Source organism: Paenibacillus sp. 23TSA30-6 (assembly GCF_014858585.1).
Lineage (GTDB): Bacteria > Bacillota > Bacilli > Paenibacillales > Paenibacillaceae > Paenibacillus.
The window spans coordinates 57,672-115,342 of the sequence record NZ_SLTL01000007.1 but is presented as its reverse complement, the minus strand read 5'-3'; the positions used below and the strand labels follow the sequence as shown (position 1 = coordinate 115,342).

Sequence of the window (57,671 nt, the reverse complement as noted above, 5' to 3'; positions counted from 1 at the left end):
TCGCTTCACGCAGTTTGCGTTGTTTGCGGCAGAGCAAGCGCTGAAGGATTCCGGTCTGGAGCTGGATAACACGAATCTGGAGCGTGTTGGTGTCTATGTAGGATCTGGGGTCGGCGGTCTGGATACGTTGGTGGACAATGTGAATGTATTGGAGAATCGTGGGCCAGGCAGAGTCAGTCCGACACTGGTGCCTATGATGATTTCAAATATGGCTGCGGCGCAAATCAGTATTGCGTTCGGAGCAATGGGTCCCACGCTTTCGCCGGTTACGGCCTGTTCCATTGGAAATACGGCGATTGGAGAAGCGTTTCGTACGATTCGCACAGGAGATGCGGATGTGATTTTTGCAGGTGGAGCGGAGGCAGCGGTTACCAGACTGGCGCTTGCGAGCTTCTCCAATGCAACGGCCTTGTCGACTCGTAACGAGGAGCCTTCGATTGCGAGCCGACCGTTTGATAAGGACCGCGACGGCTTTGTTATGAGCGAAGGGGCGGGCATTCTGGTACTGGAATCGCTGGAGCATGCTGTTCAGCGTGGCGCAGAAATAGTTGGGGAGGTCATTGGCTATGGCGCAAGCTCGGATGCCTACCATATGGTTGCACCGCACCCGGAAGGGACTGGAGCTTATCTGGCGATGAAAGCAGCCCTTCAATCCGCCCGTATCACGCCTGAAGAGGTGGATGTGATCAGTGCGCATGCAACGAGTACGCCCGTTGGCGATCTGGCCGAGACCCTCGCGATACACAAACTGTTCGGTGACCATGCCTACCAAATTCCGGTTACCGCGAATAAATCCATGCTCGGTCATATGCTGGGAGCCGCAGGCGGTGTCGAAGCCATTGCACTTGTACAGAGTCTAAGGGAAGGCATCATTCCGCCAACGGTTCATCTGGACAACCCGGACCCGGCTTGTGATCTGGACTATGTGCCTCACGAAGCACGCAAGGCCTCATTAAATATCGGGCTATCCAATTCCTTTGGATTTGGCGGTCACAATGCGGTCATCGTTATTAAGCGTTATGAGCCATAAGTGAAATAAATGATTTAACCTCAGGAGTTCTATCCAACGGGATGGAATGCCTGAGGTTTTTGCTATTGGCAACGGGTTCATTTTAGATAAGAGATAGAGTAAGATGGAGGAAAACATTTGGAGGCGCATTGGAAGTAATGATTTTAATCAGGAACATAGAACCAGCAGATGCTGAAGCGTATTGGAATTTTAGGCTGGAAGCTAGTGCGATTAATGGTGAAAGGTTTTGGAGAGATGAAAATTGAACGGTTGCTTTCTATCGTCATTTTGCTGTTGAAAAAAAATAGAATTCAGGCGAAGGAACTGGCAGATTTGTATGAGGTTTCGATACGGACGATCTACAGAGATATCGAGGCGATTAGCCTGGCTGGTATTCCGGTGGTAACTTATCAGGGGGCAAATGGGGGAATCGGCCTGATGGATGGCTACCGCCTGGATCGCAGTGTGCTGACGGATGGCGATGTGAAGGACATTGTGATGGGCTTGCAGAGCTTGTCCTCGTCGTTAGGTGGACCGAATGTGACCCGGCTGCTCGATAAATTTGAAAGCATTATACCGGATTCGGGAAAAGCGAAATTCAGTGTTAATACCACACAGTTTATCGTCGATCATTCGGGTTGGGGAAATCAGTCTGCGCAGGAGAGCAAGCTGGTGAAGGTGAAAGAGGCGCTGAGCCAATCGCGTACGATTGCTTTTACTTACAGGAATGCGCAGGGAGCCGTGACCGCACGGAAGGTTGAACCGCACACACTCGTTTTGAAAGGACAGCAATGGTTTGTATATGCTTATTGTCTCGACAAGGAGCAATTTCGTCTGTTCAAACTATCCCGCATGAGTGATCCTGTCGTGACGGAGTTGGCTTTTACTCGCCGGGATCTTTCCTATGAAAAGCTGCCATGGAATGAGGAACGGCTTGCGGAGGTTAAGACGGTACAGCCTTTTACGCTGCAATTTAACCACAGATCCCGGCATTTGGCGGAAGACTGGTTTGGCGTGGAAGCATTGACTGAGCAGGAAGAAGGGATGTATACAGTTTCGGTTCCTTTTCCCGAGGATGCGTGGATGTACGGATTTATTTTAAGTCTGGGGCCGGATGTGATCGTCAAGGAACCTGCTCATTTACGGGAAAAGATTCGGGATATGGCGTTACGTATTGCATCCAATTATGGAGAGCCCCTGATAGAAAATCCCGAAAAACATAGAATATAAAAAACAAACCTGACGGATAGTTGTCAGGTTTGTTTCGTTATACTGATGTCATATCAATCACGAAAGGGGATTTACAAAATGGATAAAGCTTGTCAAAGTTGCGGGATGCCGCTGGAGCATGAGGAACAATACGGAACGGACGCACAACAGGTCAAAACAGATGAATATTGTAAGTATTGTTATAAGGAAGGTGCGTTTGTTCAGCCTGATTTGACGATGGAGGAGATGATTCAGCAGTGCGCACCTATTCTCGCAGAGCAAGGGATGCAGAAGGAAGAGGCTGTTGCAATGATGCGTAGTTATCTGCCAAATTTAAAACGCTGGCGTTCACAGGAGAGTACGGAACGTGAAGAAGATTTTAAACCGATTCGGGAGGAAAGTCGGGGGGAGATTCGCCTGATCGGACTGGCAGCACGTACAAGCAACCGGAATGAGCAAACATCCCAGGCAATCATTCCAGGCATGTGGGAACGCTTCTGGAGTGAAGATGTGCCTGGACGGATAAGCGGGCATGAAGAACACCGTTCTGTCTATGGTTGCTATTCCAATTATGAAAATGGGGTTTTTGGCGACTATACCTTTTTTATCGGAAAAGAAGCGGCTGCGGATGGTGAAGCTCCTGACGGTCTTGAACAACTCGTTATTCCGGCTGCGCGTTACGCTGTCTTTCAAGCTACACCCGAACCTTCCTCGGTCTTCCGGGTATGGCAAGCGATTTGGAGCTGGGCCGCCTCGGGACAAGCAGAGCGGACGTACACAGGTGATTTTGAAGTGTATGGCAATCCTGATGAGCCTGTACTAATTTACATTGCGATCAAGTGATTGTTTGTCTGTCACCAATTGAAAAAGAAACCCTCCAAATAAGGATATGGGAGGGTTTCTTCTCTTAAGCAATTCGCATTAATTCTTCCATATCATGTGACATATTTAAAATGGTTAACCTATCCATATCTTGATAAAGTCTTGATAATTGTAGTCTATATTAAGCAGTATCATAAATCCTAATAAGTAGGTGAATTTTTATGAGAGCGCTATATAGTCATATGGATAAGTTTATGGTTCGTATACCATTGAAAGATAATAGGCTGGATTTTTTAGATAATGAGGATCAGGATTATCTTCTAACACAATTATGTAAAGATCCTATTTTTAAGAATCAAGTACTCGTGTCTAGCAAAACATTATATGACACAATGGAGTTGTTCTTGAATAAGCCAGAGAAGCTGATAGGTAAGAAAAAAAGAAATTTTATTGAATCTATGCTTAAATATGCTATAAGAAGAGCTAGCAGAACAACGCCATTTGGACTCTTTTCTTCAGTTGGAGTAGGTTCGTTCGCTTCAGAAAATCAGTTGCAATTCGATCAACATGCGTTTTATAAGAAGGCTAGAGTTGACCTTGAATGGCTCTTTAATATGATTAAAAAAGTAGAGATAGAGTCTGCTGATCAACTTGAGTTCAAATTAAATAGCGCTTGTTATGTAAAGGGAGATCGTGCATTTTTACTATACAGTACCGATGGAAAATCGGATGAGATTAATATTCGGGCTACTCCTGTCTTTTCTATGCTATACGATAATTGCAAGAAGTTTATCTTATTTCAAGATATCACACGAATGTTAAGTGATAAGTACCCTAATACGGATGAGAAAAGAATAAAAGATTATGTGATGGAATTGATAGACAAAGAGTTTCTTATTTCCAACTTAAGACCCCCTCTTACTGTGCCTGACCAATATCAATACTTTATTGAACAAGCTGAAAGAAGAGGAGTAGCTCCAGAGATGATTACGCATCTCAAAGAGATCCAAATACAATTAGAATACTATAATCAACTACTTGTAGGACAAGGTGAACGGGAATACATAAACTTATACGAAAACATGAATCGATTGATGAAGTCATCATCGCCTTTACAGCTTGATGCGGGATTATCAGAAGCAAATTTTAGACTAGACCATAAAACGGCAACAGATGTTTGTAATTTGGCTAGTATGCTGACAATGATTGCACGACCTTTTCATAAACAATCCAGTCATTTGGAACATTATAAGCATCAGTTCTTGGAGAAATACGGCACGGATCGTGAGGTTTCCATTATGGAAATGCTGGATAGTAGTTCTGGTATCGGTGCCCCCTACTCATATATGAATCCACCAAATGATTTCCATGAAACCATTAAAATAGATGGGAATTATACACCAAAGCTAAAAAACTTTTTTTTGGAAAAGTATTATGCAGCCGTGAGAAGTCACGGGGCTATAGAACTGCATGAAAATGAACTAAGACAATACTACGATCCTGAAATCGATCATTGTGAAATTCCAGTCTCACTAGAGCTGAATTTCTTTATAAAGAGTTGCAATCAAAAGATGGTGTTGTATATGGGACCTAATGTGGGGTCAACTGTCGCCGGCAAGACTTTCGGAAGATTTTCTCATTTGTCAAAAGAAATTACGGAAATCATAAAGGATTTAAATGATAAAGAAAAAGTTATAAGGAATGGGAACTGTAAATTGTGTGAATTGAGTTTTGTTCCCAATCAAATAAGATCAGGAAATGTAACGCGAAATCTAAGTAATAGGGAAAAAGAAATGTCCCTATTTACGAATGGTGTGAAATCTGAACAGGATATGGTGAAATTAGAGGATATTCTAATTGGAATATATGAAAATCGCTTTTATGCAAGACATAAAATAACGAAAGACATCTTGTTGTTTGAGTCTAACAACATGTTAAATCCTTTGATTGCAAGCAATGCTATTCGATTTTTACAGGAGATTGCCTTAGATGGTAAAAGAGATTGGAGTTTATTCCCTTGGACGGATATTTACAAAGAGTATAAGTATATCCCGGAAATAAGATATGAAAATATAATCTTATCTAGTGCGCAGTGGAATATTTGTCAAGATGATCTACATGTAACCTCTAGCATGGGTTTTGAAGAATTTAAGAGCAGCTTTTTGCAATATTATAATCACTATGGTTTACCGGAAAAATTTTATATTGCTAATGCAGATAATCGTTTGCTTATACATGCGCATAACAACGAATTGTTAAAAATCTTATATTCAGAAATAAAGAAAGAAAAAGCGTCTTTGTTGAATCTGGTGGCCATTGAACAAGGGGAAGATGTGGTTATTGATCAATATCAACATTCATATGTTGCAGAGATTGTGGTCCCGCTCATGAAGAGGATTAAAGAAGAAAAAAAAGAGATCCGATCGAACTCAAGTATGCACATTGGAGAAGATATTAGAGTGAAGATGCCATTCGATGATTGGTTATTCATCAAACTATATGCCAAACAACGAAGAGAAGAAGAACTTATAGCTTTTGAAATTGCAGATTTTTGCGAGTCTCTATCAGAGAGTTACTCCGTGCAGCATTTCTTCATCAGGTATCTCGATCCTAAACCACATATAAGGTTGAGATTCCATGGAAATACTGAAACGTTATTTGAGATTTACCCGCATATTTTGAAATGGCTAAAGAATCTCAGACAAAGAGACATCGTTACGGACGGTGTGATTGGTTCTTATGACAGAGAGCTTGAGCGATATGGAGGTCCTGTACTGATGGATGCGGCAGAGCAGATCTTCTTTACCGATAGTAAAGTTGTTGAATGTATATTAAGAATGACAAGAATGAAGCATCTAACTTTAGATAAAGAGCTTATTGGTATGATTTCGATTATAAAATATCTGGACCAATTTGGGTTGGACTTTGAGGCGCAATTGAATTTCTTAGAAGGACATAGTAACCCCTATAAGTATCGCACAGAATTTAAAGATGCCAAAGATACATTTATGTCGAGCTGTAATAATGATCAGGACTGGGCAGAGGTTAGGAAAACGGAAGAAGGGAATACATTTCTGAATATTTTGGAACTGAGAGACAAGGTTGTAGATCATTATTCACAGTTAGCAAAGAAACAAATGGATAGCTTAACTAGCCCTCTGGATCATATTTTGGCAAGTATCATTCATTTGCATTGTAATAGATTATTTGGAACTAACAGGGATCTGGAAGATAAAATAATGTGCTTAACCAGACACACCTTGTATGCACAAAGATATCAGAAAAGTGAAGGCAGATTTATATGGAAGTAAAGGCACGGGTCAGCTTCAAAGAAATTTGCCAAACTTTAAAACAAATGCCTAGGACGGTTCAACTCGTATTTAAGCTCGAAAAAAAGTTGTTTACAAAAATAATACTGATTCGTTTAATAACAGGCTTTAGTCCGATTGTGTCCTTATATATTTCACAAGAGCTAATTAATTCTCTGGTTAAAGTACAAACAGAATTAAGAAGCGTGATCATTATGTTTGCAACTTTTATGGGAGTATCTTTATTGACAGAAATAGTATCGCAGCTATCTAGTTACTATGAAGGAAGATTTCAGTTTCTCATGAATTACAAACTGAATTATATGGTTATGGAAAAGAGTAGTGAACTTTCACTCGCTGATTTCGAAAATTCGGATATATACAACAAATTAGAAAGAATTTCTGGAGAGATTGCTTTTAGACCTTATCAAATATTCCAGGCTGTCATTACTTTAATCACATCATTTATCACACTTATTTCTTCGGTTGCGTTTTTAATGGCCTGGAATCCGGGAGTATCTGTTCTATTACTCATCATTCCTGTAATTTCATTAATGTACTACTTGAGAATTGGACAACAAGAGTTTTTTATACAGTGGAAGAGAGCGGGAGCAGAACGAAAGGCATGGTATCTCAGTTATATCCTTACTCATGATTTTTCGTTCAAAGAGATTAAACTTTATAATCTAAAAGATTATTTACTTGAAAGCTATTGGAACATAAGAAAAAAATTCATTGATCAAGATACGTATATCCTCAAGAAAAAAACGATGTTTAATTTTTTGTTTGAAATCATTGTTCAGTTGGTTGGAGTTGTTGTAGTTTTCGTAGCTATTATGTCGGCCTATGTCGGACAGATCATGGTAGGTCATGTGATTAGTTATATTAGATCTGTTTCTTTAGTTCAAAGTAATTCTCAGACTATGATGGGTAATATTTATTCCATTTATAATAGTAGCTTGTATATGAATCAATTGTTTGAGTTTCTTGAATATGAAAATGACTCCTCTGACATGTTGGACGTTGGCGATGAGGATATTCAACAAATTAGAAGCATTGAATTGAAAGACGTTACTTTTAGTTACCCTCATCATGCTGTAGAAGCTCTGAAGTCAGTTAATCTGTCGCTTCTTTCAGGTGAACGTGTAGCGATTGTTGGACCTAACGGTTCAGGTAAAAGTACGTTGATCAAATTGCTTACGGCTCTATATCCTGTGCAGGAGGGGGAAATTCTGGTCAACGGCAAGCCAATACATCAACTGGATCAAGAAAGCTACAGGGATCAAATTGCAGTGTTATTTCAGGATTACATGAAATATGAGATGAAGCTTCAGGAAAATGTTGGATTTGGTCAAGTGGTCAACATGGATCGTAGAGACAAGATTGCTTCGGCTCTGGATATCGTGCATGCGAATTTTATAAAGGGTGAGGAATCCTATGACTTAGATGCACAATTAGGGCTATGGTTTGATGAGGGTAGACAACTTTCAGGTGGACAATGGCAGAAAATAGCTCTTGCCAGAGCCTATTTCCGGAATGCTTCCCTTTATATACTGGATGAACCTAATGCTGCACTTGATCCTATAGCGGAGAAGGAGACGTTTGATACGTTTTTCAACTTGTCCAAAGATAAGATTGGTATTTTTATTTCACACCGATTAGTAGCTGCCCGATTGGCCGACCGAATTATCGTTATGGATCAAGGAGAGGTCGTTGGGGAAGGCATACATGATGACTTGATAAATAATTGTCCCGTTTATAAGCAAATGAATGAATCGGAAAACTACCAAAATACGCATAGGAGTGAAGTGCGATGGGAGGAAGCTCTTTAACAGGGACTCATCTGGAAACACTGAATATAGTAAAAAAAATTGCTTTGAATATAAAGGATTATGACAAGCTGCTGCATATGGTTAACGAGGAACAGAATTGCTTAACTATGGGAGAACTAACCTTCAATCCGTGGAACGCTATCACATTAAGTCACGGATTACCGGGACTCTGCATGGTGTATGCGGAGTTGCATGAGCATTTCCCCGATGAAGGATGGGATGAGTTAGGACACCAGTTTCTTGGTTATTTAGTAAAGGAAATTGCGGAAGCTGGTTTACACTCTTCTTCCATGTTTTCTGGGGCTGCGGGGATCGGATTGGCAGCCGTGTGCCTGTCACAAAACTTTAAATTGTATAGTAAATTTATCAATCGTATTCATGATTATTTGTCAGATTCAGTGCCTAACATGCTAGCTGCTTACTCCAATATAGACATTCATATAAGTGATTATGACGTTATAGAAGGCTTGAGCGGAATAGCAAACTACTTATTAATTTTTTCTGAAGATAAGAAGATGAGGTCATTATTGGTAGATATTTTGCAGTATTTAGTGAGATTGGCTGATGATAAAGAATATCAAGGGCTTAAAATTCCAGGGTGGCATATTCCATCACAAAACCAGTTTACGCAGATGGAGGAGCAATTATATCCTGAAGGAAACTTTAATTTGGGATTATCGCATGGTATTGCGGGCCCTATCGTTGCTTTATCCAAAGCGATGCTTCAGGGTATCAACGTTCCAGGTCAAGAACGAGCTATCAAGAAGATGGTAGAGTTTCTGATTCAGTTTGCTAGCATGGATGGAGAACATCTCTTTTGGAAAGGGGTAATCTCTTTTGAGGAATTCAAAGCTGGCTGTGCTTCGAGTCATGTTGATTTTAGAAGAGACGCATGGTGTTATGGCAATCCTGGGGTCTGTATTGCCCTATTATATGCAGGAAAAGCATTGGAAGAGCCAAAGTATACTGATTTGGCATTGCAAAACCTGAGGGAAACTGCACAGAATGTACACCATGTTTTGTCACCTACATTCTGCCACGGCTATGCTGGAATTGCCCAAATACTCATGGCTGCTCAAAAAATAAGTGGAAAGGATATTTTTAATGAGGAAATTATGTTGTTCAAAAATAAAATCATGAGCTTTTATGATGAATCTTATCCGTTTGGTTTTTATGATTTTGAAGGAGGTGTTGATGACAGAGGTGTGAAAAAGCTTAAATATGTTGGTTTACTGACTGGCGTTGCAGGGGTCATACTACCGCTTATAAACATAGAGTGTGGACAAAAAACTCAATGGGAACAGGCTTTCATGTTATGAACTTTGTTCTATTATGATAGATGTATTCAAATGTCCTGAATGAAAGGAGGTGATACACATGGCGAACTTTGATGATTTCGATTTGGATATCGTAACCGCCTCCAAAAAGAATTCAAATTTTGAACCACGAATTGAAAGCTTGCTCTTCTGTACTCCCGGATGTGCAACAGGTGTAGTTCTTTGTCCAAAATAAATATTAACTTATAGAAGTAATTTTGGTGAATAATTGAGTTCATCCAGAAAGGAGGTGAAAAAGATGAAAAAGTTCGATGATTTTGATTTGGATATAATATCTGTTTCTAAGGAGGTGACGCACTTTGAACCTCAAATTACCAGCATATCCTTATGTACTATTGGTTGCAATACGAGTTTCTTAAAGTGCTTGAACTGATAGATTAAAGATTTTATTGGGTATTTTGATAAAAAATTGATATTTGTTTGATAGACTGTAAATATACTAAGAAGGGGGGGTGAATTCAATGGCAAAATTCGATGATTTTGATTTGGATGTGGTAAGCGTATCTAAGCAGGGATCAGGATTTGAACCACAAGTTACTAGTAAATCTTTGTGTACTCCTGGCTGTGTAACAGGCATCCTGCAAACATGCGCATTGCAAACAATAACTTGCAATTGCCATATTAGCAAATAATAATGGACAATTAATCGGGCATGAGAGCTTATGGCAGCTTCAAGCCAAAGAATTTATTCTTTTCATCAGTAGCCATGCCCGATTAAATTATTATTTTATCTAGAATGATGACCTAGAATTAAATAATTCGGGTTTCTTGTTATCTGCGGAATGTTGCTTACATATATATTAACTTAGAAGGTCAGTTGACACGGGACCATATGAATTGAAAGGAAATCTGTATGTTTCCTGGAGTATCTAAGAACGAGTGAATAGAGGCTGAAGCCTTTGTAACCACTCTTTTTTTATGTTTTTTTTCGAGAAAATGAAATTTTTAATCCATGAATAGTGAGGTACAGGTATATGACTACGAATGTTTTGGAGCTTAAACATGTAAGTAAAATGTTTGGAAAAGAGCAGGCAGTTGCAGATATTTCTTTACAAGTAAAGGAAAACACAATTTATGGACTACTAGGACCTAATGGTGCAGGAAAGTCTACAACCCTCAAAATGATTACGGGTATATTGCGTCCAAGCTCAGGTGAAATTCATTTTAATGGACATAAGTGGAGTAGAAAAGATCTGAACGAAATTGGCGCGCTTATAGAATCACCGCCACTTTATGAAAATTTGACGGCTGTAGAGAATCTCCAGGTGCGGACAACGATATTAGGATTACCTTATTCACGTATTCAAGAAGTATTGGAGACGGTGGATTTACTGAATACTGGGAAAAAACGAGCGGGTCAATTTTCAATGGGTATGAAACAAAGATTGGGGATCGCCATAGCTCTACTGAACCACCCTAAACTTTTAATTTTAGACGAACCCACGAATGGTCTGGACCCTATAGGAATTCAGGAGTTGAGAGAGCTAATTTCTTCTTTTCCGGCAAAAGGGATAAGTGTTATTCTGTCTAGTCATATCTTGCCCGAAGTAGAACAAATTGCAGATCATATTGGAATCATAAGTTCTGGAGCTCTCAGCTATCAGGGGGAAATACAACAGGGTGACAATCTTGAAAAGTTGTTCATGGATATCATCAAAAATAGTAGAGAAAAGGAGAGTACACGTAGATGATAAGGAATCTCCAGGCAGAACATTTAAAGTTTAAAAGAACATTTTCCAGAAAGATTATATGGATTCTCCCCTTCGTGAATATTTGTTATTCATTTTTAATTAGTCCAATGTACTTTACAAGTAATACGACAAATTGGTGGTCAATCTTATTCCTGCCGCTATTGATTTCCATACTATGTACTTTGTCTGATCAGAAGGAAAAGAAGGCATCTCATTATTCTACGATATGGTTATTACCTCTTCAACCAGCAAAGGCATGGTTTACTAAAATAGGTATTATCAGTATATACTCGTTGTTCTCGCTGTTATTTTTTTTATGCATGATACTTATCATAGGGCTGCTCATTCCGACGTTTCAAACACAGCTCGCTTCGAGTATAGGAGCCATTTTGCTGTTATGGGTGGCAACGTTATGGGAGATTCCATTTTGTTTATTTCTAGCTAAAAGATTTGGATTCGCAGGTACTGTTATTCTCAATTGCTTGAGTAGTCTGGGAATAGGAATAACCATGGCGACACAATCATATTGGTGGATCAGTCCTTGGAGCTGGTCTATACGTATGATGTGTCCAGTCGTGGGCATACACCCTAATGGTTTGCTTCTGGAGGCGAATAGCCCGTTAAGGAACGCAAGTGTGCTTCCTGTAGGCATAGTGATGTCTGTAGTATTATTTATGGTTTTGGCCCTTATCACGGGAAAACGGTTTGAAAAATGGGGGGAACATTAATTGCTCATATTTTATAGAAATTTGAGGGCAGATTTCAAAAAAATAAAATACACCTTTTTGGTGTGGGTCCATCTTGTACTCCCCGTTTTATGTGCGCTTATCTTTATCGCATATTTCAGTTATAGCAGAGAGCGTGACCCCCTCCATCTATATACGTTCTACATGGAAGCTATAGGGATGGCTTTTCCACTGCTTATTGGAGTTATTTGTGGAATGGCTGTTTCTCAAGAGGAGCAAGCGGGAAAATTCCAAGTCCTATTGGGAGCAGTATCAAGGCTAACGAGCTACAGCAGCAAGCTTGTGATGCTGCTAATTATGGGAATGATTTCGGTTTTTTTAGCGCTTGGATTTTTTGTTATAGGATTGAAATATGTACTACATCTTCAGAACATTCGTTATAGCGTCTTTTTAGAAGGGGGCGTTTTGCTGATGGTGAGCATGATTACCCTCTACATGATTCATTTACTTGCAAGTTATCTTTTTGGCATGGGGTTTTCAAGTGTTTTGGGTGGAGCTGGTTTTCTGCTTGCAGGTCTTATGCTCACTGGGATAGGAGATCATATATGGCAGTACATTCCCTGGGCGTGGGGTGCCAGATTTATGGATTATATAGGGACTCTGCAGCTCCGCACATTAAGTATGGATGAAGTTCATAGCTTGCAAAATGAGATGAATTCAGGAAAAAATATCCTTATTTATGTTACAATTATTGTATTCATCATTAGCGTTTTGTGGTTTAGGCTATGGGAAGGGAGAAAATCCTACGAGTAAAAGATAGCCGTGACGCTGTGAAAATGGAAGGAAGATCTATATGGCGAGTATATTGGCAATAGATGATGATATAGATATCCTTATCCTCATCAAAAATATCCTGCAACGGGACCAACATTTGGTTTATACACATCATATGGTAAAGGAATTACCGCTGGAGGCTTTTTTGGGATATGATCTGATTCTCTTGGATGTGATGATGCCTGATTTGGATGGGTTTGAGCTTTGTAAAAAAATTAGGAAGGTAGTGGAATGCCCTATCGTCTTTCTGACAGCGAAAGTTGGTGAGGAAGCTATCGTTAATGGACTAATGATAGGGGGAGATGATTATATAACAAAGCCATTTGGCGTTCATGAGCTGAGTGCTCGAATAAGCGCTCATCTAAGGAGAGAAAATCGTGAAAAACACCCTGCTCGAATGTTAATTTCAGGTATAACGTTTGATTTTGGTGTCAAAGAGATTTCGGTACAAGAAATAAAAATACCGCTTACCAAAAATGAATATAAAATATGTGAGTTTCTGGCGAAAAATAAAGGGAGAATTTTCACAAGAGAAGAAATATATGATGAAGTTTACGGGTTGGATGGATGTGCACAATTTGCAACGATTACAGAGTTTATCCGATCGATACGCAAAAAATTTAGCCCACATCATACCAGTCCTATTCATACAGTTTGGGGTGTAGGATATAAGTGGGATTAAGAAAAACGACGATGCGCAGAGAGCTGCTGAAATATGTGATTTGTTTATTTCTGAGTTGCGCAGGGATAACGATGTTATCCTTGATCTTTACAGTCGTAGGCGTGAATACAGGGTTTATTATGCCTGCTAATTATAATGAACAATGGATAGATCGGTTGGCGCCACAACTTAAGGTAGCCTCTCATGTGACTGAACAAATGATGAGCGAAGGTTCGAGTTTCGCTATTCTGGATAAGAAAAGTAAAGTTGAATTATATGGGAATATGGGAGAAAGGGATCTGAAATGGATCAAGGGGATGATTCAGGACAAGCAAACGGTATATCATGGGCAAAAAGTATTTCGAATCATTGATCGTGGCCGGGAGTATTGTGTGGTTCAATATTATTTACGACCACAATTCCAATCGGCGTATCTTAGGGAGCATCTGCCCGATTATGAATCTACAGGTATAATTCTTTTAATTCTCTGTATTTTGGCAGGGGTATTTACGATTACAACGATTTTTGCTAATAAACTACAAAAGAACTTAAATAAGTTGGAATCAGTTACTCAGCATATCAAAAATAATAATTTGGATTTTGAAGTGGAGCTTTCTCATTTTCAAGAAATTAATGATGTCATTATTTCTCTTTCAGAAATGAGAGAAGCATTGCAAGAATCCTTAAAGGCGCAATGGGAACTAGAGAAGACCAAACAGGAGCAAATCGCGGCTTTAGCCCATGACATTAAGATTCCTGTGACGATTATTAAAGGTAATGCCGAATTATTGAGTCTGTCTGATCCTAACTCGGAGCATTCCACATATATTCATTATATTTTAAATGCAGGAAATAAAATTGAGCAGTACATGAATGTACTGATTCAAATATCGAAGACGGAAAATGTTTTACCGGAGCAAATGAGTCGTACATCTGTTAAAAAGCTTGTAGAAGATTTGGCTAAGGACACCCTTGGATATAGCGGGAAGAAAGCGAATAAGCTGGTGCTGAATGATCAAGAGTTGCCTGATATTGAGGTGTATATTTACCGAGAACTGTTACAACGTGCATTGATGAATATACTATCGAACGCTGTGGATTATACACCCGAGGGGGGAACTATCGTATTTGAACTGAGTTGTATCGCGGATTCGCTCTCTTTTACAATTATAGATAGTGGAAAAGGTTTCTCCCGAGAAGGTTTGAAGAAAGCTACCCAACTGTTCTACATGGCAGATAAAAGCAGAAATTCACAGGGGCATTATGGTATAGGACTTACATTCGCTGACAAAGTAGTCAAGCTCCATCATGGAGTAATGATGATCGAAAATCAAAATGTAGCACCCCATGGTGGGCTAGTACGAATCGAAATACCTGTAAATAAGATTGAAATTTGAAAGATATATACGGTGTTTTATTTCTTATGGGATAGTCGCTTTGTGGGTGCACGGCAGGTTACTGCCCAAAAGACGAGAGCCAGAGCACTGACGCCAGCACCCAATAGACATACCCCGTTCCAGCCTGCATATGTGTACATATGAGTCGAAGCGATGGCCCCGGTGGCGCTGCCGATGGAATAAAATATCATGTAGCCTGCGGTCAGTCGGCTGCGTGCCTCAGGACGTACAGTGAAAATCATGCTCTGATTCGTCACATGCACAGCCTGTACCGCCAGATCCAGAAGGATAACGCCAAGGACCAAAGCGAACAGCGAGTGCTCGGTATAGCCGATAGGCAACCAGGATAGCAGTAGCAGAGCCAGCGCAATACCCGTCGTCCGCTGTCCTGAGCCTTGATCGGCGAGACGCCCTGCCCGAGCAGCCGCTAATGCTCCGGCGACTCCGGCCAGACCAAAGGCCCCGATGGCAGTGTGTGAAAGAGATAGCGGCGGGGCACTGAGAGGCAGTACCAGCGAAGTCCACAATATGCTGAACGCAGTAAAAATGAGCAAAGCCAGCACGGCTCGGACACGCAGAATCCGTTCTTGCACGAACAGGGTGAGAACCGAACGAAGTAGCTGCGGATAGGATAGCGTTGCTCCTTTGGGTTCATTCTGTGGCAGCACCCGAAACAGCGCTACAGCCATGAATAGCGTCAATGCGGCAGAAACAAGGTACACCGAACGCCAACCCGCGAGATCGGTCAATACACCAGCCACGGTTCGTGCCAGCAGAATACCGATAACGACACCGCTGGTCACCAGACCTACGATGCGTCCGCGTTCAGCCGGGGCGGCCAAGGTCGAGGCGAACGCAACAAGTGTCTGTGTGACGACAGCCAGCAGCCCAATTGCTGCCATGCCCATGAGCAGGATTGTACGCGTGGGAGCCAGGCTAACTGCGACTAACGCCAGCACGGATAGGAGCATTTGTCCAGTAATCAGCCGCCGCCGATTCAAAAGATCTCCAAGCGGGACGAGCAGAAACAGTCCCAATGCATAACAAATCTGCGTGACTGTAATGACGATGCCAACCGATGAATGTGTGATGCCAAACTCGTGTGCCAGCGCGTCCAGTAATGGTTGCGCGTAATAAATGTTGGCGACAGCCAGCCCACAGGCGATGGCAAATAGGAGTGCCACAGATCGGGACATGGAATGAACGGGGGCTGTTTCGGCAGCGTTGGCTATAGTTTGATGGGGCAGGAGTACCGCTTTTTCTTCTGACATTTTCATTTTCACATACCACATCACTTTCTGTGAGTTACATACCGATAAGTATAATATACCGATTGGTACATAATGATTTTAGGTTAATATAACTTGCGTCCATACGAGATGTCAAGAGTTTATCATGTACATATTTGACAGTCGCTTCTGATGACCATACAATCTTAATGTACTGAACGATACGAAAAGAAGGGGTTATTTATGGTTCGACCACGGGAATTTGATGAGGAAAAGGCATTGGATGCAGCGATGCAACTTTTTTGGGAAAAAGGGTTCGAGGCTACGTCTTTAAGCGATTTAACCTCCAAAATGGGAATTCAGCGTCCCAGTATTTATGCTGCCTTTGGGGATAAAAAGCAATTATTCGAAGCCGCACTGCGCAAATATACACAATCCCACGCTGCTAATGTACGGTCCAGACTGCTAAGCAGTGCTTCTGTCAAAGAAGCGATTTGCAATTTTTTTGAAGGGGTAGTGGCAGAAGAATATGATGAAGGCCCTAACCGGGGGTGCTTTTGCATCAATACAATGGTAGAATTGGCCCCACATGATGAGAAGTTTGAAATTTTGACGAGGGAACATCAGATGTATCTTTCTACTGTATTTCAAGAAACCATCGAGCGTGGTATACGGTCAGGGGAGCTTGAGGCTACTACGGACGCGCGAGCTTTGGCTCATACGATGATCTCGTTGTTAATCGGGATTACCGTAATGATGAAGTCACGTCCGGAGCGTTCTTTTGTGGATCATGCGGTTGCGACTACACTTATGTTATTGAAGTGACTATTTCATTTTGAATATATTAAGGGATGTGTGTATTTCTCGCAATTTTTTGGAAAGTTCATGATTGAGAAGAAGCATCAGGGGATTATCGTAAATATGTCTTCTGTTTCTGGAATGGAAGGAAGCTCGGATGCGATCTATGGATTATCAAAAGCTGCAATCTTGGGCTTTACTAAAAGCTGTGCCATGAATTTTTCACCTTATGTAAGGGTCAATGCTGTGGCACCAACGATGGTAAGTACTTCAATGATGGATCATATTCCTGAATGGAGAAAGGAAGAATATACAAGTCATCAGCTAATTCCAGAGCCTTTAAATGCAGAAGATGTTGCTTATACTGTCCTTTTTCTGCTATCGGAAAGATCCAGGTATTATACGGGAGCGACCTTTGATATTAATAATGGGTGTTATTTAAGATAATTTTAGACGATATACTGGAAATCGCTTGTGTAGACTATACACCCGTTGTAAGGCCGATATTATGACGTTTTGTATAGAAGCATGCTGCTTTGGATGAAATTATTTTTGTTTGTTTTGATGCGGATAATGCTCAGTTATACAGCCGCAAGCTTCAAGATGAAGTAAAGGATATTAAAAAAGATACGGTTGAATGAGAGAATGCACGCACAAGTGGGTATAAGGGGGATAAGTGAATGCATGAGGAGCAAAATCAGGAACATTGGCCAGTGTGGGCTACGGAGCCTGTGAAAATAGTGAATCCTGATCCTGACTGGTCAGAGCAGGGCTTGCAGGTTATTCACGAGTTGCGGGAGCTGCTACTGCCGTTTAAGGTGACGGAAATGGAGCACATAGGAAGCACGGCAATTCCCAATCTTTCCGCCAAGCCCATCATAGACATTATGGCAAAATTGGAATCCTGGGATAGGCTGGAACAGATTGTATCTGCCTTGCAACCAGCAGGCTGGAGCTATGTTCCGCCTGAGCTGGACGGTCGGGAATGGAGAAGATTTTTGGTTAAAGTGGAACAGGATCAAAGAAAGGGACATCTGCATCTGATGCTGGAACATGAGGAGCATTGGGATCAACAACTGTTGTTTCGGAACCGTCTTCGTGAACGGCCTGAGCTGGTTCAGCAATATGATGCATTAAAAAGGAAGCTGGCAATGGAAAATCAGCATGATCGTGAAGCGTACACGGACGCTAAAACCGATTTTGTGCAAAACGTTCTGGATGCCGGACCATCCTAAAGATTAGGACGGCCGGACATCCCGGGTTTTCACATTGTTACTATAGAAGGTAGAATCGCTGGATAGTTTATAGGAAGGAACTTCTCGTCTGCATCAAGGCGCATGGATTCCTCATAATAAATCGCCTGCTGACCGCTAACGAGAAAAGGCAAGCTTCCCGCCTGTACTTCTATATCGCCGTTGTCCGCGTGCTGACGATCTTTAGTACCGTAATACCATCACAGCCGCAGCCCTCTGTGTCGTAAAAAAGCTTGATATAGCCCGGTTGATCACCGAGAATTTGTGTAAGCCGCTGTTCAGCCAGTGGACTGATTTGAATGTTCATGATGTCATTTCGCTCCTTTATGTCGAATAGGTCATTACATGTTATATTTTTGACACAAATTTCTGGTTGCTGTGTTGGGCATTTTTACGAATGATGCCGGGGAAGTGCTACTATTAAAGCACGTATACCGGAAGCAGCCGTGGGGGATTCCCGGTACTTTCCAACCAAGCTCCGAAATCTCTGACATTTGTTATTGTCGTGTAGGGGAATGGCCGGCTGATTACAGACGTTTCAAGAATACGCTGATGCGCTCCAAGGCGATTTCCAGTTGTTCCTGTGACGATGCGTACGAGCAGCGGATAAAGCCCTCGCCGCCCGGTCCGAATGCGGAGCCGGGTACGGTAATGACACCCTCTTCTTCCAGTAACCGCTTGGCAAACTGCTCTGAGCTTAAGCCCGTGTGTGTAATGGATGGAAAAGCGTAGAAGGCACCGTTCGGTTCATGGCATGGCAGCCCTGTCTGACGCAAGCTTTCAACAAACCATTTTCTGCGCAGATTGTACGATTCCATCATGCGGTCTTTTTCCTCCAGCCCGTGGCGCAGGGACTCAATAGCGGCAATTTGCCCGATAATAGGAGCGCACATAACGGTATATTGATGGATTTTCAGCATGGCTGAAATCAGCTCCTGCGGGCCGCATACATAGCCGACTCTCCAACCCGTCATCGCAAAGGCCTTGGAAAAGCCGCTGATGAGCAGGGTTCGTTCTTTCATGCCCGGCAAAGCGGCGAAGCTTACATGCTTCTGTCCATAGGTCAGCTCACCATAAATTTCATCGGAGATCACGACTAGATTATGCTCCTCCACCAAGCGGGCAATCGGTAGCCAGTCCTCATAAGTCATTACTCCACCTGTCGGATTGTTCGGATAACAGAGAATAAGCACTTTGGATCGTGGAGTCAGCTTGGCTTTGAGCGCTTCGGCCGTCAGCTTGAACTGCTGATCAGCAGAGGTTTCAACCGTTACCGTATGCCCTCCATTCAGGAATGTGATCGGTGAATACGAAATATAGCAGGGAGCAGGAATGAGAATTTCATCGTGTTCCGTAATCAGGGCGCGGAGCGCCAAATCCAGCGCTTCACTGCTACCGATCGTTACCATGATTTCATTTGCCGGATTGTAGGACGTGTTAAAGCTGCTCTCCAGATACCCGGAAATCTCCTCACGCAGCTCGGGAAGACCAGCATTCGGTGTGTACGAGGTTTTGCCATTTTCCAGTGCTGTGATACAAGCCCTTCTGACATGTTGAGGGGTCACAAAGTCCGGTTCACCGACACCAAGCGAAACAATATCTTTTCTGCCTGCGCTATATTCAAAAAACTTACGGATGCCTGAAGGCGGCATTTCCCGTACAGCTGGAGTTAAAAAATCGCTTATAGATACTGTGGTCGATACGTTCGTCATGTTGATTTCCTCCTTTTTGAAAAACAAAAAAACCCGCCCCTGTAAAGGGACGAGTTTATACCCGTGTTACCACCCTAGTTTCATTCCATAAGAAATGACACTCTGTTCACGTATCCATCAATACGTGTTCCGGTTAACGCTGGAAAGGCGGCAGAGCTTACTTCAAGTTCAGCCCGCTTCTCGGAGATGGCGTTCGGCTACCCTCGGAATGTTGGCTTTCACCTGCCCCAACTCTCTGCAAATCCGCTGTATAGCTTACTCGTTCTCGTCATTGAAATTTGTTACCGTATCAAGTTAGGTGTAATTATAAGCACAACATTTCAGGATGGCAAGTCTTTTTTTTATGAATTTAAAGACAGGAGCATCATCATTGACGATTGGAAAATAACGTATATAGTGGTATCAAGGGGGATTGGGCCCCCGATTTCACCATGATATTTGACAATATTGGCTAGAGAGGGATGGTGTCCATATGAACGTATTTGAACGCTTTAACGGCAAGGTTTTGCCTACGGGATGGGGCTGGATCAACGAACCGACTGTATGGAGATTCGATGAATCCAAGAATTTACAGGTATCTGCACCTTCACAGGCAGATTTCTTTAGAGATCCGTCCGGCGCAGCGATAAAATCGTCTGCACCCTTTTTGCATACAACGCTTCAAGGTGATTTTACAATATGGACGAGGGTTCGTGTCGATATGAAGCAGCCTTATGATTCAGGATGCTTGATGATTATGGCGGATGATACCCATTGGGCCAAGCTATGCTTTGAATATTTTGAAAGCACTCCCTCTATTCTTAGTGTGGTCACACGGGATACGTCCGATGATTGTATATCTGGGACGATGGACGTTTCCAATCCGTATTTGCGAGTGGCAAGAGCCGGCAATTGCTTTGCTTTTCATTATTCATCAGACGGGCAGCAATGGAAGTTGGCGAGATATTTTGGCATGGATGTTCCAAACGAGCTAAAGGTTGGGGTCGTTGCACAATCTCCGGTCGGAGAAGGTTGTGATGTTACTTTTGATGTTTTGACTATGGAGAATCACGTAACCGGGGACATACGAACTGTGTAATAAACGGAGTGAGCATTTCTATAAACAAGTATGGCAGCATGACGTATATACGTATATTCAGGCAGGGGGCTGGACAAGAGTTTGTTGTTTAAAGGAAAGAGATATAAGCTACCCGGCTTATTGGGTGTACTGCTTGTAGCTACGTTGGGATGTTATGGGCTTATTATGTATGTGCAGTCCACAAGTGGGACGAAAATGTATCAATTTTTGTACTGGGATATATTTCTGGCATGGGTTCCAGTCTTGATTTCTCTGGGAATGATCGCCTTATCCAGGCTAGGAAACTTAAAAGTGAGAAGGCTTCTTTTATTAATTGCCGGAGTCGTATGGTTGTTTTTTCTGCCGAATGCGCTGTATTTGCTGACTGAATTACTGCATGCATTCCGTTTTTATGATGTGAATCCTGACTCGCGTTTTTGGCTGAATACTCAATTTTGGTTAATCTTATTTACGTCTTTTTCGGCGGCAGGGATTGGTCTTTTTCTTACTTCCATTTGTATATTTATGATCCACCATATGCTGCAAAAGGTTTGTTCCGGCTGGCTTGCGTGGGTTATCGTTTTGATGTTCCTGTGGCTGTCCAGTGTGGGTGTATATATCGGCAGATTTGCTCGCTGGAATAGCTGGGATATGGCGTTGCAACCCATAGTGATCGTGATGGATGTTTGGAAATGGGTGGTACATGCCGGAGCAAGGCTTCATTTGTTGTCATTTAGCTGGCTGGTGTTTGGAATCGCGGTCATTTTTTATCTGTTGATCTATATCTCTTTAAGTGAGGAGAAGCATGCTTAGGCCGAGGATACGTATTCCACGAATACGGGCTTCGGCCTTTTTACATATGGGAAGCCATCAGCTAACGTTGTCCTCCCCGTGTTCTTCATAAAGCACACGCACCAGAAGATCCTGACTGAAATTGCCGAATCTTTTGCCGAAAATGGTGAGACCCCCTTTGTTCTGCGGCTGATCGGATACGGATAAACGTAATGTAATATCACTTTTATAGTTCAGGCCGATATCCTCCAGTGTGACTTCGGATATACGGCATCCGTCGATGAAGCTTCCATGTTGATTGATGCGGATTAATTTGAGCATGCCGTATTGGTTCAGGTGCGGCGGCCACCAATCGGGATTGAGGACCCCGGGCACTTCTCCAAAGTCTCCGGCGCTGGTCCAGTGACCGATGGGAATATCATTCACATGAAAACAAATATCGGACGGGTATTCCTCACAATAACCCGGTGCTTCTGAGCCCAGCTCTGCGGAAAATTGAATTTCGGTAAAGGATTGATTCTCTTTCAGATAGTTAGGAATCCGATATTCCAGAAAGCCATCTGCCATCCAGATCATTTCAGAATCCAGCCGCCCGGGATCTGCAAAATAGCGGGGATCATCAAAATCGCCAATAATGCTGTCTCTGGTCACCAAGCCACAGGTAGGTACTGCTTGATAGTTACTATAATGACCGATGCGAATTTCAACCTCATACACATTCTTCTGCTCTCTGCTACGCAAGTCCACCATCAGCTTTTCCTTGTTCAGATAGCACATTTTTCGGGTTCCGTGCTTGCCACTCACGGTATTGATCTCGACAAGGCCGCATTCCTCCAGCTTACGAATATGCATCGTAATCGTGCCGTTGCTCAGATCAAGTTTGTTAGCGATGTCATTCATACTTTGTCCTTGATGGGCGGCGAGTAATTCCAGAATTTGAATGCGGATTTCCGAACCGAGCGCTTTGAAAATGTCTAGCCCTGACATTAAGTCCTTAATATAAATCATAGCTATAGACCTTCCTTATCTCTAAAAAATGTATTGTAAGCGCTTATATATTTGTTTTGACTTATGTTAAAATAAAATCAGAAAGAAGTAAACCGCTTTGCTATAAATTATTTTTACAAAAATAAAAAGGGGAGTGAAACGAAACTCAGAATCAATTTTTCACTTAAATAAAATCGTATTTAAGTTATTTAATTGAATTATACAGTTAAAACGTACTTAAATACGTTTTAATTTAACTTTTCACGCTATTCAATTCTATACTTTATATTTGTTTAAAAAGATTTAAAAATACATTGACGAACCGTTGAACGGCATGCTATATTTTGTTTGTAAACGAATACATTATTGATAAAGTAAAATATTAATTATATGGCGCATGAGAGGGATGATGATCACAGGCTGAGTGTACAACAGATGATGTACCACACAGGTGAATACAGCCCAAGTGGTATGAGTTTATTTTAACACTATATGTATGCGGTTTCATTTCAATTTTAGGAGGGGTCGCGTTGATAAAGAAAAAAGGTTTTGCAATGACAATGGTTGTGCTGTTGTTGATGGTTGCTGCACTGGCTGGCTGTAGTGGAGGAAGCTCCAGTAGTGATGGAAGCAAGGAGCTTACGTTCATGTTCCGTGGCGGAACAGATGAGCAGAAGGCATATAAGGAAGTCATTAAGAAATTTGAAGAAGAACATCCTGGCGTGAAGGTTAAAATGGTCGTGACAGCAGCGGATCAATATGCGACAAAGCTTAGAGCTGCGATCACAGGGAATAATCTTCCAGATGTCTTTTATTTTAACCCTGGAGATGTGAAGGCTTATGTAAATAGTGGGGTACTGAAGGACCTCACCCCTTACATTGAGAAGAACAAGGATATAAATCTGGATAACATTTGGAAATACGGTGTGGATTTGTATCGCTATGACGGTAAAATGGCCGGTCAAGGAGATATTTACGGTATGCCGAAGGACTTGGGTCCATTCGCACTCGGCTACAACAAAACGATGTTCGAAAAAGCGGGCATTCCCTTGCCTGATAAAGACAAACCGTATACATGGGATGAATTCATCAAGGTCAGCCAAGAGTTGACCAAAGATACAAATGGCGACGGCAAGCCAGATCAATACGGTACAGGCTTTAACGTTCAGTGGGCATTACAAGCCTTTGTATGGAGCAATGGGGCAGATTGGCTGGATGAGAGCAAAACCAAAGTAACGATTGATGATCCGAAATTTGCGGAAGCGCTTCAGTACTTTGCTGATATGCAAAACAAATATAAAATTACACCTGGTATTGAACAATCACAAACACTGGACACCTATCAACGCTGGATGAAGGGTGAAATGGCATTCTTCCCGGTAGGTCCTTGGGATATGAGTACATTTGAAAAACTGCCATTTGAATATGATCTGTTGCCTTTCCCGGCAGGATCGACTGGCAAATCGGCAACATGGATTGGTTCTCTGGGTATCGGTGTTTCCTCTAAAACAAAGTACCCGGATGAAGCTGTAGCTCTGGTCAACTATCTGACGACTTCCAAAGAAGGAATGAAGCAGCTCGTAGACGCAAAGGTACAAATTCCGAATCTGCTGGATATGGCGGATGAGTGGGCCAAAGATGCGAAAACCAAGCCTGCTAACAAACAAGAATTTATTGATATTGTGAATGACTATGGTCGCTCATTGCCAGGCAACTATACGTATAACGCTGAATGGTACGATATTTTCTTCACCGATATTCAACCTGTGCTGGACGGTAAGATTACAGCAGCGGACTATGTAAAGCAGGAGCAACCAAAGATGCAGAAACTGCTGGATAAAGCGGTGGAGCAAGAGAAAAAATCACAGAAATAATGCATAAATAGCGGATAAGGGATGATGTTAGTGGCTGATATCATGCTGCTGGCATCATCTTCATTCCAAATTAGAAACAGAGGTGAGCCCTGTGATAACCAAATCTAATCTCTACCGCAAAGAGAAGATATATGGATACTTATTTATTCTTCCTCCTATTCTCGGTCTGCTAATCTTTACGTTGTTCCCGTTTGTCTATTCGTTATACGGCTCTTTTACAGATTGGGACGGATTGGGACAAATGAACTTTATTGGTCTCGACAATTTTAGGGATTTATTTAGCGATGAGCTCTTTTACAAATCGATGTACAATACTCTTTTCTTAATGCTGGGTATTCCAATCGGTCTAGTATTAGCTTTACTGCTAGCACTGGGGTTGAATCGCAAGATTCCAGGCACGACGACATTTCGTGTGATCTACTATATTCCAGTTATTTCCTCTTTGGCTGCCGTTTCTATTATGTGGAACTGGGCATACAACGGAGACTATGGTCTGGTGAATCAATTTCTTGAGCTGTTCGGCATCAAAGGTCCTAACTGGCTGATGGATAAGGATACAGTCAAGCCAGCCTTGATTCTCATGACGGTTTGGAAAGGTCTTGGCTATACCATGTTGCTGTACCTGGCGGCGTTGCAAAGTGTATCTCGCTCTTATTATGAAGCAGCAGAGCTGGATGGAGCCAGCGGATTCCAAATGTTCCGCAACATTACATGGCCAATGGTGAAGCCGGTAACCTTTTTCCTGGTCGTAACCAATATCATTGGCGGTTCGCAAATTTTTACCGAAATGAATATTATGACACCAACGGGTGGTCCAGAATACTCCTCCGCCTCAATCGTCTTCTATATTTGGGATAAGGCATTCAAAAACCTGCAAATGGGCTATGCCTCCGCGATGGCTATGATTCTCGGCATCTTCATTTTTATCGTAACGTTGATCCAATTCAAAATGAATGAAAAGTCATCCTTTGATGGGGATTGATTTTCGCGGAAAGGAGTGAGTCTGATTATGTCCCATAGTCAAAGAACAAAAGTTACCAATACGATTATCTTTATTGCCCTGGCCATTGGAGCTATTGTGATGATCGCACCGTTGCTCTGGATGCTGTCCACCTCGGTTAAGGAAAAGCAGGATGTTTTTGCTCTTCCGCCAGTATGGATACCAGAAGTGTTCCAGTTCAGCAAGTACAAGGAGATTTGGGAAGCAGGGCCTTTGCTCAGCGGGATTAAAAACAGTGTAATTGTAGCAGTAAGTGTTACCGTTATTGGTACTTTTACATCCAGTGTGGCTGCTTTTGCATTCGCAAAGCTGAGATTTCCTCATAAAAACAAACTGTTTCTGGCCCTGATCGCATCGATGATGATCCCGTATCCGACGGTTATGATTCCACAGTTTATGATGTTTTCCAAGCTCGGTTGGGTAGACACGCTTCTTCCACTGATCGTTCCGGGTCTGTTTGGGAATGTGGTCATGATCTTTTTCCTGCGGCAGTATTTACTTAGCATACCGGATGCCATTATCGAAGCTGCTAAAATTGATGGAAGCTCTTATTTCCGACTCTACTCGTCGATTACGTTCCCGCTCATTAAGCCAGCTATCGCTGCGCAGCTTATTTTATGGTTCATGGGGATTTGGAATGATTATCTGGCCCCTATTATTTATTTGAATTCACCGGAAACGCAGACGTTGCAGCTGGTCATAGCGAACTTTAATGCGACCTATGCCATTCAGACGGATTATCCGCTCATTATGGCAGCTTCCATAATCGCTTTGTTACCTGTGCTGATTATATTCCTGATCTTCCAGAAACAGATTATTGAGTCGGTTGCTATTTCTGGTGTCAAAGGTTAAGTGTAGCCACTGGAGGGCACGGATGAATGATGCAAGGCATTCAGAATATGTAATGGGTAAAGAAAGGAGGAGAATAACAGTTATGGTGATGCTGCTTATGCTGGGCCTATCCGGCTGTGGGGATAATACCCCGGACCCTGTGTACCCGCAGGCTCCGCCTCCCGATCACTTGTATGATCAAAGTACGATAAACGATGAGCAGCAATGGGCGATTAACAATGCGCATGATCCGGCGATTATCAAAACAGATCACGGCTATTATGTCTACTCCACGGATGTAAAGGCAGGCGGAGAGCTGAGACCGGGGGTTATGGTGCGCAAATCGACCGATCTGATTCACTGGAACTGGGTACAGTATGCACTGCCTGGCATTCCCAAGGAAGCGGAGGCATGGTCGTCAGCAACCAATCTGTGGGCACCGGACGTTATTAAAATGGGCGATACCTACCGGATGTATTATTCAGCCTCTACCTTTGGAAGCACACGATCAGCCATCGGATTGCAGACATCCAGCTCGCCGGAAGGCCCGTGGAAGGATGAAGGGCTGGTCGTTAAAACGAAGGAGCATGACAAGCTGAATGCAATTGATGCCAATCCGGTGCTGGATGCGGAGGGGAATTCGTGGATGGTGTACGGCTCGTTTTTTGGAGGCATCTATATTACACCGCTTGATCCCCAGACTGGAAAGCTCAAAGAATCCGGCTATGGCAAAAATATTGCCGCCAGAGATCGGGCAACAGAGGACGGAGCTGTGGAAGGGCCGTACATTGTGTATAATCCCACATTCCGCAAATATTACTTGTTTGTCTCGTATGATTCTTTGTTCGAGGATTATAATGTACGTGTTGCCCGCTCGGATTCGATCACAGGGCCGTATGTGGATATCAATGGACATGATATGGCAGATACCAGCTATTTGCCCCAATACGAGATTGGGAACAAGGTACTGGGCGGTTATCGGTTCAGCGAAGGAGAAGGCTGGATTGCGCCGGGTCACAATTCCGTCCTGAAGGACGGAGAGGATTATTATATCGTGCATCATGCACGGGGAGAGACGGATAAGCGATGGCCGTATCTGCATGTACGCAAAATATTATGGACCGCTGAGGGCTGGCCTGTCGTATCACCGGAACGGTATGCGGGCGAGAAGGAACAGGACATACCTCAAAGATTATTATCCGGCAGTTGGGAACGCATCGTGATGAAGCAGGAAGTGGACGGTCAAGTGGAAGCTGAACCGCTTCGTCTGGAAGATGGAGGTCGGGCAACCAGCGGAACGCTTGAAGGCCACTGGAGCTTTGATGGCAAGCGTACTTTAACAATGGATTGGAGCGATACATCCGAAGGAACCAAGGAACAACTGCTTTTACTTCCTTCATGGGATTGGGAGCTGGGTCGCCAAACTTTAATTTTTACAGGGATGGACGACAAGGGAATTTCCATCTGGGGTAAGCGTATCGGCGATTAATTGTATGAACTACATACTTATATAGAGGAGAGAAGAACCATGAATCAACCTGTACCTTTTATTAATCCGGTTATTGAGCAACGTGCAGATCCCTGGATTTACAAGCATAGTGACGGATATTATTACTTTACCGGGTCCGTACCCGAGTATGATCGCATTGAGGTTCGACGGGCACTTACCATTCAGGGATTAAATACAGCAGAGCCTATCGCCGTGTGGCACAAATATGAAACAGGCCCGTTAAGCGCCAACATTTGGGCACCGGAAATTCATTTTATTGATGGCAAATGGTACATTTATTTTGCAGCGGCCCGCACTACAGAAACGAAGGAAGGCCTGTTCGACCACCGGATGTTCGTGCTGGAAAATGCTTCGGCCAACCCGCTGGAAGGAGAATGGGTGGAAAAGGGGCAGATCAAAACCCGTTGGGAAACGTTCGCGCTTGATGCGACAACCTTCCAGCATCATGGAGTTCTGTATTATGTATGGGCACAGAAGGACCCGGACATTGTCGGTAATTCCAATCTGTACATTTCTGAAATGAGCAATCCGTGGACGCTGCGCGGTGAGCAGGTGATGATCTCCACCCCTGAATATGATTGGGAAGTCATTGGTTTTAAGGTGAATGAAGGAGCGGCAGTTCTGAAACGGAACGGACGAATCTTTATCAGTTATTCAGCCAGCGCCACCGATTACAATTATTGCATGGGACTGCTGACAGCGGACGAAAATGCAGACCTGCTCGACCCGAAATCGTGGACGAAATCACCTCAGCCTGTATTTTGCACGAATGAGGAAACGGGCCAGTTTGGACCGGGTCATAACAGCTTTACGGTTGGGGCTGACGGTAATGATGTCATCGTGTATCATGCACGGAACTACAAGGAAATTACGGGTGACCCGCTGTATGACCCGAATCGCCATACACGTGTCCAGCCGTTGAACTGGAATGAGGACGGAACGCCTGATTTTGGCATTCCTGTACCGGATGGAGTTCCTGCCGGTAAATAAGCGATACGAATGGTACAGGAGTTGACGTGTTGCATAGAAGCCCCGCAACTTTCTGAACGAGGCAGAGAATAATAAATTAACTGCATATAACAAGGGTGATAAGATATTTTCTAAGCCGTAAGGCTGGGAGATATCTTTTTGTTTTCGCAGTACCTTTGCCACGGTGAAAGAGGATCATCGGGGCAGGCTCGAATTTCTGCAAATCCCCGGTACGGATACTTGTGTCGTAGCGATTCATGATTATGTGCCGTCCCAGCCCTGGTTTATTTATAAATACACTCAGGCCAAAGTGCATCTGGGGGTCATGTATGCGTTTGGCAAGCATGTCAAACGCAGGATTGATAAAAATGTTTAATATTTTCCACGGGGTGGAAGCTGCAAATGTATGGTAAAGTGTAGTTTATACAAGGCTCTTACCTATCACACGTTTATACCGAATCCGAATCAATCGAGGTGAGGAAAAATGCTGCAATCGTTAAAAGCCATTGCTAACTATCGGAAAGAAAACGATCTGGCCTGGGATACGCCGACTTGGCTGAAACTGCTCGTTTCGGCTGAGGAGCGTATTGTGAATCTGGAACGCATCCACTCTATAGGGGAGTTAAAGGATGCTAATCCCGTACTGGATTATGTGGAGCGTACGTTGCTTATTTTGGACGGGCTTCCGCTGTCTTTCTGGATTAAGGAGCTGCTGGAAGACGTGCTGGTATGGTCTGAGACGGCCAAAGGAGGCACAGTTCGCGAACGGCTGCGCTGGCAGCAGGAGGGCATCAATTTATTTGTGCATAATATCGGTTCCGCCCAGCTGTACGTCAGACAGGCTCAAGCGGAGAAACCGGTGTTTCCCCGCAATACTATGACTCGGATTCTGATTGAGACCCATGGATTAATCGGACAATATATACGGGGCGAAATTCCTTTTGCGGAAAATCGGGCGCTGCTGGAAATTACCCGTAAGGGCTGGTTAAGCCACGAGGAACTGGAGCTTGCCTTACGGGCGCTGAACGAGTGCATTATCGCTGGGGTAGACCCTGAATTATGGGAGCAGGTACGGAGTGAAGTGGAGCAACTGATTGGCTGGATCGCATGGGATAACGCGCCTGTGGCCTGGAGTGTAAAGGAACGACTGGAGAGATTACGATCGGTTTCTATTCATGAAGGGGAGCCATTTGAGCAGGCTTATGCCGAGCTGGAGCGCGAGTTGAATGTAGATAAGGCGCTGACTCCGTTGGAAAATCGAACGCTTTGGTATGTGGAGTCGGCTTTACAGGATTTTTCGCTTCAGGAGCTGGTGAAGGTATTTTTGCTCACGTTACGGGATGGTACGGGACAGGAATTGCCTGCAACGGTGCGTCATATCAGCTTTGAATCGCTCATGAACACCATGCATTATGACTATCGCGGCATCAAGAAAATTAACGTTTATAAAAAACGGATGATTGAAAAATATTTACACGCGTTATCCTGGCAGGATATCTTGAAAGGAAAACGGAAGCATAATCCTCATTTGAATGTGATCGTGGAGCATAAAGAGGAACTGCCGAGTACCGTTTTTTTCAATTTTCATTTTTCATCTGCGGCTGAGAAGCTGATCGACTTTTGCATCGAGGCGGAAAAAACGCCTTTGTATGACAAAGCTATATTACTACTGTTTGACCTGTTCGGCTTGCGCCGTGATGCTTATGATCGTTTTCACAATGAGGAGACGTACCTTACGGACATGAACCTAACTGTAGATTACAAAAAGGTCATTCTGGATTACGTGACGGGAACTCGTGTACTGGATATCGGACCGGGCGGGGGTGTGCTGCTGGACCTGATTGAACAGGAGATACCAGACGCGAAGCCGCTGGGACTTGATATTTCTGTGAATGTTATTGAAGCGCTCAAACGTAAAAAGCAATTGGAGGGCCACCGCTGGGATGTTATTAAAGGAGATGCTCTCCAACTGGAGGAATTTATAGAGCCGGGGAGCATGGATACGGTCATTTTCTCTTCCATTCTCCATGAGCTGTATTCTTACATCGAACGGGATGGAACCCGATTCAATCTGCATACGGTAGAGGCTGCTTTGCAAAGCGCCTATCGTGTGCTGGCACCGGGCGGACGGATCATTATCCGTGACGGCATTATGACTGAACCGGTAGAACAGCGCAGACGAATCCGGTTCCTGGAGCCGGACGGAATGGAATGGCTGTTGCGATATGCCAAAGATTTTACAGGTCGCGACATTGAAGTGGAGCGTGTGAGTGAGCATGTGGCTATTTTGCCTGTGAACGATGCGATGGAATTTCTATACACCTACACGTGGGGAACAGAAGCTTATGTGCATGAAGTGCAGGAGCAGTTTGGGTATTTAACTCCTTCACAGTATGAAGAGTGTATTCGTCGCACGCTTGGATCGCAGGCAATAATTCGTGAAAGTCGTCACTATTTGCAGGAGGGCTATGCGGAAGCGCTGGCCGGGCGTATTGAATTTACCGATGAGCAGGGAGAGCCGGTTCCTTTGCCAGACAGTACCTGTCTGATCGTGATTGAGAAGCCGAATAATAGGGCTGGAGTTGCTGAATGATTTTTAATTTGAACAAGAGAATGCCTTCTGATTTGTGCCAAGCACGATTAGAAGGCATTTTTAGAAAACTAGGGGAGGTGTGTTCATGTATGTCCTCACAGGTGGAGATATCCGGGTATGATTCGCAGTGGGCGGAAGAGTATACGCGAGAGCGAGCGAAAATTGTAGAGACTCTCAGAGGTGTATGTGTCGGCATAGAGCATATCGGTAGTACGTCCGTTCTTAATCTGGGAGCTAAGCCTATTATTGATATTATGGTTGGAGTGGAAGATTTGGCAAGTATTCAATCCGAACATCGGGAGCGCTTACTAGGTATTCAATATGAATATGTACATAAGCCTGATTTTCCAAAGAGAGCTTTCTTTCGCCGTGGAGAATGGGGAGCTGGGACCCATCATTTGCATATTTACAAGTATAAAGGTGAGCATTGGGAAAACCATCTATTGTTCAGAGATTACTTAAAAGCGCATCCTGAGGGCCTGCGAGCGTATGACAATTTAAAAAAAGATTTGGCGTACCAATTCAAATATGAACGTGCAGCTTATACCGAAGCCAAAGGACCGTTTATTCGGCAGATGGTTGAGCAGGCGAAGCTTGAAAGAAATAGGCAGGGACAGATGAATTCTTAGTACGCATGGACAAGGTGGAGGAATGATGAAGAATATGATGCTTGATGCACAGGTAACGCCGGATTTTTTAAAAGACAGAATGATGCTGCTGTCAGCGCTGGACATTATATTGTCTCCAGAAGATTGGTTACGCACGTATCGTATGCAGTCTGAATGGTCTGGTGATGTGTGCCTGGGTGAGGTGAACAACGGCGCTGGAGATACGATTCATATGTTGTGGATGCGTGGAGGTGTGCTGTTGAAGGGTTTTGACCACGAATCCCCTGTAAGTCCTCATGCGAGAGACGAATATGAGGTCTGGCCGGGCATGTATGACGGTGTGCCTGATGATATGATGGAGCTTTTGGAAGACGAAGCGCTGGAGAAGGAGGACGTTACCTTTTGTATGTGGAGGGAAGCGGGAGATACGGCATGGCGTATGGGCAACGTGAACATCCCCGAGGCGTATGATGATGGTGCTTCCTTTTTACTGGGGAAACTTATAGTTACACCGGAGGAATATCAGGAATGGGCTGAAAGTTACTATGAGTTGGTGATTTCTCTAGAGGTGGTAAGCCAGATTTTCAACGGTGTTCCGATCACTACACAGATGATCTCTGCACTTCATCCACAGCGTGACGTTACGGAAGCGATAAAGGAGCTAAAGCAGCTTGGCGTTCAGGTGCATGAAAGCTAAGAATTCAGATTTGTTTTTCTTGACAAGTTTTGTATATAATATAGGAGAAATGGCTGGGTTAATCGCCTTGAATTAAAGGAGCTGTGTTGAAGATGTCCAAACGTTTGATTCCTTACATCACGATGGATGGAAATGCAAAAGAAGCAATCGAATTTTATGAAGAGGCATTGGATGCTCAACTGCTTTTTATTCAAACCTTTGGGGAAATGCCGGAAAACCCCGATTTTCCCATTCCCGCAGAGGTCAAGGAACGTGTTGGACATGCTACCCTTAAAGTGGGTGAGACAGAGCTCATGTTTTCTGATACCTTTCCCGGATCACCGTTTAGCAGCGGGAATCAGGTGAGCATCTGTATTACAACCGATAGTGTGGAGCAAGCTCAAAAAATGTTTGATGCTCTACAGCAAGGAGGACAGGTGGGAATGCCTTTGCAGGAAACCCATTTTAGTCCAGCTTATGGGAATGTAACAGACAAGTTTGGTGTCACCTTTCAAATGTTCACAGAGGCTCGGTCTTAAGAAATGGAAAACGGCTCGATTTCGCTACTTTAGCGATCTGGCCGTTTTTTTGCGTGCATGTCCTCGTCTGAAAAATAAATATACATACATAAAGCATGGGGAGTGATATCTTTTTTTACCCTGCTGCCGTTTAGTGGATTGGTTTATTTAATCAATTATTATCAAATGATAACTAGCGTTTATTTACTGAATGCTTAGACGCTTTCGGTTCTCTTTTTTCACGTATAGCTCAATTCCTAAAATAAATTATTTAATATTTTGAACTGGAAACAAAAATTTAATATAATATTGTAATGCACCAACGGGTGGGAGGATAGACCATGAACAAAGAAGAACAGGTCTTAATGGGTTTCAGGGACTTATATAACAAGATGGTTTGGCTTAATAAGGATAAGATGGAAGACAGTCTTAAGGGTTATAAGCCTTCTGAAGTACATTGCATCGAATACATTGAAAAAAATGTAGATTCCAATGTGACAAAACTTGCGGAGTCCTTTTATGTGACTCGCGGTGCCATAAGTAAAATAACGAAGAAGCTCATAAAAAAAGGCCTTATCGAAAGCTACCAGAAGTCGGATAACAAGAAAGAAATCTATTTTAGGCTTACGGAGCAAGGGAAAGTAATTTATAAAATCCATGAGGACCTGCACAAAGAGTTTCAAGAGCGAGATAAAGTCGTATTTGAGCAGGTAACCGAGGAACAATTTGACAGTATGCTTAACTTCGTGGAAAAGTATAATAGGCATTTGGATGCAGAAATAAAGAAACTGGGTGTAGATATTAAGTCGGAATAAATTTGAATAATGAAAATGAAACCACAGGCAGCCGGGCTCTATTGAGAACAGGCTGCCTTTTTATCGTTATCATTTTGTTGACAAGGAAACAAAGTAGCGATACGATAATAATGTTTCCAAGGAAATAAAACCACAGCTTTTGAGGGGAGAATTTAATGTTCAAATTTAGATCACACAATGAACAGAACACAGAACAAACCGTAGATAAACACGCTTTAATATTCGGTCTTATCTCTGTGTTTCTTTGCGGAATAGGCTTCAGTATCATAGCACCTGTCGTCCCATTCTTAGTACAGCCTTATATAAGCAATCCGGGAGAACAAGCTATCGTTGTCACGCTGCTGACCTCTGTTTATGCCTTCTGCGTGTTTTTTGCGGCCCCCGTACTTGGAGCTCTGAGCGACAAATATGGCCGTCGTCCATTGCTCTTAGTATGCCTTTTGGGTTCCGCAATCGGGTACTTGGTTTTTGGCATAGGAGGAGCTCTATGGGTACTATTTGCGGGGCGCATAATAGAGGGTATAACAGGTGGGAGCATAAGCACGATCTTCGCATATTTTGCAGACATCATTCCTCCAGAACAGAGAACCAAATACTTTGGATGGGTGAGTGCGGTTGTAGGTGTAGGCACTGTCATTGGCCCAACTGTAGGCGGATTACTTGCCAAGTTTGGTTATTCTGTACCCATGTATTTTGGAGCAATCATAACTTTAGTAAATGTTATATATGGATTCTTTTTTATGCCTGAGAGCCTTGACAAGAAACATAGACTGAAAGAAATTACTTTTGTAAGACTTAATCCATTCATACAGCTTGCAAACCTGCTTTCCATGAAAAACTTAAACAGGCTACTTATCTCAGCGTTCTTACTTTGGATACCCAACGGATCTTTACAGGCCATTTTTTCACAATTTACAATGGATACTTTCAGTTGGAAGCCTGCACTAATCGGACTTATGTTCTCAATTATAGGTTTCCAAGACATCATTTCACAAGGTTTCATAATGCCAAAGCTTTTGATAAAACTTAATGATAAACAGATAGCAATTCTTGGAATGGTTTCGGAGATTATAGGCTACAGTCTTATTGCGCTATCTACTTTGTTCTCATTCTATCCTCTTTTTATCGCTGGAATGTTTATATTTGGTTTTGGTGATTCGATCTTTGGACCTTCATTCAATGGGATGCTCTCCAAGTCTGTCGATTCTAGTGAACAAGGAAGGATTCAAGGAGGTAGCCAATCTATTCAGGCTTTAGCAAGAATGATTGGGCCTATCATTGGAGGTCAAATCTATGTATCACTTGGTCATGCCGCACCCGCTTTTATGGGTGTGATCCTTATAGCAGCGGCAATACCAGTTTTATATAAGAGAACGTATGTAAATATGTAAACTACCTACTTTCTTTAGGCAATAGGGTTTCAGAACTTAGGGACAAGTTCTGAAACCCTATTTGTTTACAGTCTGAGCCATCCGCATGCGGATGGCTCTTCATAGTATCACCTTGCTAAATTAATTTCACGTATTTTGTATTTATACGCCAAAATTAAAATCATCATCTGTCAGCGGCTCCACATTCATTGCACGCACGTAGCCGTTTCCTTTTTTAGAAAAGAAATCGTGCTGCTTGGTGTGGGTGCTGATGCCGTTGAATACAATTGGATTAACTTCTTCTTCTTCAAACAGTGGATCAAAGCCCAAGTTCATCATGGCCTTGTTGGCGTTGTAGCGCAAAAAGACTTTCACATCGTCTACGAGTCCAATAGGAGCATAAATTTGCTCGGTGTATTGTTCCTCGTTATTGTGCAAGTAGCGCAGCAACCCTACCAGCGTCTGGTACAGATCCCGTTGCTCTTCCTCGTCCAGCTCTGCATAAATCTCCTGTGCCAGCACACCCACATAAACACCGTGAATACTTTCGTCCCGTAAAATCAGGTCGATAATTTCTCCGCTGCATGTCATCTTGCCCTGACCCGCCAGATAGAGAGGGTAGAAGAAGCCGCTATAAAATAAATAGCTTTCCAACAGCACGGACGCTGCCATCGCGAGATACAGGTCTTTGGGTGTGTGGATATTCATATAATACTGACGAATGGTTTCCGCCTTGGTCTGGAGATGCGGATTTTCCTCTACCCAACGGAATACACCGTCAATCTCTTCCGTAGAAGCCAGGGTTGTAAAAATACTGCTGTACGACTTCGCATGAATTTGCTCCATCATCGCCATAAAGCTCAGTACAGCTTTGCGTTGCAGCCCGTCCACATGCTCCATAATTTGCGGCATACCCACGCCGCCTTGAATCGTGTCAAGCAACGTCAAGCCGCCGAGCACCTTCATGTAGGCATCTTTTTCAATATCACTGAGGGTGACCCAGCTCATTTTATCGTCGGACAGCGGAATTTCATCATCCGTCCAAAATTGCATAATGTTCTGATTCCAGAACATCAATGTGAAATCATCGTCCGAGCGGTTCCAGTTTACAGCTTGTATACCTGTCATTGTTTAGCATTCTCCCTTCAGCTTCCGAGATTTCCTAGAGTCACAATAAGGTGATGTAGGCGAATCATCGTATGCTTGACATACGGAAGCTGCATCCGCGAGGCCGTGTCCCAACCCATAAAGGGCGGAACATCGAGCTGGATACAGCTTCTAATGAAAAGCATCCATATATATGAGGTCTTCTAATGTTAATTTATGAGCATGGTCTTAGATTGAGCAGGTGAGGCACTCTTCTACAGACAGCTTTTTGGTACGTGTGTAGTACAACGATTTGAGTCCTTTGTGAGCAGCATACAGATAGCAACGCGCCAATTGGCGTGTAGTCACGTCACTGTTCACATGAAGCACGGTCGAAATCCCTTGATCCACGTGAGGCTGGATTTCTGCAATCAGGTCAAGCACTTTGAACTGATCCATTTGATAAGCGGATTTATAAAAGAACACATTATCTCTTTGCAAGTAAGGCATTGGATAATAGGTCGTCGAATTCGCATAGGTACGTGTTTCAATTTGTTCCACGATTGGCATCACGCTGGACGTCGCATTTTGAATATATGAAATGCTGGCCGTCGGCGCAATCGCCATACGGTAAGCGTGATACAGGCCGTTCTTCTGCACGTCTGCTTTCAGCTTGCCCCAATCCTCCGGAGAAGGAATATAGATGTCGTTGAACAGCTCTTGTACGCGTGCCGTTGTCGGACGGTAATCGGTATTCAGATAACGGTCAAAATACACCCCAGTCGCGTAATCCGATTCCTCAAAGCCATAAAAGCTTTGTCCGGCCGCTTGCGCGATTTCCATGCTTTTCTCCAAAGAGTGATAGTTCATTGTCATGAAGAAGGTACGGACAAAATCCTTCGCTTCGTTGCTTTCATAAGCAATTTTGTTCTTGGCAAGGTAGCCGTGCAGGTTCATGACACCCAGACCGACAGAATGCATCTCACGGTTTGCCTTGGCAACACCCGGCGCGTTCGCGACTTGGGTCATATCGCTGACCGAGGTCAAGGCAATCATACCCTCGTGAACGGATTCGCGGATTTTCCCATGCTCCATCACATTTACAATGTTGAGAGAAGCCAGATTACAGCTGATATCCCGACGGATTGTATCCTGTTGGCCGTAATCTGTAATTTCAGAGGTTTCCTGTAATTGGAAAATTTCTGTGCACAGGTTTGACATTTTAACCTGGCCCACGTTTTTAAGAGCATGTGCCTGATTCGCGTTACTTTTGTTCATCATGTATGGATAGCCGGATTCCAACTGGATCATGGCAATTTTGGTCAGCATGTCACGCGCGCTCATCGCTACCTTTTTCTTCACCCGGTCGTCAGCGAGCAGTGTATCGTACATTTCATCTAGATCCATATCGTCCAGATGGGTACCGTAGGCCTTGTATACACTGTAAGGAGCGAATACATGCAACGGCTCATTATCCTGAGCCAGCTTATAAAAGCGGTTCGGTACAATCAGTCCGATGGAGAGTGTCTTCAGGCGCACTCTTTCGTCGGCATTGATTTTTTTACTATCCAGGAACTCCAGTACATCCCATCCGAAAATGTTGTAGTATGCTGCACCGGAGCCTTTACGTTGACCCATCTGATCCGCGTAAGAGAAGCCGTCCTCCATCAGCTTCAGCACAGGCATAATTCCTTTAGCCGCGCCTTCTACACCTTTAATCGCCTCGCCGCGTGACCGCAGTTTCGACAAGTTGACCGCGACACCGCCGCCGATTTTGGACAACTGCATGCAAGTGTTTAGCACGTAGTTGATCGAATTGAGGGAATCGTCCATTTCGAGCAGGAAGCAGGACACCAGTTCTCCACGACGGCTTTTGCCTGCATTCAGGAAGGTTGGCGTTGCCGGCTGGAGACGCTGCTCCATCATCGAGCGGGACAACAGGCGAGCCGTATCGGCGTTACCGCGTCCCAAATGCAGGGCGACGACCGCCACCCGGTCAGGGTAGTGCTCCAGATAAACCTTACGGTCATTACTCTTCACTGCATAATCCGTATAAAACTTGGATGCTGCCATATAGGAAGGGAATTTAAAATTATAACTATGAGTGATATGGAAAATATCCTTAATTTCGTCAGCTGTATAGCTACTATAGAAATTTTCGTAATAATCATTCTCAATCATGTAGAGCACTTGAGCCGCTGTATCCGCAAACTTCAAGCTCCGTTCTTCGACTTCCTTCATAAACTCGTCTACAGCCTCTTGGTCCTTTTCCAATTGGAAAAAGCCGTCTGTATCGCGTTTCATCAACATGTTGTTCAGTTCAATATGCCGCAACTCGGCTCACCTCCTGTTTGAAACGCTCTACATCGCCGAACGTTCCGGATAATTCAAATTTACTGATGACAGGCACGTTATAATGGTCGGAGATCAAATCCGCGCTTTTGGCAAAGCTCTCGCCCCAGTTACGGTTGCCGCTGGCAGCCACACCCACGAGGTTTTGAGCATTTTTTTGCAAAAAGGAAGATACCTTCTCAGGTATCTGTCCAAACCCCGTTGTATATGTAATGAGTACGTATGGTTCCTCTATAGTCATTTGCTCCTGGATTTGGACCGCCGGAAGCTTGAGCTTCCCGATAAATCTTTTTACATTGCCGGTCTTGGAATCATAAGCAATCAGCATTGTATTCATCCTCCTTGACATTTGGCAAAACGGCATCTGCCCAAGGCTCGAAATCCTGTAAAGATTCGCAAACCCTTGCTGGCTGTGCTTCGCCAAAATTTTAACGTCTATTTATATCGGTACTTCCATATCTGTATTTTCAAGATATATGTGTAAAATACGCGTTATACACTATATTTAGAGTACGATTTCTATTTTATATCTATATATAGGTGAGGTCAATCACTTTTAAAAGGTTGGACACAAGGATTGGGGGCAAGTCCAAGCGGGGTGCGGGATAAGCAGAATAACTTTTTTTTTCATGCGAATTTTACAAATGTACTGGAGTTTTGAAGGATGAAGATGTACGATTTGTCAATAGGAGATACTGTGCTAAATCTACCTTTTACTGTAGGGGGAATACGTATGATGGGAAATGGATTTATGGATTCAGGGTCGTTTGAGGCCATATTTTTTATCGTTTTTGGAATCATTGCAATTGGATTTATCGCTATCATTGCCAAGGCAATCGGTACGGGGCTTTCGAATCAAGCCGCTGAGTTGGAACAACGTTCATGTAAGGTGGTGGACAAGAGAACGAGAGTTCGCGGGGGCTCAGGCGATTTTTTAGCTTCGACAGTTTATTATGTTACTTTTGAGTTTGATGGGGGCGAGCGCAAGGAGCTGGAGGTGAAGGATAGGGATTTTGGTATGATTGTTACTGGAGATCGTGGGGAGCTTCGTTATAAAGGCACGCTCTTTCTGGAGTTCGTGAGAGCGATGGAAGCATAAGCTGAATTACCTGAGGGCAGGTAACTGCCAGGATACCCATACATAACCGAAGGGAAGATGTACTATGCCGCATATTATTGGGGAACGCATCGTGCTGAGAGAGTATCGTCAGGAGGATATACCGGAAATACGAAAATGGGTCAATGACCCGGATATTACACGCGGTTTGAGCGATGTTTTTACTTATCCTCATTCTCAGACGAATAGCGAAGCCTACGTACAGATGATGATCGACGGTAACTCCGAGATGAAGGGCTTTGTCATTGCACATAAAGACACACTGGACTATATTGGACAACTGGATTTATTTAAAATCAACTGGTTGAATCGGCATGCCACGCTCGGCATTGTGATTGGACGCGACGATAATCTAGGCAAAGGCTACGGACGTGAAGCGATCCGGCTATTACAGAAATTTGTATTTCATACACTGAACCTGAATCGGCTGGAGCTGGAGGTCTATGCATACAACGAGCGTGCATATCGCTGCTATCTGGCCTGCGGCTTCAAGGAGGAAGGTCGGCTGCGGCAAAAGCTGTTCAGGGAAGGCCAATACTATGACATCATCCAGATGGGGATTTTGCGAAGTGAGTATGAGGCTGCGGAGCAAACGACGGAATCTTCGCAGAACGTGTAGGGAAACAGACAGTCATCATCGTGTCATGTATATATGGAACGAAACAGAACGTTCAATGTAAAAGGGCTGAACAGCATTAGGCTGTCAGCCCTGTAATCTTTCATTCATATAAGCCAAACTCGAACTATAAGCTGACTTTAAAAAAATAAGCATCAAAACGGAGTAGGCGGAATGGTGCTGTACAAGCGAAGCGGTCGCTTTTGTCCCCGGATTTCTATCCTAGTTATATGATTATTAAGAAACCCGGGGGCGGTGGCGATGGCAAGCACCATCCGACTGCGTAGTGGCACGATAGGTAACTTTTAAGTTCAGCTTATTTGATCGTTATTTTTCCCCGTTCCACAGCTTGAGCCTATTTTGGATCAGTCCGGTGTAGATTTCTTCAGCCTTCGGCACACCTGCCTGATCCAACTCTTGGAGCATGCGGTCATAGACAGCATCAAATTGATCCGGCTTGGCGAGTACAGCTTCGGGAATCCGTTTGCGCACAATGTCCTGCGACTTCTGATAAATGACATTGTAGTTTGTATTGGTCGGGACGGGCATGTTGTAGGCGGCGCCCCATTCTTTTACCGGAAAATCCTTCTCGTTCGGGAACAGGTCCTTCCACGTTCGAGCATTGTAGGCTTGCAGGGATTTTTTTTCGGCCGGGCTGTAATTTTCGGTAATCATCTCTGGATAGTTCGTCGTATAGTAGTTGCCGGAAGGGTCTTTGATGCCGTCACCGTAATGCGGCCCCCATATCCAGTACAAACCGATGCCCGACTCTCTCGTAAAAGCGGAATTATCGGTGTTTTTACGTTGCTGCACATCGGCCGGAATAACTCGTTTGCCGTTCTCTACATTGTAATGCTGGCCTTCGATTCCCCAGTTGCGCAAAATTTGTCCTTCGTCGGAGGCCAGAAAATCCAGAAACTTGATGGCACGCACGGGATTTTTGCACGAGGTTGTAATTCCGATCCCGTATGCAGCATCAAACCCGAGCGGCTGGAGGGAATGATCCTCGTATTTCTCGCTTAACGTAACCGGGAAATGCGCGTAGGTAAATTCATCCTTGCCCGACGCTTTGAGTGCGTTTTCGGCATCCTGATAGTTCCATTCCTGATCGATGAGTCCAATCACACGACCTGCGGCGATTTTGGACTTGTATTGATCGCTTTTTTGCACAAAAGTGTCCTTATCCAGCAGTCCTTCGTTGTACATGTGATTCAGCCAGCGAAAATATTCCCGTTCCTCCGGGCGTTTGTAGTGGAGAATGGCTTTATGCGTCTTGGGGTCGATATAATACTCTCCATCATCCGGTCCGCCTGTAGCGGTAACTGCCGGATTGGTTACGGTAATTTGAATTTTCCAATCTTCGGCATCAAGGGAGAGGGGGATGGTAGGCTGACCGTTAGTGGTGGGGTATTTGGTGACATAGTCCTTGAGCGCTTTTTCAAAATCCTGAACGGTGCGGATTTTCGGATAGCCGAGCTTCTCAAGTGCCTGATGCTGGATTTCGAACCCGGCTTGTGCGTCAAATGCGATGTGATCTACGCCCAAATTGGTTGGGATCGTATAGATGGCAGGGTCGTCATGGCTATATTTAATACGGTTAAAATAATCTCCGTACACTTTCTTGATATTGGGGCCGTATTTGTCAATCAGGTCGGTTAAGTCAATGAGTGCCCCGGCATCGACCAGCTTGCCGACATCACTTTTGGGATAGACCAGATCAGGATACTCTCCGCTGGCAGCCATCAGAGCAAACTTTTCCTCACTCCGGCCATTGACGGCATGCTCCCCGTTCAGTGTGACGCCCGTTTTTTTGATGATTTCCTGCCCGACTGCATCCTTCATATTGTTCCAGTTGGAGCTGGCGTCACCACCAAAAAAAGTAAGTGTAACAGGGCTGGTGTCATCGGGATTTTCCTTTTCTGCCGTACCGCCTGTTCCGTTCGCGCAGCCCGTTGTCACGAGCAGCAGCAAAGCCAGGAGCAGGATGGAGCCTTGTCGTACCGACCTGTTTTTGAACATCTGCAAAATCCCCCTTTATAAGTATGATTTACATAATGTAAGTGCTTTCAATAGTAAATTGTAGGAAATAGCGAGCCTTCCGTCAAGTCATTTCTGTTGATTTGTTATGTGTTTGTTTTTTTATTATGCAAACATATTTTGGTGGATGGTGTGGATTTGTGCAAATCTATCGTTTGATGATCTAAAACAAAGTGTGCTACGATGATACCAGTTTATTAGTACGCCCATGTATTGGAAAGGCAGAGGCAGAAAAAAGATTCCGAATAGGGTTGGGTGAGAAGATGCGTGGAAAAGTAACGTTGCAGGAAATTGCGGATGCGGCGGGCGTTTCAAAGTTCGCTGTTTCGCGTGCATTGTCCGGCAAGCCCGGAGTAAGTGAGGAGACGAGGGCAGTGTTGGTCAAGCTGGCTGCCCAGATGGGCTATTTTCGCAATCATCCAAAGACAACGGGGGTGGAACCTCGGGACACGGATGCCGGGGAATGGTCGGGCACTGTGCTGGTGTTATTTCCGAATATACGGCACCAGAACAGAGAATCCAGGTATTGGGGTCCTGTGTTTGAAGGTATTTCCGAGCGTCTGAACCGAAAGGGGATGAACATGCTCACGTTAACGGAGCCTTCGACAGAGGATATGTTTTCTTTGCTGAATCCGGAGGCGATCAGGGGCATTATCACGGTGGGGTCGATTTCTACTTCTATATTGCTGAATATTTATCGGATGAGCATTCCGGTCGTCATGGTGGATCATTGGGATGCTGCGTTTTTAAGCGATACGGTGTTTACAGATAACCGCACATGTATGTCTGAACTCATGAGAAATGTGCTGTGCAGGGGCTATACCCGTTTTCAATTTGTCGGAAATATCGACGATGCTCACAGTTTCTATGAACGTTGGGAAGCTTTTCGCTCCACACTGGAGCTTGGAGGAATAGACTTAAAGCAAAACGGAGCTTTGCTCCACATGGGAGCGCAGAAGCTTGCCGAGGAATTGGACAAGCTGACCGAGGAGGAATTGCCGGAGATGTTTGTATGTGTGAATGATGTGACTGCCGGGCAAGTGGTGGATGCGCTCAAACAAAAGGGAATTGACGTCCCAAGGCGCTGTGGAGTGACTGGTTTTGACGATACGAGCGAGCAGATGCCGATTTATGCGACGGTGAGAGTGGATAAGGAACTGCTGGGCATGCGTGCGGTGGATCAATTGCTATGGCGCATAACCAACCCGGATTCGCCTATTGAGAAAAAGCTGTTACATGCAGATCTGGTCGTACGGGAGGGGTATGCGCCGCGGCTCAGTCAGGGTAACGATGAACATGAACACCCAATCAGCACAATCAAATATAGTTGACGTCCAGATATAGATGATCGAGCTCCGTACACGGGGGAAGATGAAAAGTCGCTTTTTAGCCTTTTGGGGCGAGGCGACTTTTCTTTGTTGTTTTTCGATTTGTTTTGTCATAAAAACGATTTGACTATTTTGTTAGCTTAATGTTATTTTTGTTATGTTTATATAGGAGTCCAGATGTTCCCAATCATCTTTACAGGGAGGATTGCGACGATGTTCAATGTGACAGGGTTGTATAACTGGAGGTTTAGGAACGCATCAGGTGATGAGTGGCTTAGCGCGAAAGTACCGGGATGTGTGCATACGGATCTTTTACGACATGGCAAAATTCCTGATCCTTTTATCGGAACGAACGAGGCGGAGGTACAATGGATTGACAAACAGGACTGGGTATACGAAGCCTGTTTTGAAATGAAAGCGGATCAGCTTCAGTGCCCATGTGTAGAACTGGTGCTGGAGGGCTTGGACACGTATGCGGAGGTACAAGTGAACGGGCATCCCGTTTTGTCAGCCAACAATATGTTTCGGATATGGAGGCGGGATGTGAAGGCATGGATTCAGCAGGGGGAGAATCGGCTGGAAATTGCATTCCGTTCTCCGGTAGCTGAGGATCTGCCCAAGCTGGAGCAACTGGGTTACGCTCTTCCCGCGCCAAATGATCAGTCCGAAGCAGGGGGGCTGACAGACAAAAAGGTAAGCGTTTTCGCACGTAAGGCTCCTTACCACTACGGCTGGGATTGGGGACCGAGGCTGGTGACAAGCGGCATTTGGAGAGAGGTGCGGGTGGAGGCATGGTCTGGTCTTATCGTTAGAGACTTGTTTATCCGGCAGGATGAAATCAGTGCAGACGGAGCCAGACTCACGGCTGTGGCAGAGATTGAGAATGCGGGTGAGATCAGAGAAGCCGATCTGCGTATATCCGCTGACGGCAGGGAGTGGTCGAAGCCTGTTCGTTTGCTGAAGGGAAGGCAAACGGTGGAGCTGGAGCTGTATATGGAGCAACCCAGGCTGTGGTGGTGCCGGGGACTTGGAGAGCCGCATCTATATACGTTTGCAGCCGAGCTTGTGCACCGGGATGAAGGAACGGTCATCGCGGAAAAAACGGTGAAGACGGGCTTGCGTTCCATTCGTCTTGTGCGTGAACGGGATGCGGCGGGAGAGGGCTTTTATTTTGAGCTGAACGAGGTTCCGGTGTTTGCGAAGGGAGCCAACCATATTCCGAATGACAGCTTTCCGACGGAAGTGACACGGGAGAGATATCGGCATGAGATTGCCAGCGCTGCCGCCTCTCATATGAACATGTTGCGGGTCTGGGGCGGCGGTATTTATGAGGAAGACGTATTTTACGAACTTTGTGATGAATACGGTTTATTGATATGGCAGGATTTTATGTTTGCGTGCAGTATGTACCCGGGAGATCAGGCTTTTTTGGACAATGTGGCAAAGGAAGCGGAGGACAACATCAAGCGTCTGCGCAATCATCCATGTATCGCTTTATGGTGCGGCAATAATGAGATTGATTCGGCTTGGGCGCATTATGAGGAGAACGGGGGCTGGGGCTGGAAAAAGGATTATACGCCAGCGCAGCGAGAGCGCTTGTGGTCTGATTATGAGACACTTTTCCACCGGATTTTACCGGAAGTGGTACACATCTGGTCCCCGCAGACGGCATATTGGCCCTCGTCTCCACTGATCGGCCTGTCTGGTGACCGAAATCAGCATGCTCATCCGTCTTCGACGGCGGGGGATGTTCATTACTGGGGCGTATGGCACGCATCTGAGCCGTTTGAAAATTACCATGTGCATGTGGGGCGTTTTATGAGTGAATATGGCTTTCAGTCCTTTCCCGAATACAAGTCCGTGCGCTTCTATGCAGAAGAGAATGAGCTGGAGCTGGAATCAACAGTAATGCTGGCGCATCAGAAGAACGGGGCAGGCAATCGCCTGATTAAAGAATATATGGAACGGTACATGCGGGAGCCGAAGGATTTTAAAGCTTTTCTTCCCATGAGTCAGATTTTACAGGCGGAAGCGATGAAAATGGCCATCGAGGCCCATCGGCGTCGCAAGTCTTACTGTATGGGCACATTGTATTGGCAGATGAATGATTGCTGGCCCGTTGCCTCCTGGTCGAGTATGGACTATTTTGGTCGCTGGAAGGCGCTGCAATATACGGCTAAGCGCAGCTTTGCCGATGTGCTGCTGAGCGTGGCAGATACGGAGCAGGGTAATAAGGAGCTGCATATTGTCAACGATACGCTAAAACCTGTTCAAGGCACGCTGCGGCTGACGCTTTTGCATATCCGGGGTAGTAAGGCCATCCGTGAAGAGGACATTCAGGTAGAGCAGCAAGCTAATGCGGCGGGGCCGGTACATATACTGCCTGCCGACAAATGGCTGAATGGCCTGAACCCTGCGGAGCATATGCTGGTCGCACGTCTGATAGAGCACGGTGAACAGGTGGCTTCCTGTGAAGTTTATTTTGCTGATACAAAAGAGATGGATTTGCCACAGCCGAATATTGAAGTGATAGAAGTACAAGGAAGCGGAGGAAGCCGCTTTAACCTTCGCTCGGATGTACTGGCGAGGCATGTATGGCTGTCAGCAGAGCAGGAAGGCATTTTCAGCGATAATCATCTGGATCTGGCACCTGGTATTCCGAAAACGGTGGAATTTTTGGCTCTTGGCAGGGGGGGCTCGGCTTTTGAGGTAGCTTCTCCGGGCAAGCTGACGGTACGTTCATTGGTAGATTGGATACAAGGTTAGAGAACAGTTCAGGTTTATCCGTACTTCATTTAGGCGGATAAGCCTTTTTTTGCTGTATAAATGATTTTGTGATGATATGTATAGCGTTTTCATTATGTTAATATATTTAACAGAAATGAGTTTTTGAATTGAATATCAACGGATATTTGTGAGAAATTTATCTATTCAGCCTCTAATTTTGGTAGAATAGGTTCAAAGTATAATCAAGAGCGCATTAAAGCTGACATCACGAGTATGCTTATTGTTGAACGAAGCTCTATAAAGAGGGTCATGGAAGCATGAGGCAGCAGGGGGGTATATGATGCGAAAGAGCTGGTACAGGAGATTGCTTTTTTCCTATTTCCCGATTTTTATGTTGACTGTGTCCATTCTCATTTTTTTATCCTTCCTGATCGTGAATGAGATATCGCGTAATGAAACCGGGAAGGCGAATCGGATTACGACCGGATTTGTGATGGACAGTGTGGAAAAGTCGCTGACGAAGGTAGAAATGGACGTATTAAGCGAGGCGGAAACCAATAAGAGTTACAGCTACTTTTTGAATGGACAGGCGCAGAGCGGCAGCACGATGTTGTATGGACTGGCAGGAAGCTTGCGTGCGCTCAAGGATAATCATGAATTGGTACATTCCATTTATATTTACAGGATGAAGGATCAAAAGGTACTAACCAGGAGCGGTCTTCAGGATGCCAAGACATTTGGCGATTATCCGTATATCGAGCAGGCACTGCGATCTGAGGATCGGCAGTGGTCACCTGTGCGGGAATGGAAGGAGCCGGGCAAACATACGTCAGATCGTGTGATTTCGATGCATAAGCGGCTTCCGTTGCCGTTCGGGGGACAAGGGCTGCTGGTAATCAATATCGGTGTGTATCCGTTGGAACAAATGATCGGTCAAATGACGAATCCGGCGGTTTCCTATCTGGTGATTAAGGATGACAGTGGACATACGATCTACCCGTCTGCATCTGACACAGGGGGGGCTGTAAAGGAGAAAGACGGACAACAATTGACTCATCTGCCGTCGGCTAGACTAGGCTGGAGCTTCGAAAGCGGCATTCGTGCCGGGCAACTGTTCGAGTGGGTGTCTGTCATTTCTTACGTTTGGATTGTGCTCGGGCTGGCTGTTGTCGTCTTGGCAGTAGTTTACATTATCTATGTAACACGCAGAAATTACCGACCGATTCAACTGATGATGCAGCGTATTCAACAGTTGCCGGGCAGTCCTGATGGGGGAACCAACAAGGATGAGCTGTGGATGATTGATCATGCACTGCAAAATCTGATTCGGCAAACGGTCGATTATGAACAGCAAGAGCATGCGAATGTACTTATTCGGCGACGGCAATTGTTCCTTGACCTGATGGAAGGTACAACCATGGAAACGGCCACAGTGCGTTTGGATAATCTGTCTCCTTTTGTGGACGGTACCCAGAGAGATGCTATCCGTGTCTACGCCGTCATGGTGGTAGAGCTGCATGATCTGGAACTGGAGCAGCCGCACACAGCAGAAGGGATACAAGCAGGCAATAGAAGTTCGAATGAGCATAGGGGTGAAGATCAACGCCTAAGCCTGTCGTTGCTGGGTGTGATGCAGGAGCTTGCAGCCACTTATGGTTGGCAGGGCTGGGCAGAATGGATGAGCCGCGAAAGAATTTCCATTTTGCTAAGAAAAGAGGATGATGACGGGGAAGGGTTGCTGGCTGTGAAGCTGCAAGAGATGGCGCAAACGGGCAGCGAGTGGCTACAGGGTCATCTGGGTGTACAGCTCACCATCGGAATTGGCGACCAGACTCACGAGTTGGAGTATATTAAGGATTCCTATCTGGCGGCTGTTTCTGCCCTTCGGTATCGGTTAACGCTCGGGGTACGCGATATTGTGACCAGTGACCAGGTTCCGCAGGACAATGAAATTCCGTTATATACGTATCTGCCGCTGATTTCGGAGACCATCCGTTCTTTTCGGTTGGCCAGCCATGATTGGCGTGGACAGTTGGAAGGTCTATTCGCAACGATGGAAACGGACAAGTTGAAGGATGGGGATATTTTAACTGTGATTCAGTGGCTACAGGAGTTGCTGGAACGGGAAATGCGCGAGATGAAGGACGTGTCGGGTGCGCTGGATCGTTATTTTAACGGGCCGGAGGCGCTAAAGTGGAGAGGTGAGGTCGAATCAGCCCCTTCGCTGGCTCTGATGCACACTCTGATGCTGGAGCACATGACCACCGTGTACCGGACTTATGTTGCAGCCAGTGAAACCAAGAGCTATCGGGCTATGATCAGTGAGATGAAACAATATATTGAAGAGCATTATACGAATCCGGATTTATCTTTGAATCATTTGAGCGAACGTTTTGATGTGTCGCCTAAATACGCCAGTCATTTGTTTAAAACCGAGTTTGATATGAAATTCGTGGATTTTTTGACCCGGTTGCGTATGAACCATGCCCAGCAAATGCTGTGTAACACTACAGAGACGGTTCAGCACATTGCAACCCAGGTCGGTTATGCCAATTCGATTACCTTTGGACGGGTGTTTAAGCGTGTGGTTGGCGTAACGCCGGGAGATTATCGCAAGCTGAGATTGAAGCCGGAAGATTCATCATTAACAGGGGGAGCGCTTTAGGCGCTCGCCTTTTTAGCATTTTATTCGTTAAAAGGCGGGCAGACGGTGTTGGTTTATGGAGCGGAATTTAGTTTATTGCGGCCCAGGGGGACAAATGCGATACTTATGTCCATATCTTGAACCTACAGGGCGTCAACGGCCGATGTATTGGAAGGCATGAGGGCGAACCGGAATGACGGAGGATGGGCTATGGCGGACATAGATGTACAAAAGCAATATGGGGATGAGCCGAAGGCTTCCGGCTGGGCGGCAGGCATTGATGTCGGCGGGACGAAGACGCTGATCTGTATCGGTACAGCGGAACGGCAAGTGGTGGTGAGGCATAAAATTCAGACGGTTCATACGAAGGATGCCGCCTTTTTCTTTGAAAGTCTGTTCGGGGAGCTGGAAAGCTGTCTGGAGCAGGAAGGCTTGACGCTAGAGCAATTAAAAGGAATCGGGATCGGCTTTCCCGGTGTGGTAGATAACGATAGCGGCAGAATCACTCACGCCCCTGCGCTCCAATGGAGCATGCACGACAGTACACATGACAGTGGTATGCATGGCGGTATACGATCTGTCATTGGACAGCGCTATAGCGGACGCTTGGTGCTGGATAATGATGTGAATATGGCTGCGTTGGGAGAGCAATGGCTGGGCGCAGCGAGGGGATTACGTCATGTGCTGATGGTAACGGTAGGCACAGGCATTGGAAGTGGTCTTATTTTGAACGGGGAGCTATACAAGGGAGCCGCAGGCGGAGCTGGGGAAATGGCCTACTGGATTGCAGGTGAAGAACAGGCGCGGCAAGCGGCAGAGCGAAGAGGGACGGACGAGTTCGGTGTGTTCGAATCTTTAACGTCGGGTACGGCAATAACGCACAGTGTAAAATCGGCCCTCGCATCCGGCATACCAGGTACGCACATGGTACGGCTGGCGGATGGCCAACGGGACCATGTTGGGGCGCGACATGTTCTGCAAGCAGCAGCCGAAGGAGATGTGGAAGCACAGACGATTCTGGAGCCTGCACTGGCTCATATGGCGATGGCTTTGACGAATGTGATCAGCTTGCTGAACCCGGAAATGATCGTTGTAGGCGGAGGTGTGGCTGAAGGGAGCGCGTATTATTTGGATGAAATTCGGCAAAGAGTAGCCTTATGGACGGACATTCCTTTTACCATTGTACCTGCTGGGCTGGGTAATGAAGCCGGGGCCATCGGAGCGCTGGCGACGATTCTGGGCAGCACGGTACGCTAAACAACAGGGAGGATTCCAGATGGTTGGCTCACAAATGCTGAAGCTGCGAGGCTTTTATTTGTTTATTGGTTTGGCCGGGGGGATGTTTAACCCGTATTTGACGTTACTGCTGGTTCAGAACGGGTTGACGAGCACCAGTGTTGGTGCGCTGATGGCGATCGGTACGCTGGTATCCATTCTGGTTCAGCCGATCTGGGGAATTATTGTGGATCAATACCGTCAAATGCGGCTGGTGCTTATTTTGAGTGTGGCTGTCCCGGGTGTGATGGCGGTATGTTATCAGTCAGAGCATTTTGTGCTGATGGCGCTTGTATATTCGATTATGGCTATATTCACGGCAACACAGGCGCCGATCGCTGATTCCTATGCGATCGTGACAGCGAAAAAGGCAGGAGCGACTTACGGCAGCATACGATTCATGGCGAGTATAGGTAATGCGGTGGGCGGTTATGCCGGAGGGCTGTTTGTGTCGCTTCTATCTGTGTCCATGATTTGGGTGCCTTTTTTGGTTCTGAACGGTCTTGCGGCCCTGACGGCTCTGGCGCTCCCGAAAAATACGGAGGAAGATCTGGCGTTGCGTAAATCGTTTTCTGACGGTATCGGTCAATTAATCCGCAACAGGACGTTTTTAATGTTTTTGGGTGGCAGCTTTTTGGTGAATCAGACGTTGACCGCATTTAACACCTATTTTGTACTGGCTTTTAAAATGTCGGGAGGATCTACGGGGTTGGTCGGGGTTGCTCTGCTGGTTGCTTCCATTACGAATGTGCCCTCCATGCTGCTGGCTTCCCGGGTGATTCGCAGGATTGGGCTGGAGAGAACCCTTTTGCTAGGGGCTGTAGCCTATATGCTGCGCTGGGGAGTTCAACTGGCATTTCCTGATCCTGCGGTTATGATTGCTGTGCAGGTGTTGCACGGGTTGTCGTTTGGATTTTTCTACATTGCGGCCGTTGAATATGTATCGCATGTGACAGAAAAGGATATGCAGGCCACCGGACAAAGCGTGTTCAATATGGTATTCGCCGGACTGGCGGGCATTGTAGGTAATCTGTTAAATGGATACCTCCTTCATGCCGGGGGACCGCAGCTTATGAACCTGGCTTGTCTGATCAGCGCGACCTTAGGTGCGTTAATGATGGTTTATGTATCACGCAGCCGTAAGGATGGGAAGACGGGGAAGGTTCGCAAGTTATCCATGAGTCTTCCATCAGAGGCTTCGGCGCAGGAGTAGTATAGTGAAGCTACTGCATCGTTAAAACTTAACAAAACACAGAGAGCATCCTAACCCTGATGAGAGGGAGGATGCTTTTTTTACGTAAAGCAACTTTTAAGTCATTTGATATGGGAACATACCTAACACGATTCGAACAGAGAAAATAGTTTATTCGCAGGAAAATAGTGATCTTTTATAAAAGTAAGCGTTTTATCGTGTTTGGTAATCGCTTTCATCTAAACTGTTTATGATCGGGAAACTAGTTTATTGTCAGTTTTCCTACGCTCATGTCATACTAAGGCACATCCCGGACCTACACGGACAGATACATGCCAATGCATGATATGCCATAACCTTCTGATAAGAAGAGGGACAAACGGGAAAAAGCAGACAAAGGGGTGTTCAGGAATGAGAGGAAATAAGGCTGGAGGAACATTGAAGAAGCTGCGTCTGCTGCTTGCAGCTACAGTTGCACTGTCGATTGTATTGAGCGGATGCTCGTCGGGTGAGGCGGACAAAAGTTCGACTGCTGCTACCGGAGACAAGGGTGGTTCATTGAAGGTTGAAATTTTTGACAGAGGCAACACACCTCAAGGCTACACCATTACTGACAGCTATTTAACCCGTTATGCAAAAGAGAACTTTGGCAAACCCAACAATATTGATCTATTGTATGTGCCTGTTCAGCGCTCGGAAGAGGTCACCAAGCTGAATGTCCTGATGGCGAGCGGCGGCGATGTACCTGATATCGTATTCACTTACGATTCCGGCACTTTTGAGCGGTACGCAGAGCAAGGTGGGCTGACAGATTTGACTCCGCTACTGAATGAGTATGGCCCGAATCTCAAAAAATTCCTCGGTGAAGATACGCTGAGCTACGGTCAGGTGGAGGGCAAGCAGTTCGCCATTCCGGGTAAGCGTACTATTTTAGGGAAATATTCTTCCTTCATACGCCAGGATTGGCTCGATACACTGAAAATGCCTGTCCCTAAAACGACAGACGAACTATATAACACGCTCAAAGCATTCAAGGAAAAAGACCCCGGCAAGACCGGCGGCAAGGTGGTTCCGCTGGGGATGACGATGGAGCCGGGACAATATGATTCACTGCTGTGGTCTTTTATCAAGCCAGTGACGGATGAGCAGAAATATACACTGACTCAAAAGCTGGGTTCCCGTGACTATCCGATCCTGCTGCCTGGATTCAAGGATGGAGTTCAGTTTATGAACAAGCTTTACAATGAAGATCTGATCAGTAAGGATTTTGGTTTGGATAAGGATAAAAAGCAACTGACTCAGGATATTCAAAGCGGCAATACCGGCTTTTTCAGTGAAGATTACGACAACATTTTTTACAACGACTCCGCGTATCCAAATCTGTTAGCCAACCAGCCGAAAGCCAAGCTGACGCCAATGGATCCGTATACAAACAGCGAGGGCAAGCATGCCAAGCCGGAATTTGCATCCAATGGCCTCTATATTATGGTACCTAAATCCAGTGAGCATGCGATTGAGGCGATCAAGTACCTCGACTGGATGTCTTCCGAGAAGGTGCTGCTCGATATGCAAAACGGTGTGGAAGGCGAAAATTATACCTTAAAAGACGGAATCCCGGTCGCCAAGGAAAATCCGACACAAGAAGCACAGGACCGTATCTATAATCAGGGCGATGTGGTTATCGTTGCAAACGGCAAAATTGCAGGCGACGATGAGAAAAACAAGGAAGCCTTTATTCTGGGCATGCCGTCTCAGTTCCAGGAGGATGTACGTAAAGCGATGGATATTTCCAACACGGATACCATTCCTCCGCTGAAATTTGACCATCCAATCAAATCCGAGTCCAAATACAGCAACTCGCTGCTGGACAAGTTTGATGAAATGGTTGTGAAATCGGTGATGGCACCATCGGCACAATTTGATGCGACCTTTGAAGCGGCATTGAAGGATTATATGGCAAGCGGCGGTCAAGCGATACTGGATGAGCGCACCGAGGCTTACAAGGCCATGACAGGCAAGTAAGAAGGCGGAATGTAAAGGAGGAGACAGCGCATGAAAGGGAACGTTTACTTCCGCAGATATTGGCAATTATACGCGTTACTTGTGCTGCCCTTGGTCTACTTTATTGTATTCAAATATGGCCCGATGTGGGGCGTGCAGATTGCATTTAAGGATTTCAACTTTTTCCAGGGAATTACCGGAAGTGAATGGATCGGATTCGACGCGTTTCGGGAAGTGTTCCGCATGGACGATTTCTATAGAACACTGCGCAATACCATCGTGCTGAATTTGCTGGATCTGCTGGTATCTTTTCCGGCACCCTTGGTCCTGGCGATTTTACTCTATGAAATGAAAGTAATTTGGTTTAAAAAGCTTTCGCAAACGATTTTGTATATTCCCCATTTTATTTCATGGGTAATTATCGGTGGGATTGTGTACCAGGTATTTGGTACGCAGTCCGGCATGATTAACAATGTGCTGACCTCGCTCGGGTTTCAGGCGATTCCATTTTTGACGGATAAAAATGACTGGGTGATCACGTATCTGCTTACAGGTGTGTGGCAAAGTGCAGGCTGGGGAACGATTTTGTACCTGGCTGCGCTGACCGGGATTAACCGGGAGTTGTTCGAGGCCGCTGAGGTAGATGGCGCAGGGCGCATGAAAAGAATTTGGCACATTACGATCCCAGGTATGAAAACGACGATTGCTACGCTGCTCATCATTAATCTGGGCAATATGATCACCATTGGCTTTGATCGTCCTTATGTTATTGGCAACGTGGCGGTTCGGGATTATTCCGATGTATTAAGTACGTTTGTATATCGTATCGGAATGGAATCCGGGCAATATACGCTGGCAACGGTGGTGGGGCTGTTTCAGGCGGTGATCGGTCTGATCTTCGTACTGGGCGCGAACTATGCTTCCAAGAAGCTGACGGATGAAAGTATTTTGTAAGTGGTAAAGGAGCTGACACCTGATGAGTGAACGTACTGCGAACCGCACCTTTGATATCGTAACCACCCTATTGGTGGCTGTGGCTGTACTGCTGTGTTTGGCCCCGTTTATTCATATTTTGTCTATTTCCTTCAGCTCAAACCGGGCTATTACGTCCGGAGAAGTTACCTTGTTCCCGGTTGAGTTCAATCTGAAGGCGTATGGGAAGGTTTTCTCCGATTTGAGCATGATTCGTTCGCTCGGGTTTACGGTCATGCTGACTGTGATCACGACGGTGCTGAGTATGCTGATGACAGTGATAGCTGCATATCCGTTAACGAAGAAAAATTTAAAGGGCCGCAAAACGATTATGTTTATGATTGTGGTGACGATGTTTTTCAGTGGCGGCATCATTCCAGAATACATTCTGGTGCGCGATTTGCATTTGCTGAATAATATGTGGTCCCTTATTTTACCCGGTCTGATCAGTCCGTTTTATCTGATTATTCTGATTTCCTTCTTTAACGGGATTCCAGAGAGCTTGGGAGAAGCAGCAGAGATTGATGGCAGCAGCCAATTCGGCACTTTGATTCGGATTGTGCTTCCGCTATCCCTGCCTGTGCTGGCGACATTAAGTCTGTTTTACGGTGTGGGGCGCTGGAATGGGTTTCAGGATACGCTGATGTATATCCAAAACCCGGATTTGTTCCCGTTGCAGCTTAAGCTGTATCAAATGATTCAAAATAACATGGTGTCCGAGCTGTCGAGGCTGGAAGGAGCAAGCGGCGCAAGAATTACACCTGAAGGGCTGAAGGCGGCGAGTGTCATTTTCGCAACGGTTCCGATCCTGCTTGTTTATCCATGGCTGCAAAGATATTTTGTCAGCGGCGTGATGCTTGGAGCGGTGAAAGGATGATGACGATGAAGGCGAAGGGGAAATACTCCTTTTCCACCTGTTGGAATATAAAAAGGCATACAGTCGGCCGAGAGCTTGTGGAGGAAATCCGTGAGCTGGGCTTTGGCCGGGTGGAGCTGAATTATAACATTACCCGGGAAATGCTGACGACGATTGAGCCTATGATTGAGCGGGGAGAAATCGGCATATCGAGTGTGCATAATACGTTTCCATATACGCCCGACCCGGATTACGGTACGGATTCCGTTCTGCTCGGATTTGATGATGAGACGAAGCAAAAACGCGCGATAGAGCTGCTGGTACAATCTGCGGAATATGCGCATCGTTATGGTGCAAAGGCAGTGGTTGTGCATCCTGGAGAGGTTCCGTTTCCTTACGATATCAGCAGTGAGCTGGAAGTGATTTACCGTGAGCAGGGCAGGGATTCGGTAGCTTATCAAGCGTTGTGGGCACAAATGCTGGAGCGGCGGAATACGCTGAGCGGGCATTATGTACAACGTATCCGCGACAGTCTGGAAGAGGTGTGTGACCGTATCGCCTCCAAGGGCTATGATGTAGCGATTGGTATCGAAACGCGTTCACGCTGCTATCAGATGCCTACCTTACAGGAGGCCAAGACGATCATAGACGATTTGAAGGGCGCACCCGTATATCTGTGGTATGACATTGGACACGGCATGATCATGGACCGGATGGGATTGTACGATAATGCCAAGGAAGCCAATGAAATGATCGACTATATTCTCGGTGTCCACATCCATGAAACGATAGGGTTATCCGATCACTGGTGCCCTTATATTCATAGTGGTGATCTGGAGTTCTTTGATCGTTTCATTCATATCATCCTGCAGGCGCCGATCAAGGTGTATGAGCTGAAAGCGGCTTGTCAGCCGGAGGACATTGAACGCAGCCATGAGTTGCTGACAAGCAAGATAGCGAAGCTTCAGACGCAAGGATGATCAACGATTATGCATATCACAGGGGTTGAGGGAATGTACAGTAAAATTGTAGCGGTCAACGATGCCTGGGTGAAACCGGGTATGGACCATCAGGTGCTGGATGTCGACAGCCGTTATTACGGCGGGGTGACCGATGATGAGAACGGGATTGCCTGGCCTAATCATTCGGTCGGCACTCCTGCGGCAATGGCGGTCTGGGCGGCCGCGCTCGTCAATCCGGATTCCGCCTATTACCGGAATGAGGATGTGCTGATCCGGCTGGAGCTTGCGACGCAGTACATGCTACGTGTACAGCATGAGGACGGCTCTATTTCGCCGGGCTGGACCAATTTTCACTCGCCGCCGGATACGGCGTTCGTGGTAGTGGGCTACGCTCAGGTCTACCAGTTGCTGATCGGTGACGACTGGCTGGAGCTGCGCCGGGTGACTGACGCGATCCGCCTGTTTTTGGAGCGGACGATTCCGGTCATGCTGACCGGAGGCTGCCATACGCCGAATCATCGCTGGGTACTGTGCGCTGCTCTGGGCTTCCTGCACGAGCTGTTTGATCTGCCCGAAGCGCTCGCCCGGGCCGGGGAGTGGCTGGCAGAGGGGCTGGACGAAACGCCGGATGGCGAATGGACGGAGCGCAGCAACGGAATTTATAATGCTGTCAGCGATATTATGCTGATTCATGCCGCCCGTTTATTGAAGCTACCGGGGCTGCTTGAGCCGGTACGGCGCAATTTGCACATGATGGTGTATCTTGTCCATCCGGATGGGGAAGTGGTCACAGAGTATTCGGGAAGACAGGACTTCGGCGTGATGATGAATTTATCCTCCTATCTTCTCCCGTATGCCATGCTGGCTACCGAGGATGAGGATACTATATTCGAAGCGATGGCTGTCGCCGCGGTTCAAGTAACGGATCATCCGGGCGGTGCTCCGATTAATGCGGCTGTGCGCTTTTTGCTGGAGCCACGTTTGCAAACCCGCAAACTACCACCTGCTGCATTACCTGTCACCTATAACAAGCTGCTGAACGGAGGTTTTCCGAGGGCTGACTATCTGAGCCGGATGGATGAGGCAGGGCATCATCAGCACATTTATCACAGCAGGCTGCATACGGAC

50 protein-coding genes, 1 pseudogene and 1 other annotated feature (2 of these 52 cut by a window edge) are annotated in these 57,671 nt (G+C 45.2%); of the genes and pseudogenes, 43 read left to right on the top strand and 8 right to left on the bottom strand.

The window, feature by feature from the left end:
• The 14 genes from fabF to E0698_RS08360 form a co-directional block, all read left to right on the top strand.
• A protein-coding gene (fabF, locus tag E0698_RS08425; RefSeq protein ID WP_192511260.1) for a beta-ketoacyl-ACP synthase II crosses the window boundary here: on the top strand, positions 1-1,030 show its 3' portion. It extends 209 nt beyond the left edge of the window; 1,030 of the gene's 1,239 nt are visible here — the last part of the coding sequence; its start codon lies beyond the left edge, outside the window; the stop codon is at positions 1,028-1,030.
• Positions 1,031-1,264: 234 nt separating this feature from the next.
• Positions 1,265-2,239, top strand: coding sequence for a helix-turn-helix transcriptional regulator (locus E0698_RS08420; protein ID WP_192511332.1), 975 nt, complete (start codon positions 1,265-1,267; stop codon positions 2,237-2,239).
• A 78-nt stretch (positions 2,240-2,317) separates the two neighbouring features.
• Positions 2,318-3,061, top strand: coding sequence for a zinc ribbon domain-containing protein (locus tag E0698_RS08415; RefSeq protein ID WP_192511259.1), 744 nt, complete (start codon positions 2,318-2,320; stop codon positions 3,059-3,061).
• A gap of 221 nt (positions 3,062-3,282) precedes the next feature.
• Complete coding sequence (locus E0698_RS08410) at positions 3,283-6,351, top strand: lantibiotic dehydratase (RefSeq protein ID WP_238353917.1); 3,069 nt, start codon at positions 3,283-3,285, stop codon at positions 6,349-6,351.
• Positions 6,342-8,180, top strand: a complete 1,839-nt coding sequence (locus tag E0698_RS08405) for an ABC transporter ATP-binding protein (RefSeq protein WP_192511257.1) — start codon at positions 6,342-6,344, stop codon at positions 8,178-8,180. Before E0698_RS08410 ends, E0698_RS08405 begins: the two co-directional genes overlap by 10 nt.
• Positions 8,162-9,499: a lanthionine synthetase C family protein gene (locus E0698_RS08400; RefSeq protein WP_192511256.1), complete on the top strand. Its 1,338-nt coding sequence runs from the start codon at positions 8,162-8,164 to the stop codon at positions 9,497-9,499. The genes E0698_RS08405 and E0698_RS08400 overlap by 19 nt, the downstream gene beginning before the upstream one ends.
• A 58-nt stretch (positions 9,500-9,557) precedes the next feature.
• Positions 9,558-9,692, top strand: a complete 135-nt coding sequence (locus E0698_RS08395) for a gallidermin/nisin family lantibiotic (protein WP_192511255.1) — start codon at positions 9,558-9,560, stop codon at positions 9,690-9,692.
• Between the two features lie 63 nt (positions 9,693-9,755).
• On the top strand, positions 9,756-9,890 hold the full coding sequence (locus E0698_RS08390) for a gallidermin/nisin family lantibiotic (protein WP_192511254.1): 135 nt from the start codon (positions 9,756-9,758) through the stop codon (positions 9,888-9,890).
• A gap of 88 nt (positions 9,891-9,978) precedes the next feature.
• Positions 9,979-10,149, top strand: coding sequence for a gallidermin/nisin family lantibiotic (locus E0698_RS08385; protein ID WP_192511253.1), 171 nt, complete (start codon positions 9,979-9,981; stop codon positions 10,147-10,149).
• 342 nt (positions 10,150-10,491) lie between these two features.
• The gene (locus E0698_RS08380; protein ID WP_192511252.1) at positions 10,492-11,208 is read left to right on the top strand and encodes a lantibiotic protection ABC transporter ATP-binding protein; all 717 of its coding nucleotides are present in this window, start codon (positions 10,492-10,494) and stop codon (positions 11,206-11,208) included.
• Positions 11,205-11,936, top strand: a complete 732-nt coding sequence (locus E0698_RS08375) for a lantibiotic immunity ABC transporter MutE/EpiE family permease subunit (protein WP_192511251.1) — start codon at positions 11,205-11,207, stop codon at positions 11,934-11,936. Before E0698_RS08380 ends, E0698_RS08375 begins: the two co-directional genes overlap by 4 nt.
• A complete protein-coding gene (locus tag E0698_RS08370) occupies positions 11,937-12,707 on the top strand; it encodes a lantibiotic immunity ABC transporter MutG family permease subunit (protein WP_192511250.1) in 771 nt (256 codons plus the stop codon).
• A gap of 40 nt (positions 12,708-12,747) precedes the next feature.
• The gene (locus tag E0698_RS08365) at positions 12,748-13,410 is read left to right on the top strand and encodes a response regulator transcription factor (RefSeq protein ID WP_192511249.1); all 663 of its coding nucleotides are present in this window, start codon (positions 12,748-12,750) and stop codon (positions 13,408-13,410) included.
• 11 nt (positions 13,411-13,421) lie between these two features.
• On the top strand, positions 13,422-14,786 hold the full coding sequence (locus E0698_RS08360) for a sensor histidine kinase (protein WP_202894827.1): 1,365 nt from the start codon (positions 13,422-13,424) through the stop codon (positions 14,784-14,786).
• Positions 14,787-14,803: 17 nt separating this feature from the next.
• On the opposite strand, the gene E0698_RS08355 is transcribed toward E0698_RS08360, so the two are convergent.
• Positions 14,804-16,063 carry an MFS transporter gene (locus E0698_RS08355; RefSeq protein ID WP_192511247.1) on the bottom strand — a complete coding sequence of 420 codons (1,260 nt, stop codon included), beginning with the start codon at positions 16,061-16,063 and terminating at the stop codon, positions 14,804-14,806.
• A gap of 195 nt (positions 16,064-16,258) precedes the next feature.
• Between E0698_RS08355 and E0698_RS08350 the strand changes: the two genes are divergently transcribed.
• From E0698_RS08350 to E0698_RS08340, 3 genes and pseudogenes are all read left to right on the top strand, one after another.
• The gene (locus tag E0698_RS08350; RefSeq protein ID WP_044646986.1) at positions 16,259-16,840 is read left to right on the top strand and encodes a TetR/AcrR family transcriptional regulator; all 582 of its coding nucleotides are present in this window, start codon (positions 16,259-16,261) and stop codon (positions 16,838-16,840) included.
• A gap of 18 nt (positions 16,841-16,858) precedes the next feature.
• Positions 16,859-17,260 (top strand): annotated as a pseudogene (locus E0698_RS08345) (SDR family NAD(P)-dependent oxidoreductase); the annotation flags it as partial.
• A 233-nt stretch (positions 17,261-17,493) separates the two neighbouring features.
• Positions 17,494-18,048, top strand: a complete 555-nt coding sequence (locus tag E0698_RS08340; protein WP_192511246.1) for a GrpB family protein — start codon at positions 17,494-17,496, stop codon at positions 18,046-18,048.
• A 169-nt stretch (positions 18,049-18,217) separates the two neighbouring features.
• On the opposite strand, the gene E0698_RS26700 is transcribed toward E0698_RS08340, so the two are convergent.
• Together E0698_RS26700 and E0698_RS08330 are read right to left on the bottom strand one after the other, a co-directional pair.
• Positions 18,218-18,373 carry an iron-sulfur cluster biosynthesis family protein gene (locus tag E0698_RS26700; protein ID WP_238353916.1) on the bottom strand — a complete coding sequence of 52 codons (156 nt, stop codon included), beginning with the start codon at positions 18,371-18,373 and terminating at the stop codon, positions 18,218-18,220.
• Between the two features lie 220 nt (positions 18,374-18,593).
• Positions 18,594-19,778 carry an aminotransferase class I/II-fold pyridoxal phosphate-dependent enzyme gene (locus tag E0698_RS08330; protein ID WP_192511245.1) on the bottom strand — a complete coding sequence of 395 codons (1,185 nt, stop codon included), beginning with the start codon at positions 19,776-19,778 and terminating at the stop codon, positions 18,594-18,596.
• 42 nt (positions 19,779-19,820) lie between these two features.
• Positions 19,821-20,059: a binding site (T-box leader), on the bottom strand.
• Positions 20,060-20,250: 191 nt separating this feature from the next.
• On the opposite strand from E0698_RS08330, the gene E0698_RS08325 reads away from it, so the two are divergent.
• Together E0698_RS08325 and E0698_RS08320 are read left to right on the top strand one after the other, a co-directional pair.
• Positions 20,251-20,856, top strand: a complete 606-nt coding sequence (locus E0698_RS08325; RefSeq protein ID WP_192511244.1) for a DUF1349 domain-containing protein — start codon at positions 20,251-20,253, stop codon at positions 20,854-20,856.
• Positions 20,857-20,937: 81 nt separating this feature from the next.
• Positions 20,938-21,648 (top strand): DUF1361 domain-containing protein, encoded by a 711-nt coding sequence (locus E0698_RS08320; protein ID WP_192511243.1) that lies wholly within the window; start codon positions 20,938-20,940, stop codon positions 21,646-21,648.
• A gap of 57 nt (positions 21,649-21,705) precedes the next feature.
• Here the strand turns inward: E0698_RS08320 and E0698_RS08315 are convergent, their stop codons facing one another.
• Positions 21,706-22,635 carry an ArsR/SmtB family transcription factor gene (locus E0698_RS08315; protein ID WP_192511242.1) on the bottom strand — a complete coding sequence of 310 codons (930 nt, stop codon included), beginning with the start codon at positions 22,633-22,635 and terminating at the stop codon, positions 21,706-21,708.
• Between the two features lie 509 nt (positions 22,636-23,144).
• On the opposite strand from E0698_RS08315, the gene E0698_RS08310 reads away from it, so the two are divergent.
• The 12 genes from E0698_RS08310 to E0698_RS08255 all read left to right on the top strand — a co-directional run bounded on the left by E0698_RS08310 (position 23,145) and on the right by E0698_RS08255 (position 35,399).
• Complete coding sequence (locus E0698_RS08310) at positions 23,145-24,488, top strand: ABC transporter substrate-binding protein (RefSeq protein ID WP_134910279.1); 1,344 nt, start codon at positions 23,145-23,147, stop codon at positions 24,486-24,488.
• A gap of 91 nt (positions 24,489-24,579) precedes the next feature.
• A complete protein-coding gene (locus E0698_RS08305; RefSeq protein ID WP_134910278.1) occupies positions 24,580-25,470 on the top strand; it encodes a carbohydrate ABC transporter permease in 891 nt (296 codons plus the stop codon).
• A gap of 27 nt (positions 25,471-25,497) precedes the next feature.
• A complete protein-coding gene (locus E0698_RS08300) occupies positions 25,498-26,340 on the top strand; it encodes a carbohydrate ABC transporter permease (protein WP_149094866.1) in 843 nt (280 codons plus the stop codon).
• An 82-nt stretch (positions 26,341-26,422) separates the two neighbouring features.
• Positions 26,423-27,808, top strand: a complete 1,386-nt coding sequence (locus E0698_RS08295; protein ID WP_192511241.1) for an arabinan endo-1,5-alpha-L-arabinosidase — start codon at positions 26,423-26,425, stop codon at positions 27,806-27,808.
• A gap of 39 nt (positions 27,809-27,847) precedes the next feature.
• Positions 27,848-28,819, top strand: coding sequence for a glycoside hydrolase family 43 protein (locus tag E0698_RS08290; protein WP_192511240.1), 972 nt, complete (start codon positions 27,848-27,850; stop codon positions 28,817-28,819).
• A gap of 163 nt (positions 28,820-28,982) precedes the next feature.
• Positions 28,983-29,174, top strand: a complete 192-nt coding sequence (locus E0698_RS08285) for a hypothetical protein (RefSeq protein ID WP_192511239.1) — start codon at positions 28,983-28,985, stop codon at positions 29,172-29,174.
• 108 nt (positions 29,175-29,282) lie between these two features.
• Positions 29,283-31,391 (top strand): class I SAM-dependent methyltransferase, encoded by a 2,109-nt coding sequence (locus tag E0698_RS08280; RefSeq protein ID WP_192511238.1) that lies wholly within the window; start codon positions 29,283-29,285, stop codon positions 31,389-31,391.
• 89 nt (positions 31,392-31,480) lie between these two features.
• Positions 31,481-32,020 carry a GrpB family protein gene (locus E0698_RS08275; protein WP_192511237.1) on the top strand — a complete coding sequence of 180 codons (540 nt, stop codon included), beginning with the start codon at positions 31,481-31,483 and terminating at the stop codon, positions 32,018-32,020.
• A 25-nt stretch (positions 32,021-32,045) separates the two neighbouring features.
• Complete coding sequence (locus E0698_RS08270; protein ID WP_192511236.1) at positions 32,046-32,696, top strand: hypothetical protein; 651 nt, start codon at positions 32,046-32,048, stop codon at positions 32,694-32,696.
• Between the two features lie 92 nt (positions 32,697-32,788).
• Positions 32,789-33,214, top strand: coding sequence for a VOC family protein (locus E0698_RS08265; RefSeq protein ID WP_053325184.1), 426 nt, complete (start codon positions 32,789-32,791; stop codon positions 33,212-33,214).
• A gap of 320 nt (positions 33,215-33,534) precedes the next feature.
• Positions 33,535-34,008: a MarR family transcriptional regulator gene (locus E0698_RS08260; protein ID WP_192511235.1), complete on the top strand. Its 474-nt coding sequence runs from the start codon at positions 33,535-33,537 to the stop codon at positions 34,006-34,008.
• A gap of 155 nt (positions 34,009-34,163) precedes the next feature.
• Positions 34,164-35,399 carry an MFS transporter gene (locus E0698_RS08255; RefSeq protein WP_192511234.1) on the top strand — a complete coding sequence of 412 codons (1,236 nt, stop codon included), beginning with the start codon at positions 34,164-34,166 and terminating at the stop codon, positions 35,397-35,399.
• Positions 35,400-35,540: 141 nt separating this feature from the next.
• Here E0698_RS08255 and nrdF read toward each other — a convergent pair whose 3' ends face one another.
• The 3 genes from nrdF to nrdI all read right to left on the bottom strand — a co-directional run bounded on the left by nrdF (position 35,541) and on the right by nrdI (position 39,144).
• Positions 35,541-36,506: a class 1b ribonucleoside-diphosphate reductase subunit beta gene (gene nrdF / locus E0698_RS08250; RefSeq protein WP_149094861.1), complete on the bottom strand. Its 966-nt coding sequence runs from the start codon at positions 36,504-36,506 to the stop codon at positions 35,541-35,543.
• 207 nt (positions 36,507-36,713) lie between these two features.
• Positions 36,714-38,798 (bottom strand): class 1b ribonucleoside-diphosphate reductase subunit alpha, encoded by a 2,085-nt coding sequence (gene nrdE / locus E0698_RS08245; protein ID WP_192511233.1) that lies wholly within the window; start codon positions 38,796-38,798, stop codon positions 36,714-36,716.
• The gene (gene nrdI, locus E0698_RS08240; RefSeq protein ID WP_134910268.1) at positions 38,785-39,144 is read right to left on the bottom strand and encodes a class Ib ribonucleoside-diphosphate reductase assembly flavoprotein NrdI; all 360 of its coding nucleotides are present in this window, start codon (positions 39,142-39,144) and stop codon (positions 38,785-38,787) included. The genes nrdE and nrdI overlap by 14 nt, the downstream gene beginning before the upstream one ends.
• Positions 39,145-39,549: 405 nt before the next feature.
• Between nrdI and E0698_RS08235 the strand changes: the two genes are divergently transcribed.
• Together E0698_RS08235 and E0698_RS08230 are read left to right on the top strand one after the other, a co-directional pair.
• The gene (locus E0698_RS08235) at positions 39,550-39,915 is read left to right on the top strand and encodes a DUF2500 domain-containing protein (protein WP_238353915.1); all 366 of its coding nucleotides are present in this window, start codon (positions 39,550-39,552) and stop codon (positions 39,913-39,915) included.
• A gap of 64 nt (positions 39,916-39,979) precedes the next feature.
• Positions 39,980-40,552: a GNAT family N-acetyltransferase gene (locus E0698_RS08230; protein ID WP_192511232.1), complete on the top strand. Its 573-nt coding sequence runs from the start codon at positions 39,980-39,982 to the stop codon at positions 40,550-40,552.
• A 324-nt stretch (positions 40,553-40,876) separates the two neighbouring features.
• On the opposite strand, the gene E0698_RS08225 is transcribed toward E0698_RS08230, so the two are convergent.
• Positions 40,877-42,568, bottom strand: coding sequence for an ABC transporter substrate-binding protein (locus E0698_RS08225; RefSeq protein WP_192511231.1), 1,692 nt, complete (start codon positions 42,566-42,568; stop codon positions 40,877-40,879).
• 281 nt (positions 42,569-42,849) lie between these two features.
• On the opposite strand from E0698_RS08225, the gene E0698_RS08220 reads away from it, so the two are divergent.
• The 10 genes from E0698_RS08220 to E0698_RS08175 form a co-directional block, all read left to right on the top strand.
• The gene (locus tag E0698_RS08220; protein ID WP_192511230.1) at positions 42,850-43,917 is read left to right on the top strand and encodes a LacI family DNA-binding transcriptional regulator; all 1,068 of its coding nucleotides are present in this window, start codon (positions 42,850-42,852) and stop codon (positions 43,915-43,917) included.
• Between the two features lie 210 nt (positions 43,918-44,127).
• A complete protein-coding gene (locus tag E0698_RS08215; protein ID WP_192511229.1) occupies positions 44,128-46,680 on the top strand; it encodes a beta-mannosidase in 2,553 nt (850 codons plus the stop codon).
• Positions 46,681-46,981: 301 nt separating this feature from the next.
• Positions 46,982-49,306: a helix-turn-helix transcriptional regulator gene (locus E0698_RS08210; RefSeq protein ID WP_238353914.1), complete on the top strand. Its 2,325-nt coding sequence runs from the start codon at positions 46,982-46,984 to the stop codon at positions 49,304-49,306.
• A 189-nt stretch (positions 49,307-49,495) separates the two neighbouring features.
• Entirely contained in the window at positions 49,496-50,542 is a 1,047-nt protein-coding gene (locus tag E0698_RS08205; protein WP_192511227.1) for an ROK family protein, read from the top strand.
• A 19-nt stretch (positions 50,543-50,561) separates the two neighbouring features.
• The gene (locus tag E0698_RS08200) at positions 50,562-51,773 is read left to right on the top strand and encodes an MFS transporter (RefSeq protein ID WP_192511226.1); all 1,212 of its coding nucleotides are present in this window, start codon (positions 50,562-50,564) and stop codon (positions 51,771-51,773) included.
• A gap of 390 nt (positions 51,774-52,163) precedes the next feature.
• Positions 52,164-53,774 carry an extracellular solute-binding protein gene (locus E0698_RS08195; RefSeq protein ID WP_192511225.1) on the top strand — a complete coding sequence of 537 codons (1,611 nt, stop codon included), beginning with the start codon at positions 52,164-52,166 and terminating at the stop codon, positions 53,772-53,774.
• 30 nt (positions 53,775-53,804) lie between these two features.
• Entirely contained in the window at positions 53,805-54,707 is a 903-nt protein-coding gene (locus tag E0698_RS08190; RefSeq protein WP_192511224.1) for an ABC transporter permease, read from the top strand.
• A gap of 22 nt (positions 54,708-54,729) precedes the next feature.
• On the top strand, positions 54,730-55,602 hold the full coding sequence (locus E0698_RS08185) for a carbohydrate ABC transporter permease (RefSeq protein WP_025685493.1): 873 nt from the start codon (positions 54,730-54,732) through the stop codon (positions 55,600-55,602).
• A complete protein-coding gene (locus tag E0698_RS08180; RefSeq protein ID WP_192511223.1) occupies positions 55,599-56,561 on the top strand; it encodes a sugar phosphate isomerase/epimerase family protein in 963 nt (320 codons plus the stop codon). Before E0698_RS08185 ends, E0698_RS08180 begins: the two co-directional genes overlap by 4 nt.
• Positions 56,562-56,594: 33 nt before the next feature.
• On the top strand, positions 56,595-57,671 hold the 5' portion of the coding sequence (locus E0698_RS08175; protein ID WP_192511222.1) for a hypothetical protein. 675 nt of this gene lie beyond the right edge of the window; 1,077 of the gene's 1,752 nt are visible here — the first part of the coding sequence; it begins with the start codon at positions 56,595-56,597; the stop codon falls past the right edge of the window.

Bases quoted from the DNA above. Each gene is read 5' to 3' on its own strand.
- E0698_RS08290 (WP_192511240.1), top strand. From the start codon at position 27,848: ATGAATCAACCTGTACCTTTTATTAATCCGGTTATTGAGCAACGTGCA.
- E0698_RS08295 (WP_192511241.1), top strand. From the start codon at position 26,423: ATGGTGATGCTGCTTATGCTGGGCCTATCCGGCTGTGGGGATAATACC.
- E0698_RS08225 (WP_192511231.1), bottom strand. From the start codon at position 42,568: ATGTTCAAAAACAGGTCGGTACGACAAGGCTCCATCCTGCTCCTGGCT.
- E0698_RS08180 (WP_192511223.1), top strand. From the start codon at position 55,599: ATGATGACGATGAAGGCGAAGGGGAAATACTCCTTTTCCACCTGTTGG.
- E0698_RS08230 (WP_192511232.1), top strand. From the start codon at position 39,980: ATGCCGCATATTATTGGGGAACGCATCGTGCTGAGAGAGTATCGTCAG.
- E0698_RS08340 (WP_192511246.1), top strand. From the start codon at position 17,494: ATGCATGAGGAGCAAAATCAGGAACATTGGCCAGTGTGGGCTACGGAG.
- E0698_RS08315 (WP_192511242.1), bottom strand. From the start codon at position 22,635: ATGATTTATATTAAGGACTTAATGTCAGGGCTAGACATTTTCAAAGCG.
- E0698_RS08375 (WP_192511251.1), top strand. From the start codon at position 11,205: ATGATAAGGAATCTCCAGGCAGAACATTTAAAGTTTAAAAGAACATTT.
- E0698_RS08205 (WP_192511227.1), top strand. From the start codon at position 49,496: ATGGCGGACATAGATGTACAAAAGCAATATGGGGATGAGCCGAAGGCT.
- E0698_RS08405 (WP_192511257.1), top strand. From the start codon at position 6,342: ATGGAAGTAAAGGCACGGGTCAGCTTCAAAGAAATTTGCCAAACTTTA.
- E0698_RS08185 (WP_025685493.1), top strand. From the start codon at position 54,730: ATGAGTGAACGTACTGCGAACCGCACCTTTGATATCGTAACCACCCTA.
- E0698_RS08235 (WP_238353915.1), top strand. From the start codon at position 39,550: ATGATGGGAAATGGATTTATGGATTCAGGGTCGTTTGAGGCCATATTT.
- E0698_RS08325 (WP_192511244.1), top strand. From the start codon at position 20,251: ATGAACGTATTTGAACGCTTTAACGGCAAGGTTTTGCCTACGGGATGG.
- E0698_RS08355 (WP_192511247.1), bottom strand. From the start codon at position 16,063: ATGAAAATGTCAGAAGAAAAAGCGGTACTCCTGCCCCATCAAACTATA.
- E0698_RS08390 (WP_192511254.1), top strand. From the start codon at position 9,756: ATGAAAAAGTTCGATGATTTTGATTTGGATATAATATCTGTTTCTAAG.
- E0698_RS08385 (WP_192511253.1), top strand. From the start codon at position 9,979: ATGGCAAAATTCGATGATTTTGATTTGGATGTGGTAAGCGTATCTAAG.
- E0698_RS08280 (WP_192511238.1), top strand. From the start codon at position 29,283: ATGCTGCAATCGTTAAAAGCCATTGCTAACTATCGGAAAGAAAACGAT.
- E0698_RS08350 (WP_044646986.1), top strand. From the start codon at position 16,259: ATGGTTCGACCACGGGAATTTGATGAGGAAAAGGCATTGGATGCAGCG.
- E0698_RS08270 (WP_192511236.1), top strand. From the start codon at position 32,046: ATGAAGAATATGATGCTTGATGCACAGGTAACGCCGGATTTTTTAAAA.
- nrdF (WP_149094861.1), bottom strand. From the start codon at position 36,506: ATGACAGGTATACAAGCTGTAAACTGGAACCGCTCGGACGATGATTTC.
- E0698_RS08330 (WP_192511245.1), bottom strand. From the start codon at position 19,778: ATGACGAACGTATCGACCACAGTATCTATAAGCGATTTTTTAACTCCA.
- E0698_RS08190 (WP_192511224.1), top strand. From the start codon at position 53,805: ATGAAAGGGAACGTTTACTTCCGCAGATATTGGCAATTATACGCGTTA.
- E0698_RS08260 (WP_192511235.1), top strand. From the start codon at position 33,535: ATGAACAAAGAAGAACAGGTCTTAATGGGTTTCAGGGACTTATATAAC.
- E0698_RS08395 (WP_192511255.1), top strand. From the start codon at position 9,558: ATGGCGAACTTTGATGATTTCGATTTGGATATCGTAACCGCCTCCAAA.
- E0698_RS08415 (WP_192511259.1), top strand. From the start codon at position 2,318: ATGGATAAAGCTTGTCAAAGTTGCGGGATGCCGCTGGAGCATGAGGAA.
- E0698_RS08420 (WP_192511332.1), top strand. From the start codon at position 1,265: ATGAAAATTGAACGGTTGCTTTCTATCGTCATTTTGCTGTTGAAAAAA.
- E0698_RS08365 (WP_192511249.1), top strand. From the start codon at position 12,748: ATGGCGAGTATATTGGCAATAGATGATGATATAGATATCCTTATCCTC.
- E0698_RS08255 (WP_192511234.1), top strand. From the start codon at position 34,164: ATGTTCAAATTTAGATCACACAATGAACAGAACACAGAACAAACCGTA.
- E0698_RS08210 (WP_238353914.1), top strand. From the start codon at position 46,982: ATGCGAAAGAGCTGGTACAGGAGATTGCTTTTTTCCTATTTCCCGATT.
- E0698_RS08410 (WP_238353917.1), top strand. From the start codon at position 3,283: ATGGATAAGTTTATGGTTCGTATACCATTGAAAGATAATAGGCTGGAT.
- E0698_RS08360 (WP_202894827.1), top strand. From the start codon at position 13,422: ATGCGCAGAGAGCTGCTGAAATATGTGATTTGTTTATTTCTGAGTTGC.
- E0698_RS26700 (WP_238353916.1), bottom strand. From the start codon at position 18,373: ATGAACATTCAAATCAGTCCACTGGCTGAACAGCGGCTTACACAAATT.
- E0698_RS08200 (WP_192511226.1), top strand. From the start codon at position 50,562: ATGGTTGGCTCACAAATGCTGAAGCTGCGAGGCTTTTATTTGTTTATT.
- E0698_RS08300 (WP_149094866.1), top strand. From the start codon at position 25,498: ATGTCCCATAGTCAAAGAACAAAAGTTACCAATACGATTATCTTTATT.
- E0698_RS08195 (WP_192511225.1), top strand. From the start codon at position 52,164: ATGAGAGGAAATAAGGCTGGAGGAACATTGAAGAAGCTGCGTCTGCTG.
- E0698_RS08215 (WP_192511229.1), top strand. From the start codon at position 44,128: ATGTTCAATGTGACAGGGTTGTATAACTGGAGGTTTAGGAACGCATCA.
- E0698_RS08400 (WP_192511256.1), top strand. From the start codon at position 8,162: ATGGGAGGAAGCTCTTTAACAGGGACTCATCTGGAAACACTGAATATA.
- E0698_RS08380 (WP_192511252.1), top strand. From the start codon at position 10,492: ATGACTACGAATGTTTTGGAGCTTAAACATGTAAGTAAAATGTTTGGA.
- nrdI (WP_134910268.1), bottom strand. From the start codon at position 39,144: ATGCTGATTGCTTATGATTCCAAGACCGGCAATGTAAAAAGATTTATC.
- E0698_RS08265 (WP_053325184.1), top strand. From the start codon at position 32,789: ATGTCCAAACGTTTGATTCCTTACATCACGATGGATGGAAATGCAAAA.
- E0698_RS08220 (WP_192511230.1), top strand. From the start codon at position 42,850: ATGCGTGGAAAAGTAACGTTGCAGGAAATTGCGGATGCGGCGGGCGTT.
- E0698_RS08275 (WP_192511237.1), top strand. From the start codon at position 31,481: ATGTCCTCACAGGTGGAGATATCCGGGTATGATTCGCAGTGGGCGGAA.